Source organism: Microcoleus sp. D3_18_C4 (genome assembly GCF_036702355.1).
GTDB lineage: Bacteria > Cyanobacteriota > Cyanobacteriia > Cyanobacteriales > Microcoleaceae > Microcoleus.
Genome location: NZ_JAUBTF010000022.1, coordinates 1 through 57671 on the forward strand (window position 1 = coordinate 1; position 57671 = coordinate 57671).

Consider the following 57671-nt stretch of genomic DNA (forward strand, 5'->3'; position numbering starts at 1 on the left):
AAACTTATATTTAACTCACCTTGAATATATCGATCGCTCCTGCTAGTGGTCTGCGATCAATTATTCAGCAAACCCTATTTAGAACGTGTGATTGCCAACCCGATCGCACTGCGAGTCAAAATCGCTGATGTTACTCATAACCTCGATATTCGTCGCATCGCCAATCCCACAGAGGCAGATTTTCAACGCATGGCAAAATACAAAAAAGTCCTCAGTCAGTTGCGTGCCGTCCTAAAATAATTATTAACCGCAAATATCCGCGTTAATCCGCGTGCATCTGCGGTTAAAAAATCAAATCCTAAGCCATCACCATCCCCCCATCGACATTAAAAACCTGCCCCGTAATATAAGCCGCCGCCGCGTCCGCCGCCAAAAACTTCACCATCCCGGCAACTTCCTCAACTTCCCCATATCTCCCCAGCGGAATATACTTCAAAATCTCATCAGACTTGACATCCTTAGTCATATCTGTAGTGATAAAACCCGGTGCAACTGCATTCACAGTAATCCCGCGACTCGCCAACTCTTTCGCCACAGTTTTAGTAAATCCAATTACCCCAGCTTTTGCCGCACTGTAATTAGCTTGTCCGGGATTGCCCATTTGCCCAGCAACTGAAGCAATATTAATAATTCGGCCGCTTCGCTGTTTCAGCATGATTTTACTGGCAGCTTTTGCACACAAAAACACACCGGTTAGATTCAAATCAATTACCGCTTGCCAATCTTCCAACTTCATCCGCAGCAGCAAAGTATCGCGAGTAATGCCTGCATTGTTCACCAAAATGTCAATCCGTCCCCATTTTTCCATGACATTACTGGTGAGTAAATCTACTTGGTCAGTTTTCGAGACATCTGCTGCAAGTGCGACAGCTTCTCCTCCAGCAGCGACTATTTCTGCTACCACCTCATCAGCAGCAGCACTCGAACTCGCATAGTTGACGGCGACTTTAGCGCCCTCTGCTGCTAGTGTTAAAGCAACGGCGCGGCCGATTCCCCGCGACGCACCGGTCACGACAGCAACTTGACCCCGCAATCTCTGAAAAGTCTCTGGTAATAGTTCCATAATTGTATCCTCGCAATCTACCAGAGAATTTTGCACTAAAATCGAGCCAGAACCCAAAAAATTATTTTGTCTTATGGCAGTTCAAAAACAGTTCAGCAGTTTTGAGGAGTTACTATCGGGCTCTGACTTGCCGGTGTTGGTAGATTTTTACGCTACTTGGTGCGGGCCTTGTCAGATGATGGCACCGATTTTGGAGCAAGTGAGTGGTCAGATGAAAGACAAGCTGATGGTTGTCAAAATTGACACGGATAAGTACGAACAGTTGGCGTCGCAGTATCACATTTATGCTTTGCCGACTTTGGTGTTGTTCAAAAATGGCGCTGAAGTCGATCGCATTGAGGGAGTGCTGCAAGCGGCGCAGTTGATCGATCGACTGCAACCTCACTTGTAGCAGGAGCCAATTATCTCACACGTAGGGTGCGTCAGCTCATATCTGATTAATTATGAATAAGATAATCGTAGTTGACGCACTCTACCTATGAAGACTCCCAGCCACGCTATTATCAATCTCGCTATTCTCGGCAAACCGCAACTGCCACAAGCTAATCTCATTATTGCGATCGGCGGAATTTTGCCGGATATTCCGATATTTTTATTTTACTTTTGGGCGAAATACATTGCTCGCTTGCCCGCAGCTACAATTTGGTCAGAAGCATATTATGAGCCTTTTGTGCAAAATATTGTGGCTCTGTTTCATTCAATTCCCCTGGCGGTTATTGGTTTGCTAATTGCTTATTACTTTGGCTGGCCAAGTGTGCAAATTCTGTTTATCAGCATGATACTACACTCTCTGGGAGATTTGCCTGTCCACAATGACGACGCTCACCGGCACTTTTTTCCGTTCAGCAATTACCGTTTTATCAGTCCGTTTTCTTATTGGGATAGGAAGCACTATGGGTCTATTGTTTCTCTAGTGGAAATGTTGTTAGTGCTGATCTCAACTTACCGCGTTTTTGGTTTTGTTAATTCTTATACTGGAAAAACGTTGTTGATTTTGGTGAATGGTTTTTACTGGGCTGGCGCGGTTTATTTTCAGGTGCGAGATTTATTTAAATTCACTTCCCAAAGATGAAACATGAACTCAAAATTACCAATTAGCAATTAGGAATTAGCAATTACCATATTGTTAACTCCGCCGAATATTAAAACAACACCAATCTTGGCGCTTCCACAGAGTAGCCACAATCCAGCCGTGCTGTTCTAGAGTGTCAGCAATTGGCTTAGCTTGTTCGAGCAAAATGCCGCTGAGCACGGCCCAAGTAGTGGGTTTGCTAATTGCAGTGAACTGCGGGATTAAATCAATGATTACTTCTGCTAAAATGTTGCAGATCAAACCGTCGATCGGCTCATCGACCATTTCTTTCAAGCGATCGATACTGCCGAGCTCTGCAACCAACTGCTGAGAATTAACGCGGTTGAGTAGTCTGTTGCTAATGGTCGATCGCACTGCCAAAGGATCAGTATCCAAAGCATAAACTTTTGTAGCGCCCAACAACACTGCGCCGATCGACAAAATACCCGATCCGCAGCCGATATCAGCAACGATGCACTCTTTGTCATCAAAACCGAGACGCATTTCCAGCGACTCCAGACAAAGTTGAGTAGTGGCGTGAGCACCAGTACCGAAAGCCACACCCGGATCTAAACGCAAAATGACGCGCTCGGTATCAGTCGGTAAGGGCAGCCAGGCCGGATTAATTAAAAAGCGATCGCCCACTTCTTGAGGCTGCCAGTGCTCCTTCCAAGTGCTGCCCCAGTCTTCGTCTTCAATCAAATCCCACTGCATCGCAGGTAGGGGCAAACCTGCACACAGAGCATCTTGGCGCAGCCACAGAGACAGAGCGGCCAAATCCAGCAATCCTGCCTGTTCTTCGGGCAAATAAGCCGACATCAGGCAGGAATTGCTTTTGATCTCAGTAGCAGTTCCCTGACAGTTAAATCGTTCCAGACGCCAAAAGATGATATCTTCCAGCGCCGGATCGCAAAGAATTCTAATTTCCCACCAGCTATGTGCCATACAATTTTAGATTTTAGATTTTAGATTTTAGATTGGCCCAGGGGAACTGGAGACTGGGAACTGGAGAGTGAGGAAGGAGGATTGGCTAATAGAAAAATTCCCGCTTTCAGGCCAATGACCAATGACCAATTACCCATTACCAATTATCAGCCCTGGCATCCAAAATCTAAACTCCTAAATCCGTCAAAGATTTACCGTGTAAGCATCCCGAATTCCCGGAACTTTTAGGATCTCGGCCAGTATCCCCTCTGGTAGAGGGTCATCGAGGCTCAAAACCATCACCGCATCGCCTCGCACGATTTTACGGCCTACTTGCATACTGGCAATATTGACATTAAAACTGCCCAATTGGGAACCAATTTTGCCAATAATCCCCGGCATATCGCGGTGCAAGGTAAACAGCATATGGTGAGTGGGGGAAACGTTGACGGGGAAATCGTCAACGCTGGTAATCCGAATTTCGCTTTCGCCGAGGACTGCACCTGTCACGGTGTGTTCGCCGAGAGTTCCCTTAGCCGAGAGGTGCAGGGAGCCTGTGTAGTCGCGAATCGAGGCGTCTCTGGTTTCGACGACGCGAATTCCGCGTTCTTTGGCTTCAATGCTGGCGTTGACGTAGTTAACGCGCTCTCGCAGGGCTTGGGAGAGCAGGCCTTTGAGGGCGGCGACGACTACGGGCTGGCTTTGGTTGCTGGCTAATTCGCCTTGCAGTTGGACGTTGAGGTAATCGACTCTGCCTCCGGCTAGCTGGCTGACGAGGTTGCCGAGGGTTTCGGCGAGTTGCAGGTAGGGTCTGAGTTTTTCGATCGAGTCTGGGTAAATTCCTGGTATGTTAACAGCCGATCGCGCGGGCAGCCCCAAGAGCACGTCGCGAATTTGTTCAGCCACGTCGATCGCCACATTCACCTGAGCTTCCGCTGTGGATGCTCCCAAGTGGGGCGTCAGCACGATGTTCTGGCCGACAGTCCGCAACGGGGAATCAGCTTCGAGGGGTTCATGTTCGTAAACGTCCAAAGCTGCGCCGGCGATCTGACCTGATTTGATGGCTTCTGCGAGGGCTGCTTCGTCGATGATGCCGCCTCTGGCGCAGTTTATGATGCGGGCCGTGGGCTTCATTTTCGACAGCACTTCAGCGTTAATTAAGTGCAGGGTTTCCGGCGTTTTGGGGATGTGCAGGGTGATGTAGTCGGATTCGCGCATCAGCAGTTCGAGTTCTACCAAGCGGCAGCCCAACTGGTCGGCTCTTTCGGTCGAAATGAAGGGATCGTAGGCCAGCAGTTTCATGCCCATTGCTTTGGCTGCGGCGGCGAGGTGGGAGCCGATTTTGCCCAAACCGACGATGCCGAGGGTTTTTTTGTAAACTTCTACGCCGAGAAAGCGGTTGCGTTCCCATTTACCACCTTTGACGGATTCGTTAGCTTCCGGGATGTGGCGGGACATCGAGAGCATCATGGCAAGCGCGTGTTCGGCGGCGGCGATCGTGTTGCCTTCGGGGGAATTGACGACTACAATTCCTTTGCGGGTAGCGGCGGGTACATCGACATTATCTACGCCGACGCCGGCTCTGCCGATAATTTTAAGTGAATTCCCGGCTTCTATGATTTCTTTGGTAACTTGGGTGCCAGAACGGATCATCAAAGCGTCGTAATCTGGAATAATTTTTACCAGTTGTTCGGCTGAGAGTCCTGTGTTTACGTCAACTTGCGCGACTTGGGAGAGGATGTCAATTCCGGCTTGGTCGATCGGATCGGATACTAGAACTTTAGGCATAGCAAGCAATTGAGTGCAATAGTAAAAATAGACCGAGCGTTGGCGAGCTCAAAGTTGAGACTTACACTTAGAGCAGTATCTAACAGCTCAGCTCAAGCTTGCCTTTGTGCAGTTTGAATTGTATCTGTATTCGGTCAAGGTCGGCCGTTTTTTGCATGAAATATTTTAGCTTTGCGGGCGATCGGACTCTCTGACCGTCTGAAAATCCCCCAAGTGCTTAGCTAGTATGTCTTTTCGGTCTATAATAGACTTTGGCTATTCAAGCCTAACTATCAGGAATTGTTTTCTAATGAATTATCTTATCGCCGTACTGCCCGATCGAATTCAAGCCGAAGCTGCCTACTGTGCTCTGGAAAAAGAAGGCTTGCCTATGAAGCAAGTGAGCATTTTGGGCCGCGGCTACAAAACTGCTGATGAATTTGGCTTGATCGACCCCAATCAGCAAGCGAAGAAACAAGCTAAACTCATGGCTGTTTGGCTGATTCCCTTTGGCTTTATTGCTGGCGTTACTTTCAGCTTGATTACTGAGTTGAAGACGTTCGCCTGGGCGGGCGAAATTGGCGATCACGCGATCGGTGGTGTACTCGGTGCGATCGCCGCTGCAATGGGCAGTGTGTTTGTTGGAGGCGCGGGCGGTATGGCTTTTGGTAGCGGCGATGCTTTGCCCTACCGCAACCGTTTGAATGCGGGTAAATTTTTGATTGCGGTTAAGGGTACTGATGATTTGACTGGGAAAGCTGCGAAGATTTTGCAGCAGTTTAAACCGGAAAATATCCAAGGTTATACAGAGACTTAGTTATTTGTTTGTTAACAGTCGAATGTCAACTGTTAACTGTTAACAGTTGACATTCAACTCGTGTAATATTTGGACGCAGTTATCTTTTCCCACTCATTCATGATATGATAGGCTGGCAAAGGTTGCGTTTGGTATGACCTATGAAAATCCTCCACGGGACTTGGATTCCTCAAGCAGAAGAGAATTTTATTCAACCGGGAACGTTTTATATTTGGGTTGAAACCACTGAAAAGAAAAAACAGCCTGCTAAGGTTCATCCCCGACAATTGGAGACGGCACAGTTAAGAGAGTTTCTAACGAAAGAAGCCGGGATTCAACTGCCACCAGTCAGCAATACAAGTGCGATGGGGCGAGAATACGCGATCGTCCCTCGGTATTTTTTACTGCCCACTGCCGACAACCAGCCGTTGCCCTCTTTAGAACTAGCGCGATATTTAGAGACAGAGTTACCCGAAACATTTGAGTTGGAGTATTGGCAAGTTGATTGTGTGTGCATCGCCACCCACACTTTGACTAAAGTATTGAACGATCTGCATTTTTTTGCCCTCTACGATGTAGCAGAAGTTCAGTTTGGTTCAGACTTGCTATTTTGGTATCACTACACCCAAAATTTTAAGCAAATTGTTCTGAAAGATCATTATATTCCGGCGTTGCGCTATCGAGAAACTGCTCCGATCGCGATCGCACCCATCGAAACATCCGAACCCGCTGAGAAAGCCACGCGCGGGCGTAAGAAAGCGGGCGAGACAAAAACCAAAACAACTGCAAAAACTCCAAAAACACCTGCCAAAATTGCACCCAGCTTTGAGATTTATCCGGGATGGGAAATTGTTTCAACACAGTACGAAACTGATTTACAACGCTATGTTGAATGGATGCCTTTAGTTTGTGTGTCCGGTTTTCGGAAGATCCAGCTACAAGATACACCAAAATTCTACGATCGCGAACGGTTGCTGCGGCATTTTTCCGAGTGTGCGATCGCGGAAATTGTCACTCAAACCCCCATCCCAGCATCGTTTGAAAATAAGATTGCGGATTCTTTACTGCAAATCTGCCTCAACCAAACACAAAAAATCGCGCGAGTAAGCCTTGAACAATACCGGCAATGGCAAACCTGGCGCGATCGTATTACGCGCAATCAATCTGCTGACTCATTCTCCCTCTGCTTTCAACTACAATCCCCCGAAAACCCCGAACAGCCTTGGGTTTTAGAGTTTCAGGTGGCTGCGAAAAAAGACCCATCTCTGCGGCTGCCGTTGCAGGATTATTGGCGATCGCGATCGACTCAACAAAAACAGTTGCAAACACAATTCGGAGACAACTTTGAGCAACATTTGCTGACAAATCTCGGCTACGCTGCCCGCATTTATCCCCAACTTTGGCAAGGGCTAGAAACCGACAAACCCGTTAACATTACCCTCAGCTTAGATGATGCTTTCACTTTTCTCAGCGAGTCCGCTTGGGTATTAGAAGATGCCGGATACAAAGTGATTGTCCCCGCTTGGTGGACGCCGAAGGGACGGCAGCGGGCGAAGATTCGCCTGCAAGTCAAAGGGAAGGGCAGCAAGAGTGCTGCAATCAAGGGCAAAGGATTGTTTTCGGCGGATTCCTTGGTGGAATATCAGTATGAATTGGCGATCGGGGGCGAACGAGTTAGCGAACAAGAATGGCAGGCGTTAGTTAATAGCAAAACACCGCTGGTGCAGTTCCGAGGACAATGGATGGAACTGGACAAAGATAAAATGCAGGAGATGCTGAGTTTTTGGCAAAAACATCGCGAAGAGAATCCCGATGTCAGCTTGATTGACTTTATGAAGTTGACGGCAGAAGGAGAAGCTAGTGAAGAGTTAGAGGTGGAGCGCGATCGGGCTTTATCGGATATGTTGGAGAAGCTGCACGATAAGAGTCGGTTAGAGTTAATTGCAGATCCAGCAAAGTTTCAGGGCAAGTTACGGGATTACCAAAAGCGCGGCGTTTCTTGGTTGAGTTATTTAGAAAGCTTGGGATTAAATGGCTGTCTTGCCGATGATATGGGTTTGGGTAAATCGGCGCAGGTAATTGCTCGATTATTGCAAGAGCGGGAAGTTTTATCTACTACAAAAGAGACCGCCAAAAAGGCAGAAAAAGCGATCGCACCTTCGGTTCTACCCACGCTGCTAATTGCGCCCACATCCGTAGTTGGTAACTGGCAAAAGGAAATGGAAAAGTTTGCTCCAGAATTGCGATCGCTGATTCACCACGGCCCTCAACGTTTGCAAGATGCCAAAGCATTCAAAGCCGCCGTCCAAGGTTGCGATATGTTGATTACTTCCTTTACCTTGGTGCGAAAAGATGAGAAGCTGTTGAGCAGCGTAGCGTGGCATCGCGTGGTAATTGATGAAGCGCAGAATATTAAAAATCCGAAAGCGGCGCAAACCAAGGCGATTTTAAAGTTACCCGCTACCCATCGACTAGCATTGACTGGAACACCCGTAGAAAATCGATTGCTGGATTTATGGTCAATTTTTAATTTCCTCAATCCGGGCTATCTGGGCAAAGAGGCACAGTTTCGGAAGTTGTTTGAGATCCCGATTCAAAAAAATGGGAGTCGCACGCAATCGGCAGCGCTCAAAAAATTAGTGGAACCCTTTATTCTCCGGCGCCTGAAAACCGATAAGTCGATTATTCAGGATCTCCCCGACAAAGTTGAGCAAAAACTCTACTGCAATCTCACCCGCGAGCAAGCTTCGCTTTATGAAGCGATTGTGAAAGAGGTAGAACAAGAAATTGACGCGGCGGAAGGGATGAAGCGCAAGGGGATGATTTTGGCGACACTGCTGAAGCTGAAGCAAATTTGTAACCATCCGCGCCAGTTTTTGCAAGATGAAAGTGAGTTTACACCAGAGCGATCGCACAAACTGGAACGGCTGATCGAGATGATTGAGGAAGTCAAAGCAGAAGGCGAAAGTTTATTGGTATTTACGCAGTTTACAGAACTGGGAAGCGCGTTGGAAAAATACATTAAACAAACGCTACATTACAACACTTACTACATCCACGGGGGAACCAGTCGCGAAAAACGGGAACGGATGATTTCAGAGTTTCAAGATCCAGAGTCTGAACCTTCGGTATTTATTCTGTCACTGAAGGCGGGCGGCGTGGGAATTACGCTGACAAAAGCCAATCACGTGTTCCATTTCGATCGCTGGTGGAATCCGGCGGTGGAAGATCAGGCGACGGATCGGGCGTTTCGGATTGGACAGGAAAAAAATGTGTTTGTGCATAAGTTTGTGGCAATTGGCACTTTGGAAGAAAAGATTGACCAAATGATTGAGGACAAAAAGAAATTGGCAGGGTCAATTATTGGTGCGGATGAGTCGTGGTTGACTGAGTTGGATAATGAGGCATTTAAAAAATTAATTAGGCTCAATAAAAATGCGGTTCTAGATTAGGAGAAACCAAAAAATATGTCACAATTTACTCGAACTTGGTGGGGCAATAAATTTATCGATGCGTTAGAAAGATTGACAGATTATGGACGACTCGGAAGGGGACGTTCCTATGCACGAAACGGCAAGGTAAAAAGCTTTGGCATGAATGATGGGTTAGTGATGGCACAGGTGAGAGGCTCGGTTAATCCTTATTTTGGGGTTTATAAGGAGCCTCTGTACACAACTCAAATTGAGTTTGAGCCAATTAGTCAGGAAAAGTGGCAAATGGCGATCGCCCAAATGGCATCAAAAGCCAGCTTCATTTCTCGGCTGCTGCTCAACGAAATGCCCGACAACATTGAAAATGCTTTCTCACCCCTAGGATTGCACCTTTTACCCAGCAGCCGCGAGGACTTTAAGACTACTTGCTCTTGCCCAGACTATAGCAATCCCTGCAAACATATTGCCGGAGTTTATTATTTGGTGGCGGCCGAATTGGACAAAGATCCATTTTTACTGTTTGAATTACGGGGGCTTTCTAAGGAAGTGCTGCACCGCGAATTGGCAAAAACGCCTTTGGGAATGGCGCTTTCTGCCGAGTTAACGGCGGATGCAGCGGCCCCTGTGGCGGTGGATTCCTATTACACGCGGGCGATCGCCAGTGAGGCGCAAACGGTCAGCCTGAAAGAGTTTTGGCATGGTGCGAAGCGATTACCGCAGACGATTGAGGTGGCAGCGCCAAGTGGGGTAAGTGCGATCGTGGTGAAGAAACAGGGAGATTTTCCACAGTTTTGGCACAAGGATGGTTCGTTTATTGAGGCGATGGAAGAACTGTATTTGCGGGTGAAGAAAAATAAGTAGTTGAGTGGACAATTTTGCTGCCATACTCGATCGAACTCTTGCAAAAACTTTAACTCGAAGACTTCATCGATTTGGTACAATAATCGTGCTCATCATATCAGCTTTACCAGCAACTAAAATCATAAGATCGTTATTTGATGATTTTAGACTATAATTAAGTTAGTGCGACTGTTAAAAAAGTAGACTTTTTAGTTACAGCAAGCTTTGGCAATTTCAAATTAGAATCTAGCATTAACTGATGTTACCAAGAGAAGAACTGTTAAAAGGCATTGAAAACCGCGAATGTGTGGCGCGGGCGATCGACCAAGCGGAACAAGCAATTAAAACTTGGGAAGTTACTCTGACTGATTTTCTGTCGCCTCCAGAATTGGCGGACACTCTGACGGTATTTAAGCGCTTAACAGACGTGGAATTAGTGGCTTGGGGCGGCTACCCGCAAGCTGAAAGACAAAGAATTGCGATCGCGCGATCGGATATCCCGATCGACTCTGCTAGTGTTAACGTTGCTGCGGTAGAAATCGCTGGCAATTTCTTGTTCGATACAGCTTCTCACCGCGACTTTCTGGGGGCGATGTTGGGTACGGGAATTGTCCGCGAGAAAACAGGCGATGTGATTGTTTTGGGAGAACGCGGCGCGCAAGCCATTGTCATGCCGGAGATGGTAGAGTATTTGGAGATGAGTTTGCAGCAAGTGCGATCGGTTCCTGTACAAACGCGGCGCATTGAGTTGAGTGAACTCAAAATTAGAGAACCCAAAAAGAAAGAAATGACAACGGTTGAAGCATCCATGAGATTGGATGCTGTCGCCTCGGCTGGATTCGCAATGTCTCGCAGCAAAATGGCCGATTTAATTGGCAGCGGTGACGTGCGAGTTAACTGGAAAGACGTTACTCAAGCTAGTTATAATGTCAAGTCTGGAGATTTAATTGCTGTTACGGGCAAGGGAAGATTGGAAATTGGGGAAGTTGCTGTTACTAAAAAAGAACGCTATCGAGTCCAGTTAACTCGGTATTTGTAATTCTCGGAATTAGTAATTGGGAATTGGGAATTGGGAATTTTTTTCCCTGTTCCTTTTTCCCTATCTCGGCTAAATGGGTTAAATCTCGTATACAATCTGTTGCCGAACTTTCCTAGAACCCACCTCGGTTAAATCCGTTAAATCCCGTAGACGACTTCCTTCGTAATTACGCTTTCGCCCGAAACACCTTTTCTACCGACTTCACCAAAAGTTCTCGCGGCATCAATCGAGGCATATTTGCAATAATTTGATTGGGAATTCCCCCTGTCACAACATTAGACTCATTTTTGTCTAAAGCTTTCAAAGCATCTCGCACTACTTCCGCTGCGGGAACGAGTTTTTGCCCGCTGCTGGATGCCATTGATTTCGGAAATTCAGCTACTGCGAAAAAGTCCGATTCGGTCGGCCCTGGACAAAGGCACAAAACGCGAATTCCTAAATCTTTGTTTTCCGCCCAAAGTGCGTCGCTGAAACTTAAAACAAAAGCTTTAGTCGCTGCATACATCGACAAGTAGGGCATCGGTTGAAAAGCTGCGATGGAGGCAACATTGATGATACTTCCTGATTTTCGCTGCCGCATTCCCTGCAAAAATAAGTGCGATAGTTCCACTAATGCTACAATATTTAGTTGCACCATTGTTAGTTGTTTCGCAAGCGGGCGATCGGCAAAAACACCGTAATCGCCAAAACCCGCATTGTTCACCAACAAATCAACCGTCCAACCTTTTTTAACAACCGTCTCAAATACAGCAGTTCCAGCGCCCGGTGCGCTCAAATCTTGCACGATTACTTCTACCTGAACTTTGAATTCCTGTTGCAGTTGAGCAGCTAGCTGTTGCAATTTGTCTTCGGATCGAGCTACCAAGATTAGATTGTGCTGGCGTTTCGCTAATTCGGCGGCAAAGGCTGCACCAATTCCGCCAGAAGCACCGGTGATTAAAGCAGTCGGCATGAAATTAATTCGGATATTTGATGTGGGCTTTATATATTTTAACAATTATTTACACGGGAACCTGTAAAATAATTAAAAGGGAATAGGTGAGTTTTATGGCGCGTCTTACCGATCGAGCTTTTGAAATTTTGCGGGCCGAAGTTGACAAGTGCGCGGCGGCTGATAGTCTAGCCGGTGATGTCTACCGACGGATGGTAATCAAGCGGTTGGAGAAATTACGCTTGCAAAACGGCACTTTCGCCTCAATAGAAGAAATCCGCGATACCTTCAAAGACGAATTTCCCAACTTCAGCGAACAAGCTCTCAAAGCTGCCGTCAAAGCCAACCGCCCGCCCGGATTGTTCGGTAAAATCATCTTTGCTGGGAGTTTGCTGGGAAGTGCTGCGGGGATAATTTGGCTGATTAACCTACCTTTTCCCATGATTCGCTGGCCCGTGGCGAAAACAATGCCGATATTATTGCTGCCGAGTTTTATGAGTATGGATCACAATTACCGGCAGGCGATCGCCCTTGTGGAACAATCCGATCAACTGATCAATAAAGCCACGGCTGTCGCTGATTTTGACTTGGGCGAAATAAAAGCAAAAGAGGCGCAAAAACACCTCGACGCCTTACCAGTGTGGTTCCTCGGCTACTATCCACAAACCTACTGCTCTTTTTTCGGCTGCAGTTGGCGGTTTACAGTCGATGAATTTCAAGCCGCCCGCAAAAATGTCGGGCGGATGGAGGCTCAGATTTTCCAGCAAAAAAATGCTTTTACTCAGTTAAATCAAGTCGAACAAACGCTAAAGGCCGCGAAACAGCAGTATCAGCAAGCCAAAACTGCTGCGGATAGACAAAAAGCGACGGTAAATTGGCAAAGTGCGATCGACCAACTCAATCAAATTCCCGCCGAAACCCTCGCAGGAGAAACGGCTAAGAAAACACTCAAAGCAGCAGAAAGAGACTTTCAAGCAATGGGCGGCGTCGCCACCGGTTCTGTGCAGGCTGACAACTTAATTGAAGCTGCTAAAGAATTTGCTCTCTCCGCCGCCGTCGCCTCCCAAAAGCCTCCCCATCCCGCCGCACAGTGGGAGCAAATAGCAGAATTGTGGCAAGAAGGAATTAACCGACTAAAATTGATTTCTGTCGATAACCCTGGTTATCTCGACGCTCAAACTAAACTCGCTGAATATCAAAAAAATTTAGGAATTACCCAGATTAGACTGGAAGCAGAAAAAGATTCTGCCAAAGCCTTGCAAGAAGCTAAAAGCTTGTTGGCCAACTTGCAAAAAGATGTGAATTCTCAAAATCCCGGTTACTCCCTCAGCCAGTTGCAACAAATTATCAATCAATTAGAATCTGTCAAACCCGGCACAACGGTTTATCCCGAATCCCAAAAATGGCTGCAATCTGCTCGCAAGAAACAGCAAGAATGGCAAAAGAATTAGCTGTTGACTGTTGACTGTTAACTAATGACTAATGCCAACAACTAACTGCCAACCGTCAACCGTCAACTGACAAATTACCAAGTCGGGTCAACATACAGATTGATTGTCACTTGCTTTTTCCCCGCAGGGATGCCGGAAATACAAGCACAGATTGTATCTCCCTGATCAATTTCTACTTCGCAAGCGTGACAAGAACCCATGAGACAGCCAGTAGGAATAGAAACCCCTGCACGTTTGGCTACATCTAATAAAAGCTCTCCTGGTTCAGCTTCAACTGTCACGTTATCTGGTAAAAAACAAACTTTTGTCATTGAATTTGAACCTCAACTCTAATAAACAATAATCAACAGTCAACAGTCAACAATCAACAGTCAATAGTTAACTAATTAACCTAAAATATGCTTGATATCTAAATGCTTTTCCACTGTATCTGCTAGAGAGTCTAACAGAGCTTCTCGGTGTTCTCTGTAATTAGGAATACCAGTAGGCAATGCGCGGAGTCCCCGCTGCTGCCGCAAGTGATTTAACCAAGCTCGCCGCCAAGCTCCGTTGTCAAAGATGCCGTGCAGGTATGTACCCCAAATTGATTGAGAAGTATTGACAATGCCTAAACTAGCATCGTCAAATAGCGGTTGAGTCAAATCTGACTCTAGGATTTGCGTTTTTCCTTGATGAATTTCGTAACCGGAAACTGGCAAACCCGGTTGAGGATAGTTAGATGTTACGATGCGTTGGCGGGCAATTTTGTTCGGTGCCATCGCAGTTTTCAAAGGCAGCAATCCCAATCCTGGAAATTCTCCCCTTTCTCCCTCAACGCCTTCTTTATCCGTGATACTTTCTCCCAGCATCTGAAAGCCACCACAAACTCCCATGACTGTACCGCCAGCTACTAAATAATTTTGAATAGCTTTTGCCATACCTGTTTGGCGCAGCACGTGCAAATCGGAAATTGTAGTTTTAGAGCCTGGTAAAATTACGGCGTCTGGATGGCCTAAATGGTCTTTTGGGCTGACATATTTGACGGTGACGGAAGTTTCCGACTCTAAGGGGTCAAAGTCGGTAAAATTGGAAATTCGGGGCAGGCGGATGACCGAAATATTTATGTCGGTTTGAGAATTGGGAGAACGTCGATCGAGCAAATCGAGAGAATCTTCTGAGGGAAACACTTCGTCTATCCAAGGAATCACCCCAACTACCGGGATTCCAGTCCTTTCTTCTAGCCAAGTCAGACCCGGATCTAAGATCGATTTTTGTCCTCGAAACTTATTAATAATGAATCCTTTAATTAAAGCTCGTTCGTCGGGATCGAGCAATTCCAAAGTACCGATGATGTGAGCAAAAGCACCGCCGCGATCGATATCAACTACTAGCAAAGTCCGAGCCTTTAAATATTTAGCTACCCGCATATTTGTTAAATCGCGGTGTTTGAGATTAATCTCAGCAGGGCTGCCTGCTCCCTCACACACAATCATGTCAAATTCTTGCTTGAGAAATTCTAAAGAGTCCCGAATAGCTTGCCAGCCGATATCGAAATACTGCTCGTAATATTGAGATGCTCGCACATTGGCGATCGCCCGGCCCTTGACAATCAATTGAGAAGTCATGTCTCCTTGTGGCTTGAGCAAAATCGGATTCATCTCTACCCAAGGTGCGACGCCCGCAGCCCAAGCTTGCACTGCTTGAGCGTAACCAATCTCTCCGCCGGCCGCTGTGACATAGGAATTCAGCGCCATATTCTGACCTTTAAACGGAGTTACCCGCCAGCCTCGCCGAGAAAAGATTCGACACAAAGCTGCCACGAGTAAAGATTTCCCTGCGTGAGATGTTGTTCCCACGACCATAATTGCTTTCATAATATTAAAAGAGAAGGAAGAAGGCAGAAGGCAGAAGGCAGAAGGCAGAAGGCAGAAGGCAGGAGGAAGAAGGCAGAGGGAAGAAGGAAGAAGGAAGAGGGAAGAAGGAAGAAGGAAGAGGGAAGAAGGAAGAGGGAAGAAGGAAGAGGGAAGAAGGAAGAGGGAAGAGGGAAGAAGGAAGAGGGAAGAAGGAAGAGGGAAGAAGGAAGAGGGAAGAAGGAAGAAGTAAAAAGTAAAAAGTAAAAAGTAAGAAGGCAGAAGGCAGAAGGCAGAAGGCAGAAGGCAGAAGGCAGAATCAAAAAAAATTCTGGTTTCTACCTTTTGTTTTCTGCCTTAAGATGACGGCTTATCTTCGTCGGATAGTTTCTCAGACTTGGATTCAGTGGTTGGTTTAGCAGTTTCGACTAGATTCTGATCGGGGGGATTCGGGGGACTCAATTCAGTTTGTTCTGCCTCAGAAGAGAGTTCTTCACCTGTAGATTCGATCGAGATCACTGATACTGAAACCGTTTCCACCTGCACGCTCAACCCAGGTTCTCCCGGTATTTCTATCTCTACAGGCGCTGCCATTTCCACCACAGTCATTTCTATAGATAAAGCAGGGGCTTCTGCTTCCGGTATGCCGGCTGCTGCTTCCGGTTCACCAACTGCAGCCAGAGGTGTCTGGGTTTCCAGAGATAAAGCAGGGGCTGCTGCTTCCGGTTCACCAACTGCAGCCAGAGGTGTCTGGGTGTCAGCAGACGATCGATCTTCGATCGGAGTTTCCCCTATTTTGTCAAAACTCGCGATGTCTGCCGCCATCAACTCGGCCATTGCTTCAACATCGGTGGGAAACGGCACTCCAAGGCTTGTTTCCACAACAGTGTTGCTGCTTTCTGCGGCCACTTCCGCAGCCGCCTGGGCTAATTCGGATTCGAGAATTTGGTCGATAGCCGGTGCAGGAGTTGCCGTTATTTGAGATTCAGGTGCGATCGATTCTGGAGTCACTGAAGGTTTTGGCGTCTGCGGAGTTGCATCAGACTTGTTTTTACCCGCACCTCTTCCCAACATACCGCCGAGACTATTTTTGATATTGCCGAACAGACTTGCGAAACCGCCGGATTTTTTAGCTGGTTTAGGAGGAGTTGGGGCCGCCGCTGCCGCTGCCGCCTGCGACTCTTTAACGGCTGTCCTCCATTCTGTTTCCTCGTCAAAATCATCGGCTTCTGGCTGCTGTGGAGGTTCTGGCTGAGCCTCTGCTAGCTCCACACTTGGTGCAACCGCTATTTCTGAAATTTCTAGAGGTAGAGGTAGAGGAGTGAAGCTGCTGGCTAATTCTGCTGGTGTTGGTGAAGTCTCAGCAGCAGGAGTTTCGACTGAAAACACTGGTATTTCTGCAATTGCAGGTGGTTTCGAGTCGGGAATTTTCAAGTCAGGGGCGATCGCACTTTCGGCCGTCGGCTCGATCGAACTTTCGGCAATACCTTCAGCTATGGGGGGAATCGCCGGCTGTTCCTCTAGTTTTACCTCGCCCTTATCGAGAGTGGGTGCTGGAACCACATCAGTTTTCGGTTTGGGCGATCGAACAAACTTAGGTTTTTTCGCTGCTGCGGGTTCTTTTTTCTTGGTAAACAAGCCAGCAAACGGCACGCCTGCTGCCGCCAAATTCGCCGACTGAGGAATCGGCGTTTGCTCAGCAACCGGCGTCACCTGCCGGCGCAAAGTCAGAGTTTCCCAGGCAAACCAGCCCAACATCGCCACGCCCGCCATTTGACCAAGCAGGAGAGCACCAGTAATTCGTCCCGCACAAGCCCATAAAATTAACGCATAAAAAAGCCCTACCCCGCTCCACGTAAAATCACTTTTGCGGTGCACTTCTGGAAAAAAGAAGGCCGCCATGTAAATACTGAAGCTGCCTAGACCGACCGCCAACGCCAGAATGTATGCAAGCATATTGTCGGTACCTCCGCTGTGTCAAATAACTTCTACGCGCTAATTCTACCTTTGAGAGAGACTCAACGGCTTCTTTCTCTAGGACAATTCTTGATTTTTAGGGAAGTTTGGCAATGCGCCGTGTATAGGATTTAACACGTTCAACGGATGTTGACGCCAGAAGTGCGAGTCAAGATTTCCCAATCTTCCCCACACCCCCTATTCTCATCACCCCCTATCCCCACACCCCCTATTCCCATCACCCCCTGCTCAGTGGTGATAGATGTCACTTAAACTATGCCCGTGCGATCGCACCAAGGGACTGAGGATGTTTATATGTTGTAGGTGTAAGAGGAATTATGCCCTAGGGCGTATGTATGGGAGACAATGCCATGTTAGAAAAACTATTATTAGCTGCCGGCTTAACCTTATCGCTTCAAATATTTCCCGGACTAAGCACTTCCGCGCCGTTACCGAAAAATTTGGTATTGCGATCGAGCGATCGGCCGGCTCAAACCCAGAAACTTCCGATCGTTGCAGTACCTGCAGGCATCCAGCCGAATGTCCAATCCTAATGATACGTGCCAGCTCATACGTGCAAATGCGATCGGACTTAGGCAGAGCCTTTCTAATATTTTTTTCGAGTTCTTCTCTTTATGTGAGTGTTCACAACTCATCAGTTTGTACTCAGGGCTTTAGTCCTCATTAATATCACCTAATAAGGACTAAAGCCCTTACTACAAACCGTAGGCCAATAATTAGTAGTATATAGAACATTAATCCCCATAAAATACTAAACAAATCTCAACATCAGGCTGTCTTATAGAGACATTCAAACCTTAAAAAACTTGGGAAACCTTGAGTAAAGGCTCAAAATAGATATATGATGTCAAATTAAGCTTAAAGCTAATAAGCACATTGACTATTAAATCAAGGAAAGTGAAAATGGGACTTAGCGATATTCTCTTGAATGAAAACCACAGAGAAACTTTTGTTGATGACTGTGTAAAGTTGATAGACCAACAAGTTGCAGCAGCGCCGGGATTGGGTGGTTTGGCTCTTAAAGCTGCCTACTCTACTGTCAAGGGGATACGGGCTGACTATTGCGCCCAAGTCCTCGATCAACTTCTGCCAGAAATCTCGATCGCACTCGATCCGATGTGGACTGAAGCCGTAAACAATGGCAACCCAGTAGAATATCTAGCCCAAAGAAAAGGTGAAGTAGCAGACGAATTGCTCCAGATAAGTGACAAAAGGGTCGAGAAAAGCACAAGATCGATGGTTAAAGGCGCCTATGCCAAACTCCGCCCCTCAGCTAAGACTTACGTGGAAAACGGAGTACCGGATTTAGCCGAAATTATTAATAAACATAGTGCGGCCTGATAAGTGAGCAACGGCTAAAAAACAGAATACCCAGATACCCGGCTTCTTCAAGAAATCGGGTATCTAAAATCAGACTTATTCGTAAGTTTGCCGTTAGGAGGGAGAGTCCTAATTTTATGCTTATCCATTGCCAACTACCCATTGATTGGCAGCCAATATTTTCAACATCGCCTGTCCGGTAATTCCCAACCCCAATAACATTACAAACATCGCGCTAATCGCAGGCAGAAATTTGACTGCTGTGATCTGTTTGGGCAGTTTATCAAAATTTCGTTTGGCATAAACTAAGATTAATCCGATCGCACTCAGCACTAAAGCCAATCCCAAACTAAACGCCACCACTAACGTCATTCCCAAACCAACATTGCCCAAAGCCGACGCACTCAACAGCATCACCAAAGCGGAAGGACAAGGCAACAAACCGCCGGAAATTCCCAACGCTAATAAGCTTTTCCAAGTAATAGCAGAACCGTCAGCACCGGGAGGCAAATGCGAGTGAATCCGGCCGTCTCCGTGATGGTGGTAGTGGTGAGATATATCTGGTTTTACAGGTGTAAATTCTCTCTCCCAACTTCCTCTATTTAAAAGGTTTACTGGTTCCTCACGGTTTATATTAAGGAGTTTCGTCCTTAAAAACCAGTTTTTATTAAAAAATTTAGTCTTAATTTTTTTGATAAATTCAGTTTTCACGACTAACCTAGGCTTGAGTTTTTTTAATAGTAAATTTAGCCCGATGAAGGCTACTAATAAACCCGAGATTAAACTCAGCCAAGGATCTAATTTTTCTGGATCAATTAAGTTAGAAGCAAACAAAGTAATTCCGCCCACAGCAAACACGCCCGCAGTGTGAGTTATTGTAGTTGTTGCTGCTAGAAATAAAGCGTGTAGGGGAGTAGCCCGCGAACCCACTAAATAAGCGCCGACTATGGTTTTTCCGTGTCCGGGCGACATCGCGTGCACGCATCCCCAAGCAAATGCTCCCGCTACTGCTAGCAGCAAACTCCAACCTGAATCCCAGATAGATTCCTTTCCTGCTAACAAAAAGTCGCGGTTTTGCGGCGTAAACACAAAGCTTTTTACAGCACCGGCTTGCACGATCGTAGCTTGGCAGCTAGCTGTCGGAACTTCTGGCAAAAACAGATTGTAATTAATCCGCAATTTCTCTGGTTTGGAGATGGAAATTGAGTCAGGTAAAGCGGGGGTTTTATCTTGAGAAGATGCGGCCCAGGTGTAGTCTAAAATTAAGGTGCTGTGGGTATTGGGCGGCTGGATCACACTGGCGCTTTTAGCTGCTATTTCTAGCGGTTTTACTGCTACGGAGCCTTGAAGGTTGCTACTGTTGGTGAGGCGGATTTGTTTGCTAAAAAACTTTTCTAGCTGTGTTTGGTGGCTGCGAACTTCAGCAGGTTGTAGCTGGCTGTCTCGATTGTCGTCGGCGAAGTTTATTAAACCGGTTGGGAAAGTTAATGTTATTTCGGTTTGCAAATCGTTGACTACTATTTCTGCTACGGATAAGTCTGACCAGTGCGAGTAAACTGGTCTGGTTGAGGTTGTTAGTAATAAGGAAAGGGTCAGGAAAAATAGGATAAATAATTGGGGAATTCGGTTTATTTTGTACTGCATAAATACATCTTTTTCGGTAGTTTTTTTTGTTTTTTGTGATTTTTAAGGCGATCGATCTTTTCGTGAGTCCCACAGTCCGCCGGGGATTGAAATCCCCGTCTCATAGCGAAAGTCGGTTGAAACCGACTGAATAGCTAATCAAATTCAACAATTGTGGATTTCAGTCCTATGCAAGAGGACTTAAGCTTTGAGGCAGGGGTTGAAACCCCTGGCGGATTGACCCAATGGCGAACTTGGCCGAGTTGCAGCTATTAGCTAATCTCAAAATTCATAGCTTCCCAAGCCCAATGCTTGGCGAGCTCGATCGTCAAAAGTCGGGTCAATTTCCTTGGACTTTTGAAAATAAGCGCGAGATTCGGTATCCTTTCCTAAAGTCCGGGCGATCGCACCAGCCCGGTAAAACATCCCTGCATCCCGAATCCCCGATCGCACTATTTCGGCCATCACTCGATCAGCCTTTTGCCATTCCCCAGCGGCGGAAAGCGCCCAAGCCAAAGTATCCAGCGTCACCGCATCCCGCCGAATTTTCACCTCCTCCTGCATTAACGCCAGCGCTTCCGTGACATCCTGCGATCGACCTTTTTCCAGCAGCAAACTTGCCAAATCCCTGCGGTGGCCAAAACCCCCAGATCCAGAAACCTGTTCCTGTCGCAGCCCAGCTTCTGCTTTGTCACGAAGTCGCCGGGATTCGATCGCATTTCCCTGCAAATCCTTCACCCTCGCCATACCGCGATCGACAATGCGATCGAACACAGTCGCAACCCCACCAGAATAAGCAGAAACCTTGCTGTAATAGCCTTCCGCTTCCCGATAATTGCCCTGCCGCGTCTCCAAATCCGCCAAATAAATCAGCGCCAGCGGGTATCGCGGCACCAACCGCAGCGCCTCCAAAAACAGCGCTTTCGCCTGCACAAACTGGCCACGACGCGCGTAAAATCGACCCAAGAGCGATCGGGCCCGCGCCGAACCACCAACCTCTCCCGGTTCCTCCGCCGCCATTGCTTGGCGGTAATCCTGCAAAACCTCAGCATCTCGGCCCTGAGACTCTCTCACTAAAGCTCTCAAAGTGAGAGAACCCAAGTTCGGAATCCGGTTAACTAAAGCTTCTGCGGCTGCATTTGCCTCGCTCACTTTTCCCATCGCTAAGTGAGATGTAACTGAAAGGGCGATCGCATCTTCATTGTCAGAACCCGCCTGTTTAGCAAAGCGCAAAGCAGTAGCAAAATCGTGTCTGGCTTCGGCAATTCGAGCTAAAACTAACAGCGCACCTGGGTTGTCAAAAGGCAAATCGGCGATCGACCTTTGAGCCGCTTGTTCTGCCAATAAAAACCAACCTCCCTCCCCTGTTGCGCGAGCCATTTTTAAATAAGATCCCGCCAGCGCCGCCCGGTTCAAACCGCTGCGGGAATCAACAGCCAATCGCTGCTGGTAAAAAGCAATCTCTTGCTGAATTGCTTTCTTTTGATTAGGATTATTTCTCAAATTTTCCGAGAAATGATAGCGGTAATTAGCATCTAGATTTTTGGGACTTTGGCTAGAAAAATTATCTAAAATAACACGCAAATTAGGCGGTAAATTCACTACCACCATGCCAACGAAAGGGACGACTATCAGCAGCCACCACGACAAAATATCCGATTTTATTTCCGGTTTAGTTTTAGTTTTCATACATCCGCGTTAATCAGCGTTCATCTGCGGTTAAAAAAAGCATTTTCTATCAGTCATTAGCCAATCAGCAATAACTAATGACTAATGACTAATGACTAATGACTAATGACTAATGACTAATGACTAATTAGGCAAAGCCAAATAAGGAAAATTCCGTTCTAAAGGTTTGTGTCCCTGAGCCGGATTTCCCGGAGTTCCGTTATACGAAACATTATCGCCAACCGGAGAACCCACCAAAGCTCCCAGAGTGATATCAATAACGTCGTCCATCAGCATACGACCTCCGATCAAGCTTCCTTGAGCATTTGTAGCGCTAGCGTAGCCGCTGGTTTTTGTGGTATCGATCCGCATGACATCGGGTAAGAAAGCTCCGGCGATCGCATTTGGATCGACATTATCCCGACCGTCCAAAAGATCCACAGCATTCAGAGTAGCAACAGCTTCCTGACGCACCGGAGCAGCAGCAGCGCTTAAATCAGATCTCGGAGGAATATTATTGAATGCTTCCAGATAAGCGGGAGTAACTATTAAACCCTCATTAATTGCAGGTCTGGCCAAACGCTCGAATTGTTTGAAACCGCCAGCTCCATCGCGAATCGAAACAGTTGACCAAACATCAAAAGTATTCGCCCCAGTTCCTGCTTGCAAGAAAGCTTTGGGAACGCGGACAGCAATTGTATTGACGTTGTAACCTTTAGTAAAGTCGATCGCTTGATTCGGTTGCTTAAAAGCAGTGCGCGGCCCTGTTCCCAAAGCTGCAGCGCGAACTCGGAAAAATTGTTCTACATCAAAGAAAAACGGGTCTTCCCGTAAACCCGCAAATACAGTCAAGTTAGAACCGCCCACAGGTACTGTATTCAAAACAGCATTAGAATTCAGCGGAGTTGTGGCAATTAGCCCGCCGTTAACTGTAGCCTTAGTAGTTGTCTCCGAGCCGTTGCGAACAACAGTTACAGCTACCGCTTGCATACCTTGATTGTTAGGCGGACTGAAGGCAAACCGCAAGATAATATCCGAACGTCCAGTAGGTGTAGAATTCACGTCACCTACTTGCGTGATGTGAAATTGGTAGAGGGCTGTAGTGCTGAAATAATATTGATAACGGGCTACAGACCTGGGATTTGAATTCATGGTAAATACTAAATCCCCGTCTGCAGCCCCGGAGTTTTGGTCTTTTTCGCGATATACATACAGGTCAGTTAAATTGACCGCGCGACCTTTGATATCTACTTCGCCGTCGTCGTGGTCAGAAGCGACAATTATCCCTGGAGTTAATAGAGCAATTAGAGCTACTTCAATAGCTAGTATGGTTCGGCGAATTTTTTTTGTGAGCTTCACAGTTAGCACCTTTATTTCAATGAATTTTTTGCACAAATCAATGGTAATTACCCCGCATTCGCGGGTTTTACTTTTGTAGCAACAGGTTGAAATCTGTCAACCTGTCGCGCTTTTGCGCTGTTGCTGAGCCTTCTCCTATTGGTGGTATACGAAGGTTTGGCAATTTTGGATCTGTGCTGCCAGATCAATTTATGTAAAAAAGTGTGTTATTAAGGGTTTCCTCGTTCCCGGACTCTGCTTGGGAATGCCCGATCCGAGACAGAGCCTCATTCGATCTAGTGGAACCCGAGCCTCGCTTATATGGGTTCCCAGGCTCTGCTTGGGAGCGAGCATTCCCAAGCTTAGGAACGAGTGAATAGCCCTGGTTTGACTGTTCAGGCTGAGCGCATTTCTTCGTTCTGCATAAAGCGGATTGTTAAGTGTCAAAAAAATTACTAATCAGGTGGTAAAATTCAAGATAACTTGGGATTTAAAAAATTCAAAGCACGACAAAATAAGCCTGAAAAGGCATACTCCAGGTTGTACCCCAGACTTCAAACTTACAATTATGTTCTGTAGTGATATACGCCGAAATTTTAATTTTGGATCTGTGCCGTCAAAACAAAAATTTTGGGTACACTGAAATGACAGGCCAGAAGTCAGGCGATGAATCGCTGCTTTTAGTGCAGATTGCCCAGAAAGACCAAACGGCATTAGCTAAACTTTACGATCGCTACGGTCGTCCAAGTTACGCTCTCGCTTACAAAATCCTGGGTTCGGTAGAAGAAGCTGAAGAAGTTGTACTCGATGTTTTTTCCCAAATTTGGCAAAAAGCAGCAACTTACGATCCTTCTCGCAGTCGAGCAGATACCTGGTTGTTCATGCTTACCCGCAGTCGTTCCCTCGATCGCCTGCGAGCGATGCAGCGAACAGTCCGGGCTGCTGAAGCTTGTCTGGAAGATGCAAAGATACCCATCTCTAGCGTTGCAGAACCGATGGAAGATGCAATGTTTAAAGAACGCAGGGAACAAGTCAAAGCGGCATTAGAAAAACTGCCAAAGGAACAGCAAGAGGCGATCGAACTCGCCTACTACCAAGGGCTGACTTGCTCGGCGATCGCAGCTAAAACTGGTATCCCGACAGGTACAATCAAAACCAGAATTCGATTGGGTATTTCCAAATTACGTCACGCTTTGAGCGAACAATTTTTTTAGACTGTTAAAAAACTTAAATTTTGTGTTTTAACAATCTAAAATTATACCATTTCCCATCATCTATCTTGAGTGCGAGGGCAGCAGACAAATCTCAAATTTAAAATCAACTTAGGCTGAATTACAATTAATGGCGGAAAACAGATGGAAATGATGCCAGACGAGGAGTATAAAATCCTTGCAGCCCTTCAAGCTCTCGATACCCTCGACGAGTCAGAACGCGGCGCATTTGCAGAGAAATTGAAAGAGTCCGCAGAACAGACAAGTGAATTAGCAGCTTTTGAAGCGGCAATTGCCGCGATCGCCTACACAGCCCCCCCAGTTCCCGTCGCGCCCGACCTCAAAAACCGCCTGTTCCAGCGCATAGCCGAACTGCCACCAACCCCGACAGAATCAGTCAATTTAAAGCCCTTTGTTACCTCCCCAACAGAGAGCAATACTCCATCTTTAATCGTGCGATCGCACGAGGTCAAATGGAAATCTTATGGCGTGCCGGGAGTTTCGTTCGGCAAGCTTTACATTGACAAAAAAAAGCGCGAAATTACCTGCTTGATGCGACTAGAACCTGGAGTAACATTTCCCCTGCACCGACACGCTGCCTCGGAGGAAGTGCTGGTATTAGAAGGAGACTTAATTGTAGAAGGGGAAATTTGCCATCAAGGCGACTACATTCGCTCGGTTCCCGGTTCCACACATTCGCCCCTCACACGAGGGGGATGTTTGCTGTTAATGAAAACTTCCCTAGACAACGAAATGTTCGTCTGATATTATGTCGGTTGATTTTCCTGCAAAGATTTCTTTTCGCTTAGTCGGGGCTGGTTTATGTATGCCGATTTTTAGTATAAATTATAGAGTGTTGCTGAAACTAGCCTTTCCAAGTATTTCGGTTAATTTACCGGACACTATCTAACTCAATAACACCGCATTGCTCCGCATTAGGCGGTTAAAAATCCCAAGTATATCACGTAATTCCCATGCTAAATTACTCGCGTTTAACTGCTGTTCTGTCCGCCGTTATTATACAATTTGTACCCAGCAACCAAAGCACGATCGCCCAAGAACGCGAAGGATGTTTTCTTGTTAATTCAGCGGGCGAAGTAATTAACTTGAATTTGTTGTGTTTGCCTCAAGAATCCGACATTAAGCTGACAGGAAACGATGGGAAATTTCTCGAAGACTACAAACGCTTAGCAAAAAGCTACTCTCCCGAAGCAACGGACAATTTATTGCAAGCAATCCAAAGGGCGCCCGGTCAAAAAATTGCGGCAGCTAAAAGAATGTGTGCCGAAGCAAAATCGGGAGTTTCTCTGCCGGAAGTTAAATTAAGAGCGATCGGGCAAGCTGTCAGTATCGAAAACCCAAGTCTCAAAGAAAGTTTTCTGGCGGATGCCGATATTATTACTACTCTTGCCGCCAACCATTATTGCCCGGAATTAGCCAGTAAGTAATATCATGAAATTTGGAGAGATACGCTAAGCGAGCATCTCAGTTTTGCTTTTACTATCCGTGTGCGATCGTCCCCCTGCCACTCGTAAAAAATACTTGTTACAAAACTGAGATGTTTCCCACGGTAATGCCGCGTCTCTAGTTGCAGTTACAATATTAATTGTCCTCTTGTCGCGCAACGATCCATGAAATTACCAGACATGAGATGAAACATTTAAAATCAAGTTCCGCCGACTTGCGGGATTTATTCAAAGACAGCATTACAGTTAAATATCTCGCGGAACCGTTGAAATCTGTCCCAGCTTGCGAAGATGCCGCCCAATTGCGATCGTGGATGGAGGCCCGCGATTTTGACGTGCTCGGTATCGAAGAAAAGGGCACGGTTTGCGGCTATGTAGAACGATCGCACTTAAAGACAGGCAAGTGCAGCGACTACCAGCAAATTTTTCACCCCTCTCAATTAATTGCCGCGGCCACTCCTTTGATGGAATTGCTGCCGCTGCTGCGAGAAAAACCGAGATTATTTGTATTAGAAAGCAACAGGATCGACGGGATCGTTACCTGCGGCGATTTGCAAAAAGCACCGGTGCGGATGCTGCTGTTTGGATTGGTGACGCTTCTGGAAATGAATTTATTGCGGATCGTGCGGATTTACTTTCCCCAAGATTCTTGGCAAAAATTGCTTAAGGGCGATCGCATTTTAGCCGCCAAACACCTATGGGAAATGGGGCGATCGCGAAATGAAGCAATTGACTTAATTGATTACCTGCAATTCTGCGACAAGCGAGATTTAATCCTGACTTCTGCTGAAATAGTCGATCGGCTGGGGCTCAAATCCAAACGCTACGGGGAGCGTTTTTTAAAGTCAGCAGAAGCATTGAGAAACAAATTAGCTCACGCTCAAGATTTAATTAACGGTTCTTCTTGGCCGGAAGTAATTTTTTTGGCTCAGGAAATAGAAGCGCTTTTGCAGCGTTGCGAAGAAATTGAAATGGCCGCACCTAATGAAGTAGAGAGCATTTAATTCTCGTCTTTTAGAGAGATACTTTGTTTGTATTGTTGCCATTTCACTCGCCTATTTTGATAGAGAAAGGTGCGCCGAAGCGCACCCTAGATTTAGTTTTTAATTTTTAGTTTCCTGTTAGTATACTGAGGAACCCAGCCTTGAGCGGTGGTGTAATACTGCAAGGCTTTCAAGTACAACGACGGAGTGAGATAAAACCAATGTTCGGTATTGGCAGGTACTTTAATGTATTCTTCAGCTTGCAGCATTAATTGTACCTGAGAGCCGTTAGAATACACAAACCCAAAAACGCATTCCCCAGCTAAAATGTGAAGAACTTCTGCATCTGTGTGGGTGTGAGTGCGATCGCTTTGAGTCATCAGCGCGTAAATCTGCTGCGAACCTGGATGCAGCACTTTCAAGTCGCACCACTTATATCCGCTGGCGCGCTTAAACTCTTCAAACTCGCTATTAAATGCTCCGAGAATCTGCTGTTTTTCTGTAACATTGAGAATGTCTTGAACTAGCAGTTCCTGAAAGGCCGGATTTTTGTTTGTGGGCAGGGAATCGATCTCAATATTTAAAACGGCCAGTTGACTCGCGATCGCCCGGATATCCGTATATGTTCTACCGTCTTCTAGTTGCAGAACAGCCATATTACCACCTAATGTTTTGAGCTTTGAGGGAAATTTAGTTTCCATTTTTAAGCTGCTGTTTTAAGCTTTCGTCAAAAACTAAACTCCTGCTTTTTTTCAATAATAGCCGATCGCTAAAATCCTATATCTACCTTCATAATCATCAAAGAATTACCACAGATGAGATGATTTGTTGAGTTATTTAAGTTTTATTTCTAATTCTCAGAGTGGGGCTGGGAATGCAGATCCATAGGCTGTGGCTATTTTTTAGGGTTCGATGTTTAAACAGGCGATCGGTAAAACACCGCCTACAGCATGAAAAGAGAGAAACACAGCCTCAATCTATAAAAATCTCGTCAGATTAGCTTACAATACAAGACTAAAGCTCAAAATTACGGCGCAGCCTCATTGCTGCTACTTTTATGTCTCTACCTATAGTTGCTATTATTGGACGCCCCAATGTAGGCAAATCGACGATCGTCAACCGTTTAGCCAACACCCAAGACGCGATCGTCCACGACGAACCAGGAATCACGCGCGATCGCACTTACAGACCAGCATACTGGGGCGATCGGGAATATCAAGTCGTAGACACCGGCGGGCTAGTATTCGACGACGAGACAGAATTTCTGCCTTTAATTCGCGAACAAGCCATGGCGGCCCTCGCAGAAGCCAGCGCAGCCATTTTCGTAGTAGACGGAAAAACTGGACTCACCGGCGGCGACGAAGCGATCGCATCTTGGCTGAGACTGCAAAAAGTCCCAGTCATTCTCGCCGTCAACAAATGCGAATCGGAAAATACAGGACTCACCCAAGCAGCCGACTTTTGGCAATTGGGAATGGGAGAACCTTACCCAATTTCCGGCATTCACGGCAACGGCACCGGCGAATTGCTTGACAAATTAATTACTTACCTTCCCACGGAAGTATTACCAGAAGTTGAGGAAATTAAAGTAGCAATTATCGGTCGCCCCAACGTCGGAAAATCGAGTTTGTTAAACGCATTTCTCGGAGAAAATCGCGCCATAGTCAGCCCGATTTCCGGCACAACCCGCGACGCGATCGACACCTTAGTAGAACGCAACGGTAAAACCTACCGCCTGATTGACACAGCCGGAATTCGCAAAAAGAAAAACGTCGAATACGGCGCAGAATTTTTTGGTATCAACCGCGCTTTCAAAGCCATCCGCCGCGCCAATGTCATACTGTTAGTAATTGACGCAATTGACGGCGTTACGGATCAAGACCAAAAATTAGCCGATCGCATCAGCCAAGAAGGTCGCGCCTGCATCATAGTCGTCAACAAATGGGATGCCGTAGAAAAAGACTCCGACACCATCTACGAGTACGAAAGAGAAGTCAGAACCCGACTTTATTTCCTCGACTGGGCAGAAATGATTTTTGTTAGCGCCATGAGTGGACAGCGAGTTGAAAAAATCATTGAATTAGTAGACAAAGCCTCCGACGAGCACAAACGTCGCGTCCCTACCGCCGTCATTAACGAAGTCATAGAAGAAGCCACAACCTGGCACTCAGCCCCAGTTACCCGCCAAGGAAAACAAGGCAAAATCTATTACGGTACTCAAGTGCGATCGCAGCCACCGACAATCGCCCTATTCGTCAACGATCCCAAACGCTTCACCGAAAACTACCGCCGCTACATGGAAAGCCAATTCCGCAAACACCTAGGCTTTACCGGTACACCAATGCGGCTACTTTGGAGAGGCAAAAAAGTTCGTGCCACAGAAATGAGCACAACAAACAGAGCACTGCGCGTCAAGTAATTTTCGATTTTAGATTCAATAAAAAACGCAATTTAACGACCAAAGCAAATTGCGTTTTTTTCTCTGCTCTTCCTTCTCTGCTCTTCCTTCGCTTCTTCGCGGTTCAATAAATTATTATTAATAATCGACAATCTAAAATCTAAAATCTAAAATCTAAAATCCCCAAATGGACTTACTTAGATCGCTCCCCATAGGACTTTACCTAGAACAGCCCGTAACCTGGCTTCACCGACTAGACTCCCGCGTAAAACTAGCCTGGCTGATGACATTTCTGATTGCGCCAATACTCGCCAATCCCATCTGGCGGTTGATGCTAGTAGGAATGTTAATCGTACTGACACTAACAGCAGCAATTCCCTTGCGCGTGTGGAAACAGCAAATGGGAATGCTGCTGCTATTCTGCCTATTAGTATTTTGCCTCAGCGCGATCGCCCCCGACGGACTCCCCGCAGAACACCAGCCCCGCATCCCCGCCGACGAATTAACCTTTTCCCAACAGCCCGCAACTCTTCGGGCCCCTCAAAAGCCCAAACCCTGGTACCAATCTTTTAACTTAGGCTCAAACTCCCCAATCCTCAATTCCAAAGCCCAAAGCCCAAATCAACTCCCCCAACCCACAAACTACCGTTACGTTGTATTCAAACAAGGCCCGATTAAAATCACCCGCAAATCCCTAGATTTAGCTATCAACGTCAGCACCCTATTTTTCACAGTAATTTACAGCACCAACCTCTACCTTCTCACCACAGCCAGCGAAGAAATTACCGCCGCCCTTGAAAACTTAATGCAGCCCTTGCGCCGCTTGAATTGGCCTATTACCGAAATAGCCTTAACATTAACTTTATCTTTGCGATTCATTCCCCTAGTATTGGAAGAAATACAAAATTTAGTGCGATCGGTCAGAACCAGAGCGATAAACTGGAAAAAACTCGGATTTCGCAGCGCCGCTCAAGTTTGGTTGATGATAGCAGAGCGGCTGTTAGAAAACTTGCTCCTACGAGCTGAACAAATTGCTAGCGCCATGAAAGTTCGCGGCTTCACCAGTCCCGATCGACACCGGGTAGAATGGCACCAGTTGCAATTGAAAATCCGAGACTGGATAGCCCTCGGCTGCTTGCTCGTCCTCTGGAGCGCCCGCTTCGTTTGGGGTTGGGACAGTTGAGATTTTAGATTTTAGATTTTAGATTTTAGATTTTAGATAGAATAATTTTGAAGAATTGGGAATGAGTGATGAAGCTCGTCGTTTGGAGCACGGGCCTAGAGTTGAGTAAGTTTTGTCTGCTACGCGACAGTCCTGCTAAAGTAATGGAGACAAATATTTAGAGAACCAAGACCTTGAACATCTATCTTGGGACAGATATCGTATATGTTCCGCGCATTCAAGCCGTATTAGACCGGTTTGGCGATCGCTTCCTCGAAAAAGTTTACACACCCGCCGAACAAAGGGATTGCGGGCAACTAAATTCTCAACACAGCAGCATTAAAGGTAAAATGAATCGAGTTTCCTGCAACCAACTAGCGGGGCGCTGGGCAGCAAAAGAAGCCGTTGTCAAAGCTCTAGGCACGGGATGGCGGGGAATACGGTATGCAGATGTGGAAATTCGGCGCTCCGAAAACGGTGCTCCCAATGTGCAACTGCACGGAACCGCAGCAGCACAAGCCTCTGTTTGGGGAGATTGCCAGTGGCAGTTGAGCCTCAGCCATGACGGAGACTATTGCACGGCTACGGCGATCGCCCTTTGTAGCCCGCCGTCAAACAACGCCGTCGGGCGATCGAGCGAAACTAAAATCTAAAATCTAAATCTTTAATCTAAAATTGATCGATTGTGAGCGTGAATGACTACCGAAACTTACCTGAATCATCCAAACTTTGGCCTCCTCTTCAGGGTATCCCAGGTTGAAGACAGCCAAGAATTATTTACCACCCTATACGCCCAGCGCCTGTTTTTTTTGGTGACAAACGGCCCTGGCGGGCTGAGATTTGAACCCATCAGCCGCTCCGACGCTCGCCTCATGGTTGAAATTCGCCTGCGAACCCTGCGTCGCAGCGGTCAATATCACGAGTACGACCAATTGCAGACCATTCACCAGCGCACATTTCAATAACGAAAATCAGTAATTTGGTAATTGGTAACTGTCTTAATTTTCCTTCCCTCCCGTCAAGAGCGTTGAGTACCCATGACCATAGCCTCTCGAATTAACAGCATTCGCCAACACTTGCCGGACTCAGTGCGGTTAATTGCCGTTACCAAACAGGTACCGACTGATGCTATCCGCGAAGCATACGACGCCGGTATCCGGGATTTTGGCGAGAGCAAGGTTCAAGAGGCTGCCGAAAAACAAAGCCAACTGCAAGATTTACCGGATATCAACTGGCACTTAATCGGGCACTTGCAAGCCAACAAAGCTGCCAAGGCCCTAGAGCATTTCCAGTGGATTCACTCTCTAGACAATTTAAAACTCGCTCAGCGACTGTCGCGCTTGGCGGGGGAAATGTCCTGCTCTCCACAAGTCTGCCTGCAAGTCAAAATGTTGCCAGACCCGGACAAATACGGCTGGAGCGTTCCTGAACTGCTTGCCGACCTTCCAGAACTCAACAAATGTCAGCATATCAAAATTCAAGGTTTGATGACAATTCCTCCGCTGGGATTAGATGACTCGCAAATCCTAGAATTATTTAACAGCACTCGCGAACTTGCACAGAAAATCCAGCAGCAAAATTTGCCCTGCATTCAAATGCAGCAGCTCTCGATGGGGATGTCGGGAGATTATCATTTGGCAATTCAAGCAGGTGCTACTATGGTACGGCTAGGACAAACCTTATTTGGCTCTAGGAGGGGATAAATAATTGAAATCTTCTGATAAAGACAATTTGGGTTAAATATAGAATAGTCAGCTACCCGCGACTAACGCGCAACGCGAGTATAGTCGGGGCAGCCAAGTCGTGAAGGAGCGTGAATCATGAATATTTTTTCTAAACTGCGAGATTTTGTAGGCATCAACAATGAGCCTGAGTACGATGACGTTTACGACGAAACGGAAGGGGAGCGCTATCAGAACTTCTACCAAGCGCCTGAACCGAACCCCGCTGCAGTCGCAGCCGCAGAAGAAGAACGTCGTCAAAATCGTAGAATGCGGGAGCGGTCAGTAGTAGGATCGACAGGTATGGATGTCGTTGCACCAACCGGGGGAGTAGGGTCAGTAATGAATAACGTGATAGGAATGCCTGGAGCTATGAACGGGATTTCGGAAGTAGTAGTAATGGAGCCGCGCACTTTTGAAGAGATGCCGGCAGCAATTCGAGCGCTTAAGGAACGGAAGTCTGTGGTTTTGAACCTGACAGTGATGGACCCAGACCAAGCGCAAAGAGCTGTGGACTTTGTGGCGGGCGGTACTTATGCCCTGGACGGTCATCAAGAGCGAATTGGCGAAAGTATTTTCTTGTTTACGCCTAGCTGCGTGCAGGTGAGAACTCAGTCTGGTGTGGTTCACGAAGTGCCTCCTGCCCAAGGTCGCCCTCGTCCTGCTGCTCCTGCACCCACAGTCTGGCCTGCAGAACAAGCTCCAGTAGCTCAGTAGTCAGTAGTTAGTAGTCAGTTGACAGTGGTGAGTAGTCAGTAGTCAGTAGTCAGTAGTCAATAGTTAACAACTAATAACTGTGGAATAAACACTGCGGATTAATAACATTAGCTAACAACTAAGTAACCAATGACAACTGACAACTGACAACTGACAACTGACAACTTATAACTCAAAAGTGACAAGTGACAACTGACTAATGACTAACATAAAATTTGGTACGATCGGCGGCGGGGTAATGGGAGAAGCTCTCTTATCCCGCTTAATAGCAGAAAAAGTTTATTTGCCTTCAGAAATATTGGTGAGCGAGCCTGGGGTAAAGCGCCGCGAGTTTTTGACTGAGAAATACGGCATTGGAACAACAGCCAGCAATCTAGAAGTTGCTGCCGCTACAGAAGTGCTGTTTTTGGCAATTAAACCCCAAGTTTTTGATACGGTAGCTTTGGAGTTGGCGGTGGCGGCCGATCGCAAACAGGGAAATAATGGAGAAACGGCTAATTCCCAGCCAGAAGCGCTGGTAGTGTCGATTTTGGCAGGAGTGCCACTCAGCAAGCTAGAACCAGCTTTTCCGGGGCGGGGAGTGCTGCGGGTGATGCCGAATACTCCAGCCACAGTAGGAGCGGGAATGAGCGCGATCGCTCCGGGAAAACTTGTTCAACCGGCTGATTTAGAATTGGTAAAGCGCATCTTTCAGGCCGTAGGAGAAGTGGTAGAAGTACCTGAGAGTATGCTGGATGCGGTGACAGGGCTTTCGGGTTCCGGGCCTGGTTATGTAGCAATTTTGATAGAGGCCTTGACAGATGGCGGAGTTTGTGCTGGACTGCCACGGGCGATCGCCTCTCAATTAGCTTTGCAAACTGTATTCGGTACGGCGAAGCTCATGCAAGAAACGGGAATGCACCCGGCACAATTGAAAGATCAAGTTACGAGTCCCGGCGGTACAACTATTGCGGGAATTGCTAAATTAGAGAGTAGCGGCTTTCGTTCTGCGCTAATCGAAGCAGTAAAAGCAGCTTCTTTGCGTTCTCAAGAATTAGGTAAATAGGTGTTAGTGCCATGCTGACTTTAAAATTAGATTTAAGTCCGTGGATCAAGTTGACAGACGATCAGTTTTACGAACTGTGCCAACATCACCCCGATTATAAATTTGAACGGAATGCAAAAGGAGAACTGCTGATGGTTCCACCAACGGGAGGAGAAACTGGAAACCGTAATATGGATTTATCCTATCAATTGCAAGCTTGGAGTCGCCAAAATCCGAATCTAGGAATTGCTTTTGACTCTTCCACCTGTTTTAGACTCCCAAACGGTGCAACTCGTTCTCCCGATGCTTCTTGGATAAAACGCGAAAGATGGGAAGCTTTAACTCCCGAACAAAAAAGGAAATTTCCGCCACTGTGTCCTGATTTTGTAGTGGAATTGCGCTCGCCCACTGATTCTATCAGAGAAACTCGAGATAAAATGCAGGAATATCGGGAAAATGGCGTTTGTTTGGGGTGGTTGATTGACCCGCAAACGCGGAGTGTGGAAATTTATAGGATCGATCAAGAAATAGAAATATTGCAGTCCCCTGTTACGCTGTCAGGGGAAAATGTTTTGCCCGGATTTGTGTTGGAACTAGGGCCAGTTATGGGAAATAATTGAAAAGGTGTCAGGCCGTTTCAGATTAATCGCTACTTGCTGTTTCCAATTTCTCTCCAATCCTCGGTTCCGTACCATTTAACAGCCGCTGAATATTGCTCCGGTGCCGCACAATTACAAACACACCGCCCGCAATTCCAAACAATACATAAGCCAGCGGCTGATGTAAAGCAAACATCAATCCAGCAACGCTAATTGCCCCGATAATCGAACTTAAAGAGACAATTCGCGATACCGCAAATACTATTCCGAAAATTCCGAAAGTTCCCAAACCTACTGGCCAGTACAAACCAAGCAAAACTCCCAAACTCGTAGCCACTGATTTACCGCCGGTAAACCCCAGCCAGATTGATTTGCTGTGGCCCAAAACAGCAGAGAAACCCGCCAAAGTTGCCATCCAAGGGATGACAGTTGCAGTATTTTCTAAACCTGCTGCGGTTGCTAGCTGCTGGGTAAAAGTAAGAGAGTAAATGTAGCGGATTAGGACGATCGCACTTACCCCCTTCAACACATCAACCAGCAACACCCCCAACCCCGGCCACTTCCCCAAAGTCCTCAGTACGTTAGTCGCACCAGTCGAACCCGAACCAACCTCTCGAATATCAATTCCCAGCATCCATTTCCCCAAGGCATACCCAGTCGGAATCGATCCCAGCAGATAAGCTGCTATTAGCAATGCGCCATTTAAAATTATCCAGCTAGCCATTTTTTAATTTGAGATTTCGTGTACAGCAGAAGGAAGAAGGAAGAAGGAAGAAGGAAGAAGGAAGAAGGAAGAAGGAAGAAGGAAGAACCAATTCCGGTTAATTTCCCCCGGATTTTCTTCAGTCCGCGCAGGCGGACGAAAGTTTGTATAGCAGCGAATTATATTCGCCCGGACTTGCTCAAAAATCCTTAGCAGCCATCAAAGTTTGCGGATCTGCAGCAAAGGCCAGCCATAACGGAAATTGCAGGATTGACAAACTAATTAAATCCTCAGTTTCATCAATCACAATTAGTGGCAATTTGCCATCTTTCACCAGTCGATCGGCTTTTTGAGCCAAAGCTTCCGCCGACTCAAACATAATAATCCCCCTTTCCGGGCCAAAATCGCTGCGAGTAATGCCCAAACAGTCCTGCAAACCCCGGCGCCACTCTCCCAAACGTTCGGGACTGTTGGCGAGCACTAAAGTCCGCACCCGTCCACCGTAGACGCTTCTGAGTACAGAAATAATTGTCGAAGTAATCAAGATATTTTGCAAGCGCGAACCCATAGTCCGCAAAGCACCCCTTCCTCCTTGAGTGAAAAACCAGTTAGAAACTCGTTCCGCGTGGATGGGTTCAAAAGTGCGGCGAAGTTGCCAAGGCGGGCCGTAGTAGTCGGGGACAGTGCGATATTGATCGAGGGTGCGGCGAATTTGTTTGGCTTGTTCTTGAAATCCCTGTTCGGCAAATTTGGGATTTACTGGTGCTGAGGATTGAGACTCTTCAGCAGCAGTTCGCTGTGGTGTTTCTGGGGCCGGCGGTGTCAAATCTAAGAGTTCGGCGGTAGCGGCCAAATCCTGCAAACTGCCTACTAGATAGTCTTTGAAACCCTGGACTCGAATTGCTAAATCTTGGGAAACGCCGGCAAAAGTGGTTCGCATTTCCTTTTGAATTCGATCGCGCCGGCGTTCGAGTTTTTCTACTTCGATTTGTAGCGCTTGTTTGCGCTGATCTAGTTGAATCAAGCCGTCTTGTACCAAACGCCCGATCGATGCTTGAGCCTGGCCCAACGCTTCTATAGCATTGGCTTTCTCGGCTTCCAAGGCTGCAATTTTTTCAGTCAAAGCTTGTTCTTGCTGGTGCAATTCTTTGACTCTCTCTGCCAACTGTTCGGTAACATTGTCTGGGATGGCCGTTACCGTTTCTGCGGTTGCTGTTGGCACAGAGTCTGTTGGAAGCTCGATTGGAGCGATCGGACTTTCTGATGCGCCATCGTGGGTGTTGGGCCCAATTTGGGCGATTGCGCCTGCTTCGTCCACGAATTGGGCGATTTCGGCATCTTCCTCTGCCAGCGGCGGGTCTGTTTCTGGCGGGAGTTGGGCTGGCAGTTCATTTTCGTCGAGCCACAAATCCTCTGTTTGAGATAGAAGTTGGTATTCCGTCTCATTCACGGGCAAATCGACTTCGCCTTCACCGCTTGGGGCGGCTGGTTGTGGTTGCGGTTCTTGGGTTGGAGATTCGTCTGAATTCATGGGAAATTTTGTTCGGCGTGGGCACGGAAAAGTTAAAAATTAAAAATTAACAACTTTTTTAGTCTTGACGGGGACAGCGCTGTTCTAAGCAGGTCTGTAGCATTTTACGATCGAACAGAACCGGCAGAAAGTGAATGCTGTTAATTTCTTTGAAATAGAACAAAATCGGCACCGCAGGCCAAAATATCCGCCAATTTTGCCATTCTCGGTAAGGAAAGCGGCGGATTAAGTTGGACGATCGATAAATGTCCAAATCTGTTGGGGTAAATTGTAGCCGGAGGGTGGCGGTTTGGTACATCAGAAACAAGCCGAACAAAGAAAGCGGCAAACTCACCCACTTCTGAACGAACAGTAGCGGTAGGGCCGCCAGTACCAGGACTAGGGGAATCGCATAACTCGGAGCGAGTTCGATCATATTTGTCGGCGCAGTCGAAGAGGCAGTTGTAGTCACGGGTTTAAATCAAGGGTAGTAAACGAATGTTGCCAATTATTCATATTTTATCTGTTTCCTAGCTTACAAGCCCTTGAGTACGCTAGAACCCGTTCCCTGAAACATCAGCCAAGTCAGGAAAAAGTTCACAATAAAAATAGCCAGCAAAGCCGTCACCACCGCCGTAGTAGTCGATTGGCCGACGCCTTTTGCCCCGCCGGTGGTGGTCAAACCCCAGCTAGTGCCGATTACAGCAATCAAGCCACCGAATACAAAAGCCTTAATTGCCGCGCTGCAAATATCCCACAAACTCAGGAAATTGCGGACTGATTCTAAAAACACGCTTTGAGAGATGCCGTACATCGTCGTAGCAATCAGCAGTCCGCCGAGGATGCCGGTGACGAGACACATGATTGTTAAAATTGGCAGCATCAAGCAGCAAGCAATGACGCGGGGAATTACTAAATAGTCGATCGGGTCTGTTCTGAGCATCAGCAGGGCATCTATCTGTTCTGTTACCTGCATCGTGCCGATTTCCGCCGCAAAAGCCGAACCTACTCGCCCCGTCACGATTACGGCTGTTAAGACGGGGCCGAGTTCGCGCGTCAAAGACAAAGCCAAAACGCCACCGACGACATTGCCGGCACCGAGGTTAATAAATTCCCTCGCTACCTGAATAGTAAATACCATGCCGACAAAACCCGCAGTCAGCAAAGCAATCAGCAGAGATTCAGGGCCGACTGCTGCCATTTGATCGAGGGTGTTGCGGCGATGAATTTTGCCCTTCAGCAAGTGCAGCATGACTTGGCCGCCCAATAAAGCTGCTGCCAGCAACCGCTGACTCCACAAACTGAGGCTCGAAGATGTACTGGTGCTCAAGGGGATTTCGAGTATAGAACAACTGCCAAAAATGAAATCTATCTACAAATCTTAAACAAGTTTTTTCTATAACATTTAAGATTTCTGACAGAACTGACCACGGAGGGCGATCGCTGCCTATCGTAGAAAAGGACAAGTTTTGTTTGCTTGCACCTTTCGGCAGTTTAGCTGAATTTACTGACTCTTATGAGCATTTTTCCCAATTTTCTTCGCTCTGTACTGCTCACCAGCCTGTTGAGCTTTGTCGCCCCCTTATTGTTAATCGGTGCGGGATTGACTAGCTTTTCGCTGATCCGCTTCGTGCCTGCTCTCCAAGGATTAGGCCGTTCTGGAGAAGACCTGATTTTGCAGTTCTTAGCTACTTTCGGCAGCGGCTGTCCCCTCCAGGGTTTTTTCGTCATCGGTCTAACTTTTGGTTTGGTGGGTGCTTTGTTTGATACCTACGCTTCTTATCAGCATTCGCGGTGGAGTTAATCGAACCTTCGATTTTAGATTTTAGATGGGAATTCCTGGCTCGAATCTAAAATCTAAAATTGCTTTGTTCGGGTTGGATCGGATATCCGCACCCGCAATTATTTAGCAGTATCGATCGCGAATGTTCGGAAATGCGATCGGCTTTTTTGCGGAAAACCGAATCCCCCTATTTCGGAAGCTGGAATATATTAAATACAGGTTGAGTCAAGTGTTTCTCAACCCTAAAAACTTCAGATAGTCGAGGTATTAGTTATGGCACTTATTCGTTGGGAACCTTTGCGGGAAATGGACTCCTTGCAACGAGAAATGAATCGGTTGTTTGATAGCTTGTCACCGGCAACTGATCGCGCATCTAACGGTGTTGCTTTTGTACCCCCCGCCGAACTCGATGAAACTCCCGAAGCCATCCACCTTAAATTAGAAGTTCCGGGCATGGAAGCTAAGGATTTGGATGTACAAGTAACGGCAGAAGCCGTTGCTATTAGCGGCGAACGCCGTCTGGAAACTAAGAGTGAAGATAAAGGCATGACTCGCTCTGAGTTCCGTTACGGTTCGTTCCGCCGGGTGATTCCCCTACCCGCACGGGTACAAAATGACAGTGTAGAAGCTGAGTACAAAAATGGAGTTTTGCACCTGAATTTGCCCAAAGCGGAAGCAGAAAAGAACCGCGTGGTTAAAGTTCAAATCGGTGGCTAATAATTGTTGGCTAATTGCTGATAGATAGGGCGTGCGGTGCGCGCCCTATTTGTTTTAGGTATTGGCAAAATACGGCATTGGGCATGGGGAGTTTGAGGAATGATTCTTCCTTCTTCGATATCCATCGATCCATCCATCCGTTACATCCCGTACATTGCTCGTTGCCAAACTTCCTTTTTCCCATTTTCCACCTGTGCTAAACTCTTATCAGCAATGCTTGATGAGGAGACTTGCGTGCCGAGTCAGGGAGTGGGAGGAAATGGAATTGCATCTGAGTTTGGAGACTTAACCGGCATGACTCGCCAAGAAGTCGATGACTTTTTGCGCGGATTGGGTGCAGAAATCAGAACTACTGAAGGGGGTTATCTTGAATACGAATTTGCCGATCGTTCGCGAGTCAATATCCGTCCTGATGGTGAAGTGGTACGCACCCCAGCTCCCAGATACGGTTCAGATGGCCGAAAAATAAACAAAGGTTTGCGTCTTGACAAAGATGGCAGCTTGGTCAAAACACGCGATGAATTTGGCAATAAGATTCCTGGGACGCACAATACTGGAGAAAAAGTGAGTAATTAATATGCCCGATGACTACAACTTGCTTAATTTAGGCGAACTTACATCCCTGATCACAAATGTCAATGTGTCTTTGTGGGGGAATGAAATTTTATTTGAATGTATTTACGATCCGACAGGCGATCGATTGCCTTATAGCATAGTATTTCATGACTGCCGAGACATCAGTTGGGAGGTGTTCCATCCTGAAGATGTCAAAGATCCTGAAGCTGATTTGATTGGTTTTCATTTGGGTGAAGACGCGCACCGGAAAGCAGCTTTGATTCATACAGACATTTTTGAAATTTCAATTTTGTACGGCAGTTTTAGCATTCACAAGGGAGAAAACCTAAATGCTGAAGTAGCAGATTTACAAACAGAGGTTTTGGTATCACAATCGCCAGCAGTCTTGTAACAATTTAAAAGCACCGCGCCGTTAAATTGCCAAGCGGTTAGTAATATTATATCTGGTAAAATAACTATTACAGGACTTACGCACTCCGACTCCTCGAAACTGGGTTTTTTACGTAATCTGCGGGTTTTAACGCAGTATTTTCGTAAAAAACCCAGTTTCTGGGCCCCCATGCGTAAGTCCTATATTATTAGGTTTGTAGTGAGGACTGAAGTCCTCATCAAAAATGTGAGGATTGAAGTCCTCACTAAAAAATAATTACCAATTTTTCAAAAAAGACAGTAGGTATTGTTGCCCGCCTCAGTTTACGATACTTAATAGAACTTTTTTCCAGATGAGGTAAAACACAATGCCTGATATTGTTGATATTGCCGTAGGTGCGGGTTCGTTCCAAACCCTCGTAACAGCCGTGCAAGTAGCTAATTTAGTAGATGCGCTCAAAAGTCCGGGCCCTTTCACTGTCTTTGCACCCACTGACGATGCTTTTGCGAAATTGCCGCCGGGAACTATCACCACCCTAGTGCAGAACGTTCCCCAACTGACTAGGATTTTGATGTTTCACGTCGTATCGGGGAAGTTTATGAAAGCTGATTTGGCAAAACTCGGTTTTGTTACTTCCTTGGAAGGTTCGCCGATTAAAATTGATTGTTCTGACGGTTTTGAGGTGAAAAATGCTACAGTTGTCGCTGCGGATATCGAAGCTGATAACGGCGTGATCCATGTGATCGATAATGTGATTTTAATGGGCTAGTTTCACCGTCCATTGATTTTCGATTTTCGATTTTTGATTGACTCTACAGATGAATTTCAGGGTTTGAACTTTGGTCTAAATTTTTTTGGTTTAAGCCACGGAAGTCTGGATATTGCATCTATCTTTAGGTGTGATGTTAAGTCGCAGCGGGAGCGAGAGCTTGCATTGAGCAGTGTCTCTTTGCTCCCGATCGCGCCTTGGTTTTTTAGCGCGTGAAGGTAATTTAAATATAAAACCGTTGTCTTTTCGTCGGATATATTTTAAGATGATTGTTTACAAAAATTTGAAAATCAATAATTATAATATAAGCAAACCAGTGTGGTGAGCACTATGCAAATCCTAGCCGCCAGCCTCAAAGCACAAGTCCGCCAGCGTACCTTGGAACTGCAAGTTCTCAACGAACTTACTGCAAAAGTTCAAGCCAGTCTCAGTGCTGATGAAATTTGGTCTGCGTGTCTGGCATATCTCGATCGCCTGATTCCTGGCGCGGCGATCGCCATTTTGACGCTACCGGACGATCGACTATATCTGCAACACTTACAGCCCTTAACTGCTAGCACCCGATCCGAAATGGAAGGGCGCTTGCAAGCTGCTCGCGCTGAATGGCTTGCTGGCAATCGGGACTGGGCGCACAACATCGCTCCGGCACCAATGGCTCAGTTTCAGTCGGTCTTGATGGCACCAGCCAACCCGGATGAAAGTGAGGAATTATTGGGAGTATTTTTCATTGGTGCAGAGCAGGCAAATGTTTTTAATTTGGAACACCTTTGTTTGCTCCACACAGTAGCTCAAATTTGTGCAAAAAAAAAGTTAAATAATTTAGCAGCTAAACCGACCAGTGTCAAGGATAAACTTCAAAATAATTGTGGTCTGGATTCGGAAAGTCAAGAACTCTTGTTGCGGGCTGTAATGGACGCTTCTGCGGACAGAGTTTTTGCTAAAAATAGAAATTTTAGATACATTTTTGTTAATCAAAGTTTTGCTGAATATGTGGGGAAAAATGTTGAGGAAATTATCGGCAAAGATGATATTGAATTAGGGTTTTCAGCCGAATTAGTATTTGGCGACCGCAACAACTCAATTAGGGGCATCCGCGAGGAAGATCGAGCTGTGCTGGCTGGGGAGAGGGTTCGCAATCCCTACCAGGCGATCGTCTTTGAAGGCGGAAAACAGCACGTCTTTGATACGCAAAAACTGCCGCTATGCGATGCAGAGGGTAATATATTTGGGGTTTTGGGTTTTTCTAGAGAGATTAATCCTTTGCAGGCCACAGAGGAAGCCAGGAATCAAAGCCAAGCCAAACTGCAAAAAATTACTGCTAGCGTACCGGGTACGGTATATCAAATTGACTTACGTCCAGATGGCTCGATGGCCTTCTCGTTTGTGAGCGCGGGCTGCCGAGAATTGTATGAAATAGAACCAGAGGCTGCTCAGCAGGATTTTAATGTAATTGTTGACATGATTCATCCCGAAGATCGAGATGATTTTCTTAACTCGGTGACGCTTTCTGCTGAAAATTTGCAGCCTTGGCGGTGGGAAGGAAGAATTGTCACTCCGTCAGGAAAACTTAAATGGGTGCAAGGAGCTTCCCAGCCAGAATTCCAAGCATCGGGGGAGATAGTTTACTACGGCTTGTTCACGGATATTAGCGCCCGGAAACAAGCTGAACGGAAGCTGCAACTTTATCAACAAATCTTTTTGAAATCCAACGATGCGATCGCGATCTTAGACCCGGAAGGCTATTACTTAGAAACAAATCAAGCTCACACGGCTTTGCTGGGTCACAGCGCGTCAAAATTGTGGGGAAAAACGCCTGCCACTCACATGGGAGAACAGACATTTGCGTCGGTGCTGCAAAGCTTGGCCACTTCGGGGAGTTACCGAGGCGAAATGACTTGTATTAAGGCTGGGCAAATGGGAATAGTTGAGGTGGAGGTTTCGGCTTTTGCGGTTTTAAATGATGCTGGGGATGTCGTTTGTTATGTAAGTGTCAAAAGAGACATCACCGAACGCAAGCGAGCTGAGGACAAACTAAAACTTTACCGAGAAATATTTTTAAACTCCAATGATGCGATCGTCATTATCGATGCTGACGGGTTTTTCCTCGAACAAAATCTTGCTCACCAAACGCTTCTAGGATACACAGACGCGGAATTAGAAGCAGAAGCTTCGCCGCTGGTGGCGGGGGATCGCTTTTTGGCAATTGCCCAAAGTTTAGCAAAAACAGGAAGTTTTCGGGGCGAAATTACTAACTCCACTAAAAAAGGCCAGACGCTGGCGATCGACGTTGCGGCATACTCTGTGATTAACAACGCCGACGATGTAATTTGTCATGTCTGCGTCAAGCGCGACATTACCGAACGCAAAAAAGGAGAAGAAGAACGGCAAAAATTTGTGTCGCTGATTGAAAACAGCAGCGATTTTATCGGTATGGCTACCTTGAAAGGCAAAACGCTGTTTGTCAACGAAGCCGGACGGAAACTGGTGGGTGTAGAGAATCTTTCGGCAGTGCTTTATACGGAGATTTGGGATTATATTGGGCCCTATTTTCAACAGAAATTCAGTCAAGAGATTTTACCAACAATTATCAGTCATGGCCAGTGGCAAGGCGAAGGTCAAATGCAGCACTTGGGCAACGGACAACCCATTGATGTTGTGATGAATGCTTTTCTGGTCAAGCACCCTCAAACCACCGAACCGCTGTGCTTTGCTGCGGTAATTCGCGATGTCACCGAACGCAAGCAAGCTGAGAGAATGCTGCGGGAACAAGCAGAACAAGAACGGCTGGTTTCGGCGATCGCCCAGCGAGTCCGTCAGTCTCTCAACCTCACTCAAACTCTGAGCACTGCTGTACACGAAGTGCGGCAGTTGCTGGCAACTGACCGCACGGTAATTTATCGTTTTGATTCTGAGGAAACAGCGATTGTGGTGGTGGAATCTGTAGGGGATGATTGGATGCCCCTGCTGGGCAGAAAAGTTCAAAGAACGTCCTTTGGGGAAAGTTTTGTATGGCTGTACAGTGCAGGAACTATTCAAACAATGGCAGATATTTATACGGCCAATTTGAGCGAGGAACACCGAGATTTACTTGCTAGTTTGCAGGTAAGGGCTAATTTAGTTGTACCAATTTTTATAGGCGATGAAAGTCAGGGGTTGGCAGCAGAATATTCGCCGGAAACTCGCATTGAACTTCCGGAAAGGAGTTTGGAAACGAGTCAAAATCGGTTGTGGGGATTGCTCATTGCCCATCAGTGCAGCGCTCCGCGTGTTTGGACTGATTCTGAGATGGATTTGCTGGGAAGGTTGAGCGTGCAGTTGGCGATCGCCATTCAGCAATCAACTTTGTTTGAACAAGCGCAGCAGGCCCGAGAAGCTGCCCTAGAAGCATCTCGAATGAAGTCGCTATTTTTAGCAAATATGAGTCACGAAATCCGTACTCCGATGAATGGAGTGATGGGGATGACTGATTTGCTGCTGAAAACAAATCTTACTCCCGAACAGCTTGACTTTGTACAGACGCTGAAACTCAGCGGCCAAAATTTACTCTCCATCATTAACGATATTCTGGATCTCTCCAAACTGGAAGCAGGAGAAATGCGCTTAGAAACAATCGAATTTAACCTCAGTATCTGTGTGAATGAAGTGCTGGATTTGTTGGTAACTCCCGCACAAGAAAAAGGTATAGAAGTGGTGGCACTGATTGACAGGGACGTGCCGCTGCAAATTAAAGGTGATGCAGCGCGGTTGCGGCAAATACTCACTAATTTGATCAACAATGCTATTAAGTTTACAGAAGCAGGAGAAGTGGTAATTGAGGTTGCTAATGCTAGTAATACTGGGGTTTTGGCAGCTAGCGATAATCAGAAAATTTTAGAGAATATCGAACCGTCAAAAATAGAAAATAATGAGTCGATGCTCCTGCTGTTTAAAGTCACAGATACAGGAATTGGGATTGCTCCAGAAGACAAAAAAAAGCTGTTTCAATCTTTTACTCAAGTTGATGCCTCTACGACAAGAAAATACGGTGGCACAGGTTTGGGGCTGGCTATTTCTAAGGAGTTGGTGGAGTTAATGGGTGGCAAAATCGGTGTGGAAAGTACCCCTGGCCAAGGCTCGACTTTTTGGTTTACTGTGCCGACAGTTACGGAAAATTTAACTGCTGTCGGGACAGCGTGCGACGTGAATTTTGAAACGGTGCTGGCGGGGCGAAAAATGTTAGTTGCCAGCGACAAGCCGACAGTGCGAAAAGTGCTAGTGAGAATGGCTGTTTTGTGGGGAATGGAGGTTGAGGAGGTTGAGAACGGTTGGATGACGATCGCATCTCTGTACAAAGCTGTCAGCGTTAATTCCCCTTACGATATCGTTTTGGTTGATATTCAGTTGCCGGAAATGGTGGCGGGAAGTCTCGAACGCTTGAGGATTTCTGAGCCGGCAATGCAGCAGACGCATTGGGTGGTGCTGACTTCAATGACTCAGCTTGCAGAGGCGAAACGCTTGGTAAATAGCGGTTTTAGCGGGTATTTAACTAAACCTGTTAAAGCTCACCGACTATTTGATTGCTTGGCGAATGCGATCGCCCCGATGACGCTGATGGATGAGCCGCTGGCAAATTCAACGTCGAATCGAGCCTCAGCTATTGACAACCGGGAGTTAGCAAGTTTAAAGATTTTGTTAGTTGAAGATACTCCAATCAATCAAAAAGTTGGTCTCAATCAACTCAGAGTTTTGGGATGTACTGCCGATGTCGCGAATAACGGCGCAGAGGCGCTATCTATGGTTGCTCTGAAAAAGTATGACATTGTTTTGATGGACTGTCAGATGCCGGTTTTGGACGGTTACGAAGCAACGCTGGAATTGCGCCGCCGGGAAGCGGCAGATGCTGCTGGGAAGATGCAGCCGCATCAAAAGACGGTGGTGATTGCGATGACGGCGAATGCTTTGAAGGGCGATCGGGAAAAGTGTCTGGCGGCGGGCATGGACGATTATATTAGCAAACCTATTGCGATCGAAAAGTTAAAATCGGTACTAGAAAATTGGTCGGCCAAGCTAAAAATTGAAACTCCCAAGTTTAATGGCGAGGAACTTCAAAATTCTGAGCCAGATATCGAATCGGTAGTCGATATGGCACGTTTGCACGAAATTTCGGGCGCTGATTTAGAGTTTGAGCGGGAAATACTGCAAACTTTCGTGGTGGATACTGGTAGTTATTTAGAAGCTGCTAAGGGGGCGATCGCCTCGGGAGATATGGAGACACTGGCGCGTCACGCTCATCAAATTAAAGGTGTCAGCGCTACGGCGGCGGTGCGGTTAATGCCCGATATGGCAGATCAGCTTCAAAGTCTGGCCGAATCAAATGATTTGGAGGGGGCTACAAAAATCATCGCTGAATTAGAAATAATTCTGGCGAGGGTTCAAAAGTTGGTGGCTACTGAGTAATAAATCAATTTTCTTTTGAACCGGGCCCGTGGAGCCCGATCGCGCACGGCTCTTGGCAGCCCTCGCGAGCGAGCGCGTGTAAAGATTTTTAATCTTTTATCAAGATGTTTATCTCAATGTGAAGGAATTGGGAACTCTTATAACATCTTGTGTGTTGTAACTTGCGACACTACTGTATTAAGTTATTGTGGTCAAATATAAAATAATCATTAAGCCGATGGACATGAGGGTGCTTTTCGTCTATCGGCTTGAGACACCAAGACCAGCTTTTCGCTATCCCCGCCCATTAAGTGCGTATTTACGCTCAACGAGGTTTTATGACTCCAGTCATGTTACGCCAACTCTGGTCATTAATTGAGACCACCCAAGCTACTCTGTTAGTTAATTTGGACGATGCCACCCTGGTACAGTGGCTGCTGAAACAGTTAAAGACCAACTCTGCGCTTAATGGCAAAGAAGCAGATTTGTTGGACGAATACATCCAGTCTCGGCTGTCCCTAATCCGCGATTTAGCTGAGCAGCGGCTCGCACCAGAGCTACTGTGAGCGGATTCAATCAAAATCGGATAAATATTCCAGGGAAGGGCGACGATCGCTCGCGCTGGGCAGAAATAGCAGAAAAGAAACCGGGTTTCAGGGATAAATCTTAGGTTTGACGACCAGACATCCAGCCAGAAACCGGGTTTCTAACTCTGGGCTCCCAGTTTGCTCAAAAAAAAAACAGGCGGGTAGTCGGGGCAGTTGCTGCTGTGCAGCACCGGATGCAGAACGGCTAATTTGAAACCGGAGGCTGTGTAGATCGGCCGATCTCGACAGCTACAAGCTAGGATGATCAGGAAAGCGTTCTATTAAAATCTATGCGTAAATGGCGATTTCTGGTACTAGCAAGTGTGTTATTTGTGGCACCGTTGGCGTCTTGTAGGGATCGATCGGCACAAACCGGACAAACAACAGCAACAACTGCAGCAGGTGGCAACTCGCAACAAGGTTCCAGCCGGATAGATACAATTGTCAGCCGCGGCAAACTGATTTGTGGCGTCAGCGGCGAACTACCGGGTTTTAGCTTTGTAGACGAAAAAGGCAAATATTCGGGACTGGATGTGGATGTGTGCAGGGCTGTCGCGGCGGCAATATTTGACGATCCCGAAAAAGTCGAGTACCGAAAACTCAACGCTAAAGATAGATTTACAGTTTTGCAGGCGGGAGAAATCGACATTCTCAGCCGAAATACCACCTACACCGCGAGTCGCGACAGCACTACTGGACTGGAATTTGCCCCGGTGATCTTTTATGACTCTCAAAGCATCATGGTCAAAAAAGACAGCGGCATCAAAAGTTTAAAAGATTTTGCGGGCAAATCTATCTGCGTGCAGACAGGTACGAGCACGGAACAAAATTTGTCTGACCAAATGCGAAAAATAGGAGTTAAATACACTCCTGTGGTGTTTGAAGATGTGAATTCTACCTTTGCTACCTATCAAGAAGGTCGCTGTCAAGGTGTTACTGCCGATCGATCGCAACTTGTTTCTAAGCGCACCACTCTGCCGAATCCCGATAATAATGTTGTTTTGCCGATCGTGATGTCAAAAGAACCATTAGCCCCAGCGGTGAAAAGCGGCGATGCTAAATGGTCTGACGCGGTGAGATGGATTATTTTCGCGGCGATTGAAGCTGAAGATTTGGGAATTAATTCAGGAAATGTAGACAAAATAGTGGCAAGCACTACAGATCCGAACGTCAAACGTTTGCTAGGAACAGAAGGAGATTTAGGTAAAGGTTTGGGACTCCCAAACGACTACGCTGTCCGCGTTGTTAAGAAAGTGGGGAATTACGGGGAAATCTACGATCGCAACCTCGGCCCCAAAAGTACACTCAAGTTAGAACGGGGTCAAAACCGACTCTGGAAAGATGGCGGTTTGCTTTACTCGCCGCCGTTCCGTTAATTTTAGTTAACTGTTAACTGTTGACTGTTGACTGTTGACTGTTAACTGTTGACTGTTGACTGTTGACAGTTAACCAACAAGATATTTTAGGCAGGCTAAAGTTAGGTATAGTGTGTTCTACATTAAACAGTTATGAATCCAGAACCTCAACCGGGGAAATCGGAGAAATTGCCCAAATTTAAAGATATATCAAAACTGCTACGGGACGATCGCTTCTGGAAAATAGCCGGACAGGCGATCGCTCTAATTTTAGTAATAGTTGTTATCGCGATTCTCGCGGACAATCTCAGTGCCAATTACTCGCAACTGGGGATTGCCTTTGGATTTGATTTTCTCAATTCCCAAGCATCTTTTGACATCGGTGAAAGTGTAATCCCCTACAGTCCCGCTAACAGTTACAGACAAGCTTATTTAGTCGGTTTAATCAACTCGCTGCGGGTGATGGGTATCGGCATTATTTTCGCAACAGTTGCGGGCTTGACGGTAGGAATTGCGCGCCTTTCCGACAATTGGCTGCTGCGGAGTTTGGCTGGTTTGTATGTGGAAATTTTACGAAATACGCCGTTATTGCTGCAATTATTTTTCTGGTATTTTGCAGTTTTCATTTCCCTGCCAAAACTGGAAGACAATCAGCAGATGAGGGGGCCGATTTACTTTACAAATCGCGGCATTGCTGTACCAACGCCAGTGGCTTTGCCGGGTTTTGAGATTTGGTTGATTCTGCTAACTGTCGGAGTTTTGGCTGCCGCTGGGCTGTGGATGTGGCGGGCGCGGGTGATGTTGGAAGAAGCTAAGCCGGGAAGACAGTTGTTTTGGGCTCTAGGTGCGATCGGGCTGAGTGCAATCTTAGCTTTTATTATCACCAAAAATCTGCCTTTTCGTCTAGATTTCCCCCGCCTGACACCAGAATTGCAACTCGAAGGAGGATTAAAATTAACTCCTGAATTTGCAGCCTTGGTGACAGGACTCAGCTTGTATACTGGCAGTTACATTGCCGAAATTGTCCGCGCCGGAATTCAATCAGTATCGAAAGGCCAGTGGGAAGCGGGAAAGTCTTTGGGGCTGAAGTCTGGAACAATGATGCGGATGGTAATTTTGCCGCAAGCTTTGCGGGTGATTGTGCCACCTTTAACCAGTCAGTATCTGAATTTAGCTAAGAATTCGAGTTTAGCGGTTGCGGTTGCTTATCCCGACGTTTATTTTGTGGTGGGCTCTCCGACGTTGAATCAGACCGGGCGGGCGATCGAAGCAATGTTAATTATCATGGTAACATACCTAACAATTAGTTTGATAGTTTCTCTGTTCATGAATTGGTACAATAAAACTGTACAAATCAAGGAGAGGTAAATAGTTTATATTTCATCTATTTTAATTGTAATAAAAGGAGAGCGCGTCAAATGGCATACAGTGACTTTAGCTTAGACCGAGTAACTAAAACTTGTGACTTAAGGATTAAGCAATAATAAATAACTCACAACTATCTTTGGCTTGCTAGTATCAAATTGGAGGTGGAGCAAATGACACAAGAATTAATTGCTCTTAGAAAGAGCATATTGGAAGGAAGGTATACGGATGCTTTGGCAATAGTCGATGAGTTAGATGGAATGAGCAAACAGGCAATTTTGCGACAAATCCAATCTTTTTTAAATATTTTGCTGATTCACTTGATTAAAAATCAAGTTGAACAGCGATTAACTGGTTCTTGGGCAAGTTCGATTCGCCATGCAATCAGAGAAATTAAAAAGGTAAATATTAAAGATAATAAAACATCTTATTACATCAATTCTGATGAATGGGAGAGTTTTATAGAGGAGGAGGTGATTGAGGATGCGATTGCCGAGGCTGCGGAGGAAGTATTGAACGGTGTTTATACTCAATTTCAACTTGCAGAGATGATGGATAGAAACCTGATTATTCAAACTGCTGTGAGGTTATTGAACTTGACTTATATCCATTCCGCCAAAGATTTACCCGCAGTGTTAGCCCAGCATTTAAGTCAGTTACCAGGTGGAGAAGATTGGATAAATCGGCGAAAATAAGTAGGATTTTTTTTAGCTTTGGCGATTGGAAATCGCGTCTATACAAGCAAAACCCGCCTACGCGGGTTAATAAAATAACTGGTTGTTACTCTACGTCATAGGATTGAAAACCGCTATATGGAAACTGTCCCCATATTACCGCCCCCAGCCACCGACTCGCCTACTCCTTGGAATTGGGCGCGCAAAAATTTATTTAGTACCTGGTACAACAGCATTCTGACGGTAGTTTGCCTAATTATCGCTTTCCAAACTATTAAAGGAATTATCGTTTGGGCAACAACAAAAGCTCAATGGCGCGTATTAGAAGCTAACTTGCCACTATTTTTCGCCGGCAGATTTCCCCGCGAATCCTACTGGCGGCTGTGGATAGTAACGGCCATAATTGCCTTGTTGGGAGGATTAACTTGGGGAAATATTCAGCGGCAAGAACGTCTTTGGAATCCGCCTTTACTAATTATACTTGGTGCTGCGGTTGTGGGTGCGGTCATTTCGCCGATCGACCTAACCTCTCGCCTCTACCTCTTAGGAATTATTATCGCAGCCGCCGCCAGCTATGCCATCGGAAGGCAAATTCACCCAAAAATCATGGACTGGATGCCTGCAATCTGGGTTCTTTCCTTCCCAATAGTTTTGTGGTTAATTAAAGGCGGGTTAGGTTTGACAGAAGTGTCAACAAATGATTGGGGCGGTTTAGTATTAACGCTGTTTTTAGCAGTTATTAGTATTGTGCTTTCCTTTCCTTTAGGAGTATTGCTAGCACTCGGAAGACAAAGTTCTTTGCCAGTTGTAAGACTGTTATCAACATTATACATTGAAATTATTCGCGGTTTACCATTAATTGGCATTTTATTTTTAGGTCAAGTGATGCTGCAACTCTTCTTGCCACCAGAATATCCGAAATTGGATAGAGTAATTAGAGCCATTGCTGGATTAACGTTATTTAGTGCGGCATACTTGGCGGAAAACGTGCGCGGTGGCTTGCAAGCCGTGCCCAGGGGACAAATAGAAGCAGCGAGGTCGATCGGACTCAATACACCCCTACTCACAATTCTCATTGTACTGCCTCAAGCACTGCGAATAGTCATTCCGGCGATCGGCGGTCAATTCATCGGATTATTCATGGATACATCCCTACTATCTCTATTCGGAATGTTAGAATTAATCGGAATATCCCGCGCAGTTTTAGCAAATCCTTCCTATATCGGCAGATACGCCGAAGTTTACATATTCGTCGGCATCATTTATTGGATATTTTGCTACTCAATGTCCCTAGCCAGCCGCAAAATAGAGCGAACATTAGGAGTAGGCCAGCGCTAAAAACTCATCTACTTTCATCAGCGTTCATCAACGTTCATCTGCCTCTATCTGCGGTTAAAAAATAAAAAAAATATGGAAAGTCAACTAACAGCCCCAGAACAAGTAATCGTAGCAGAAAACGTCCACAAGTGGTACGGACAATTTCACGTACTGCGAGGTGTCAGCATGACCGTCAACCGAGGTGAAGTCGTTGTCGTGATGGGGCCATCCGGTTCGGGAAAATCGACGTTTATTCGCACATTCAACGCCTTAGAAGAATACCAACAAGGTAAAATTACGATCGACGGAATCGAACTTTCCCACGACTTACGCAATATCGAGACAATTCGCCGCGAAGTAGGAATGGTGTTTCAGCAATTTAACCTGTTTCCCCACTTATCAGTTTTGCAAAACGTCATGCTAGCGCCAGTATGGGTGCGCCGCTGGCCGAAGAAAAAAGCCGAAGAAGTGGCGATGCAACTGTTAGAAAGAGTTGGAATTTTGGAACAAGCAAAAAAATATCCCGGACAGTTGTCTGGAGGACAGCAGCAGCGGGTCGCTATTGCACGTTCTCTAGCCATGCAGCCTAAAATTATGCTGTTTGATGAACCGACATCAGCATTAGACCCGGAAATGGTGCGGGAAGTGTTAGATGTAATGCGAAATTTGGCTCAAACTGGAATTACAATGGTGGTGGTGACTCACGAAGTCGGGTTTGCGCGCGAAGTTGCCGATCGCATTGTATTGATGGATGGTGGCGTTTTAGTGGAAGAAGCGAAGCCAGAAGAGTTTTTTCAGAATCCGAAGGAAGAACGCACTCGCAAGTTTTTATCTCAGATATTGTAATTGATTCTCAAGTTTAATCGGTGGGTTGGGCGACGGTAGCAGCAGTCAAAATCGACCTAATTAAGGTAAAATAAAAGAGTGTACAATCAGTCTCTATTTTGCTGAGATAGCTTGCAATGCCATCCACAAAAACTCTGCCGTTAGTTAAAGACTCGGAACGCCTAGAAAGTCGCCTCAAAGAAATTCCGGCGGTTCCTGGTGTATATTTAATGCGCGATGAGAGCGATCGCATCCTTTACATCGGCAAATCAAAAAAACTCCGAAACCGCGTCCGTTCATACTTCCGCGAAAGTCAAAATCTCAGCCCCCGCATCGCGATGATGGTGCAGCAAGTGCGCGAAATTGAATTCATCGCCACCGACACAGAAGCAGAAGCTTTAGCCTTAGAAGCAAACCTGGTAAAACAGCACCAACCTTACTTTAATGTACTCCTCAAAGATGATAAAAAATATCCTTATTTGTGCATAACCTGGTCGGAGGAATACCCGCGCATTTTTATCACCCGCAAACGCCGCGCCGGTAGTGCAAAAGACCGCTACTACGGCCCCTACGTCGATACAGGGGCGCTGCGGAGTACGCTGCATTTAATTAAGCGAATTTTCCCCCTGCGGCAGCGCCCTCAACCGCTATTTAAAGACCGTCCTTGTTTGAACTACGACATCGGGCGCTGCGTTGGCGTTTGTCAAGGGTTAACTTCGCCTGAAGAATACCGGAAAATAATCCAAAAAGTAGCGATGATTTTCCAGGGAAGAACTCAGGAATTACTCGATATTTTAGAGCCCCAAATGGAAGAGGCAGCCGAAGATTTAAACTTTGAAACGGCGGCGCGCATTCGCGATCAAATTAAGGGTTTGCAGTCTTTGAGTGCGGGTCAAAAAGTGTCTTTGCCCGACGATACTGTTTCCAGAGATGCGATCGCACTTGCGGCAGACACCCAGCACGCTTGCGTCCAATTGTTCCAAATTCGCGCTGGTCAATTGGTCGGAAGGTTGGGATTTATGGCGGAAATACCCTCCCAACTCAGGGCGGGCACGGGGGCACCGCCCCTACAATCGGGGGGGGAAGAGTTATCTGAACTTTCTCTTTCCTCCCCCCCTTGGCAAGGGGGGGAACGAGGGGGGGTAGAGGCCGGAGCGATTTTGCAGCGGGTGTTGGAAGAACACTATCAAAATGTCGAATCTGTAGAAATTCCCAGCGAAATTTCTGTGCAGTACGAATTGCCAGAAGCGGAAATATTAGCAGATTGGTTGAGCAACCGTAAGGGGCGAAAAGTTACGATTTTGACGCCGCAGCGGCAAACTAAAGCTGAGTTGATTGAGATGGTGGAACGGAATGCTGAGTATGAATTGGCGAGAATGCAAAGATTGAGCGATCGCAATTCTCAAGCAATGGAAGATTTAGCAGAAATTCTCGATTTGCCAGAAGTTCCTCGCCGCATTGAAGGTTACGATATTTCTCACATTCAAGGTTCTGACGCTGTAGCTTCCCGCGTCGTATTTATTGACGGTTTGCCCGCCAATCAACACTATCGCCATTACAAAATTAAAAATCCTGAAATTAAATCGGGTCATTCTGATGATTTTGCTAGTTTAGCAGAAGTTATCGGTCGCCGATTTCGAGGATTGAAGGAAGAAGAAAGTTCGGCAACGGATTTTATAACGGATTTAACGGATAGAACGAATAATGAAGAAGAATTTAGCGATTTAGGAAATTCGGAAAAAATCAGCAATTTATCCTCAGTTTCTCGTACTATTTCGGACAAACCCGACTTAATTATGATAGATGGCGGCAAAGGTCAACTGTCAGCAGTTGTGGCTGTTTTGCGGGAGATGAATTTGCTAGAAGAGTTGCGCGTTGTCAGTTTGGCCAAGCAGCGAGAGGAGATATTTTTGCCGGGGGAATCTTTGCCACTGCCCACTAATTCTGAGCAGCCTGGGGTACAATTATTGCGCCGGGTGCGGGATGAGGCGCACAGGTTTGCTGTGAGTTTTCACCGGGATCGCAGAAGCGAGAGAATGAAGCGATCGCGCCTTGATGAAATTCCCGGATTGGGACACCACCGACAAAAACAATTGTTAGCACATTTTCGGTCGATCGACTATCTCCGTTTAGCGACTCCCGAACAGTTGGCAGAAGTTTCTGGGATTGGCCCGCGTCTGGCGCAGCAAATTTACGATTATTTCCACCCGTAAAGTCTTACGCAGCATGGGAGACGGGGATTTTTGGGGCCAGGGGGCGATCGACCGGCCAGTCCCGATTCAGCCCCGATTCAGCCTGTGTGAGGGAGGTCTTCAAAATTTTTGCACAGACCTATTGCAATCCCCAGAGACTTGTGGTATGTTTAGTTTCTGTGCGCGGGCATAGTTTAGTGGTAAAACTTTAGCCTTCCAAGCTAACTATGCGGGTTCGATTCCCGCTGCCCGCTTACTTCTATAAAAAACCTCAAACCAACGATCAATCAACGGTTTGAGGTTTTTTATTGCTGATTTTCTGGGTTGTCGAGGGGTCGGATTGACTAGAAATTGGATACAAATTGGATACAAAATGACTAAGATTTGACTACGGAACGACCAAACTGAGTATCAACTGAGTATCCAATGACTACCCGATCGCCCTTTGTGGAGACAATTTGGAGACAAATGAATACAAATTGAATACAAAGCATACCTGTATTCAGTTTGAGCCGTTTAGCTTTGTAAGTATCTCTCAAAACGCCTCCACCTGTGAGCTTGTGGTGAGCTGGTTACAAGAATAATTGGTTAACATAGAGTACCCTGGTTTGACAAGATTGCCGATCGAACTCAGCTTGAGTTATGACTGATTCGGAGTCGCATCAGTCACAAGGAGAGCCCGTGAAATATTTTTCAGTAGTAATGTATTTGCTGCGGGAACGGCAACAATTTCTCGAAGAAATTCGCCAAGGTATCAAGCTCAAATCTAAAATTTTCGGTTTGTTGATTTCTAGTACCGTATTTTTTGGCATTTACGGAGCGATATTAGGTGCCTCTAGTACGTGGATGCAATGTCTAGTTTCAGCAATTAAGTTGCCAGCACTTTACTTGCTGACGCTGATTATCTGCTTTCCCACACTGTACTTTTTTAATGTCATGTTTGGTTCTAAACGAACTTTTGAACAGTATTTGACATTGTTGATGACAGCGATGGCGATGATTAGCGTTTTGCTGTTTGGATTTGCACCTGTTAGTTTGTTTTTCCTCATAAGCAGTACCAATTACAATTTTTATCTGTTGCTGAATGTTGCTATCATGGCAATCACAGGATTTTTGGGAGTAAGTTTCATTTATCAAGGAATGCACTTTCTTTCAGAACAAGATGCGGAAGGCAAAGACATCAGGCTAAATATTTTGCGCTTTTGGTTGGGACTTTATGCGTTTGTTGGGACTCAGTTGGGATGGACGCTGAGACCGTTTTTGGGGTCGCCGGGAATGGCTTTTCAACTGTTCCGAGACCGAGAAAGCAATTTTTATACGAGTCTGTGGCAATCAATTATGTCTCTGGGAGGATCGTAATTAATCCCAATTAAAGGAGATTTTGAAGAGTGATACAAGCGGATTTGGAACAGTTAAAAATTTCTGAGAAGGAGTTGGAGGATTTGAGTGGAATAGCTTTGAGCGACGGTTTTGCAGCGGATTTTTACCGACCTGCTGCACTCCGGGACGGCAAAAAGCTATTTTCTCTTTTGGTGAATGAGTTGCTGATATTTTGCGTGACATTAGTTGTTTCGCTGCCTGTTGCTTTACTGGCTAATAAACATTATGTTGGTTTATTTAGCGATTCAGAGATATTTGTCCGTGTTGTACAACTAACTTTGGGTTTGTCGCTGGCGATTACTGTTGCTTGGAATATCTATAAATGGGTTAAGGGCAAGCCTCTGGCAACGCTGGCGGGTCTGCTGGATGAAGTTGAGAAGTATCATGAGGTGATTCAGGCTTTAGATATTATCGATCGCCTAACGGATGCTGGCAATTTACAAGCCAATTTAATTAACCGAGGAGATGCAATTGAAGCATTAAAAATCACTAGAGAAAGTTTAGTCTGTGCTTTGAAAACAGAAAAAATTCTCAGGGAAAATCAGCAGTTTATCGGTCGCCGTTACGAGCTATTTGCTAATATTGAAAGTAATTTAGCTGCTTTGATGGCGGTGGATGTGAGCGATCGGGCGACTGAATACGGGCGGTTGCTAAATGAGGCGCTAGAAATTGGGATGAGCGTACACAAAGAGGTAAGAAAGTTGCAAAATGGACGTTAGAGTTGTTGCAGCGTTCCTGGTTTGTTGTAAAAGTAGTAACTGATATCTTGCACCATGCTCAAGAACAGGCAGGATGCCTGTGCCACAAAAATTAAATTTTCTTGTGGGGTGGGCATCCTGCCCGCCCCTGAAAGGTTTATTGAAAATGGTGCAATATAGAAGTTACTACAAACTTTTTTTACCACCGGAAATTTCAATCATCAAAAATATCCAACTGTTCGCCCTCACACTCTTTTTGACCATTTTTTTTAACACCTTTCCGCAGCCCGATCGCAATTTTGCTATGTTTCTCAATCTGCTTCATCACCTGTCTCGCCCTGTCAATAACCGACGGCGGTAAACCGGCCAATCTCCCCGCTTCAATTCCGTAAGATTTGTCAGCCCCTCCCGGCTGAACTTGGTGCAAAAATATGATTTGATCCGGCAATTCTTTAACTGTCACCTGATAATTTGCGACATTATCCAAAATAGAAGCTAACTCATTTAACTCGTGATAGTGAGTGGCAAAAATTGTCCGCGCCAGAATCTCAGTGGCTAAATATTCTGCTACAGACCAAGCAATCGAAAGTCCGTCAAACGTCGCCGTTCCCCTGCCAATTTCATCTAACAAAACCAATGATTGCGGCGTCGCGTGATTGAGAATATTTGCAGTTTCGTTCATTTCCACCATAAACGTAGACTGACCGGTTGCCAAATCATCTACTGCGCCGACGCGGGTAAAAATCCGATCGCAAATTCCCAAACTCGCCGCTTTTGCCGGCACAAAACTGCCCATCTGCGCCATTAACTGGATCAAACCCACCTGCCGCAAGTAGCAGCTTTTCCCGCTAGCATTCGGCCCGGTTAAAATAATTAAATCTGGGCGGTTTAACGAGTCTTCCCGACCCAAAAAAGCAGAATTAGGTACAAAAAATCCCGGCGGCAAAGACTTTTCCACCACAGGATGACAACCTTCAATAATTTTAATTTCCCGACTTTCTGTCATAGTCGGGCGGCAGTAATTCTGGTAAACTGCTACTTCTGACAAACCGCACAAAACATCGGCCGCAGCCACGGCGCGGGAA

55 protein-coding genes and 1 tRNA gene (1 of these 56 running past the window's edge) are annotated in these 57671 nt (G+C 46.3%); 40 read left to right on the forward strand and 16 right to left on the reverse strand.

The annotated features are described in order from the left end of the window. Positions 1-45: 45 nt before the first annotated feature. On the forward strand, positions 46-240 hold the full coding sequence (locus tag QUA90_RS13215) for a hypothetical protein (RefSeq protein WP_333445904.1): 195 nt from the start codon (positions 46-48) through the stop codon (positions 238-240). Positions 241-298: 58 nt separating this feature from the next. Here the strand turns inward: QUA90_RS13215 and fabG are convergent, their stop codons facing one another. After that, a complete protein-coding gene (gene fabG, locus QUA90_RS13220; protein ID WP_006634175.1) occupies positions 299-1063 on the reverse strand; it encodes a 3-oxoacyl-[acyl-carrier-protein] reductase in 765 nt (254 codons plus the stop codon). A gap of 73 nt (positions 1064-1136) precedes the next feature. Between fabG and trxA the strand changes: the two genes are divergently transcribed. Together trxA and QUA90_RS13230 are read left to right on the forward strand one after the other, a co-directional pair. Next, positions 1137-1454, forward strand: a complete 318-nt coding sequence (gene trxA / locus QUA90_RS13225) for a thioredoxin (protein ID WP_333445906.1) — start codon at positions 1137-1139, stop codon at positions 1452-1454. Between the two features lie 87 nt (positions 1455-1541). Then, positions 1542-2135: a hypothetical protein gene (locus tag QUA90_RS13230; RefSeq protein ID WP_333387990.1), complete on the forward strand. Its 594-nt coding sequence runs from the start codon at positions 1542-1544 to the stop codon at positions 2133-2135. A 54-nt stretch (positions 2136-2189) separates the two neighbouring features. Here the strand turns inward: QUA90_RS13230 and prmA are convergent, their stop codons facing one another. Further along, positions 2190-3080, reverse strand: coding sequence for a 50S ribosomal protein L11 methyltransferase (gene prmA, locus QUA90_RS13235; RefSeq protein WP_333445908.1), 891 nt, complete (start codon positions 3078-3080; stop codon positions 2190-2192). A gap of 183 nt (positions 3081-3263) precedes the next feature. Then, complete coding sequence (gene serA / locus QUA90_RS13240) at positions 3264-4847, reverse strand: phosphoglycerate dehydrogenase (RefSeq protein WP_333321403.1); 1584 nt, start codon at positions 4845-4847, stop codon at positions 3264-3266. A 289-nt stretch (positions 4848-5136) separates the two neighbouring features. On the opposite strand from serA, the gene QUA90_RS13245 reads away from it, so the two are divergent. The 4 genes from QUA90_RS13245 (at position 5137) to QUA90_RS13260 (ending at position 10932) form a co-directional block, all read left to right on the forward strand. Further along, on the forward strand, positions 5137-5643 hold the full coding sequence (locus QUA90_RS13245; protein WP_333445910.1) for a hypothetical protein: 507 nt from the start codon (positions 5137-5139) through the stop codon (positions 5641-5643). Positions 5644-5783: 140 nt separating this feature from the next. Next, the gene (locus QUA90_RS13250; protein WP_333445912.1) at positions 5784-9074 is read left to right on the forward strand and encodes a DEAD/DEAH box helicase; all 3291 of its coding nucleotides are present in this window, start codon (positions 5784-5786) and stop codon (positions 9072-9074) included. A gap of 15 nt (positions 9075-9089) precedes the next feature. Next, positions 9090-9914 carry an SWIM zinc finger family protein gene (locus QUA90_RS13255; protein WP_333321409.1) on the forward strand — a complete coding sequence of 275 codons (825 nt, stop codon included), beginning with the start codon at positions 9090-9092 and terminating at the stop codon, positions 9912-9914. A gap of 238 nt (positions 9915-10152) precedes the next feature. Beyond that, complete coding sequence (locus QUA90_RS13260; protein ID WP_333445914.1) at positions 10153-10932, forward strand: photosystem II S4 domain protein; 780 nt, start codon at positions 10153-10155, stop codon at positions 10930-10932. 166 nt (positions 10933-11098) lie between these two features. On the opposite strand, the gene QUA90_RS13265 is transcribed toward QUA90_RS13260, so the two are convergent. Beyond that, the gene (locus tag QUA90_RS13265) at positions 11099-11884 is read right to left on the reverse strand and encodes an SDR family oxidoreductase (RefSeq protein ID WP_333445915.1); all 786 of its coding nucleotides are present in this window, start codon (positions 11882-11884) and stop codon (positions 11099-11101) included. A 95-nt stretch (positions 11885-11979) separates the two neighbouring features. On the opposite strand from QUA90_RS13265, the gene QUA90_RS13270 reads away from it, so the two are divergent. Further along, on the forward strand, positions 11980-13314 hold the full coding sequence (locus QUA90_RS13270; protein WP_333445917.1) for a hypothetical protein: 1335 nt from the start codon (positions 11980-11982) through the stop codon (positions 13312-13314). 74 nt (positions 13315-13388) lie between these two features. On the opposite strand, the gene QUA90_RS13275 is transcribed toward QUA90_RS13270, so the two are convergent. Both QUA90_RS13275 and cobQ read right to left on the reverse strand, forming a co-directional pair. Next, positions 13389-13625, reverse strand: a complete 237-nt coding sequence (locus QUA90_RS13275; protein ID WP_333387972.1) for a 2Fe-2S iron-sulfur cluster binding domain-containing protein — start codon at positions 13623-13625, stop codon at positions 13389-13391. A 75-nt stretch (positions 13626-13700) separates the two neighbouring features. Continuing rightward, complete coding sequence (gene cobQ, locus QUA90_RS13280) at positions 13701-15167, reverse strand: cobyric acid synthase CobQ (protein ID WP_333321418.1); 1467 nt, start codon at positions 15165-15167, stop codon at positions 13701-13703. Here cobQ and QUA90_RS13285 point away from each other — a divergent pair. After that, positions 15132-15410: a hypothetical protein gene (locus QUA90_RS13285; RefSeq protein ID WP_333445919.1), complete on the forward strand. Its 279-nt coding sequence runs from the start codon at positions 15132-15134 to the stop codon at positions 15408-15410. The two genes, cobQ and QUA90_RS13285, sit on opposite strands and share 36 nt — an antisense overlap. Positions 15411-15500: 90 nt before the next feature. Here the strand turns inward: QUA90_RS13285 and QUA90_RS13290 are convergent, their stop codons facing one another. Then, on the reverse strand, positions 15501-17099 hold the full coding sequence (locus QUA90_RS13290; protein ID WP_333445921.1) for a Ycf66 family protein: 1599 nt from the start codon (positions 17097-17099) through the stop codon (positions 15501-15503). A gap of 371 nt (positions 17100-17470) precedes the next feature. Between QUA90_RS13290 and QUA90_RS13295 the strand changes: the two genes are divergently transcribed. Together QUA90_RS13295 and QUA90_RS13300 are read left to right on the forward strand one after the other, a co-directional pair. Further along, positions 17471-17653 (forward strand): hypothetical protein, encoded by a 183-nt coding sequence (locus QUA90_RS13295; protein WP_333080764.1) that lies wholly within the window; start codon positions 17471-17473, stop codon positions 17651-17653. 370 nt (positions 17654-18023) lie between these two features. Continuing rightward, positions 18024-18461: a DUF6918 family protein gene (locus QUA90_RS13300; protein ID WP_333311384.1), complete on the forward strand. Its 438-nt coding sequence runs from the start codon at positions 18024-18026 to the stop codon at positions 18459-18461. A 120-nt stretch (positions 18462-18581) separates the two neighbouring features. Here QUA90_RS13300 and QUA90_RS13305 read toward each other — a convergent pair whose 3' ends face one another. The 3 genes from QUA90_RS13305 to QUA90_RS13315 form a co-directional block, all read right to left on the reverse strand. Then, complete coding sequence (locus tag QUA90_RS13305; RefSeq protein ID WP_333445923.1) at positions 18582-20084, reverse strand: HoxN/HupN/NixA family nickel/cobalt transporter; 1503 nt, start codon at positions 20082-20084, stop codon at positions 18582-18584. 261 nt (positions 20085-20345) lie between these two features. After that, entirely contained in the window at positions 20346-21752 is a 1407-nt protein-coding gene (locus tag QUA90_RS13310; protein WP_333445925.1) for a tetratricopeptide repeat protein, read from the reverse strand. A 123-nt stretch (positions 21753-21875) separates the two neighbouring features. After that, a complete protein-coding gene (locus QUA90_RS13315; protein WP_333445928.1) occupies positions 21876-23090 on the reverse strand; it encodes a DUF4331 domain-containing protein in 1215 nt (404 codons plus the stop codon). 623 nt (positions 23091-23713) lie between these two features. Between QUA90_RS13315 and QUA90_RS13320 the strand changes: the two genes are divergently transcribed. The 4 genes from QUA90_RS13320 (at position 23714) to QUA90_RS13335 (ending at position 26750) form a co-directional block, all read left to right on the forward strand. Continuing rightward, the gene (locus QUA90_RS13320; RefSeq protein WP_333445930.1) at positions 23714-24283 is read left to right on the forward strand and encodes a sigma-70 family RNA polymerase sigma factor; all 570 of its coding nucleotides are present in this window, start codon (positions 23714-23716) and stop codon (positions 24281-24283) included. A 147-nt stretch (positions 24284-24430) separates the two neighbouring features. Continuing rightward, positions 24431-25045 carry a cupin domain-containing protein gene (locus tag QUA90_RS13325; protein WP_333445932.1) on the forward strand — a complete coding sequence of 205 codons (615 nt, stop codon included), beginning with the start codon at positions 24431-24433 and terminating at the stop codon, positions 25043-25045. A gap of 209 nt (positions 25046-25254) precedes the next feature. After that, a complete protein-coding gene (locus QUA90_RS13330) occupies positions 25255-25728 on the forward strand; it encodes a DUF732 domain-containing protein (protein ID WP_333445934.1) in 474 nt (157 codons plus the stop codon). Positions 25729-25931: 203 nt separating this feature from the next. Beyond that, positions 25932-26750, forward strand: coding sequence for a hypothetical protein (locus QUA90_RS13335; RefSeq protein ID WP_333445936.1), 819 nt, complete (start codon positions 25932-25934; stop codon positions 26748-26750). 92 nt (positions 26751-26842) lie between these two features. On the opposite strand, the gene QUA90_RS13340 is transcribed toward QUA90_RS13335, so the two are convergent. Next, the gene (locus QUA90_RS13340) at positions 26843-27430 is read right to left on the reverse strand and encodes an acireductone dioxygenase (protein ID WP_333080773.1); all 588 of its coding nucleotides are present in this window, start codon (positions 27428-27430) and stop codon (positions 26843-26845) included. A gap of 356 nt (positions 27431-27786) precedes the next feature. Between QUA90_RS13340 and der the strand changes: the two genes are divergently transcribed. From der to QUA90_RS13380, 8 genes are all read left to right on the forward strand, one after another. Further along, positions 27787-29148, forward strand: coding sequence for a ribosome biogenesis GTPase Der (der, locus tag QUA90_RS13345; RefSeq protein ID WP_333387937.1), 1362 nt, complete (start codon positions 27787-27789; stop codon positions 29146-29148). A gap of 166 nt (positions 29149-29314) precedes the next feature. Next, positions 29315-30310: an energy-coupling factor transporter transmembrane protein EcfT gene (locus QUA90_RS13350; protein WP_333387935.1), complete on the forward strand. Its 996-nt coding sequence runs from the start codon at positions 29315-29317 to the stop codon at positions 30308-30310. A 173-nt stretch (positions 30311-30483) separates the two neighbouring features. Further along, positions 30484-30942 (forward strand): holo-ACP synthase, encoded by a 459-nt coding sequence (gene acpS, locus QUA90_RS13355; RefSeq protein ID WP_333321451.1) that lies wholly within the window; start codon positions 30484-30486, stop codon positions 30940-30942. 42 nt (positions 30943-30984) lie between these two features. Beyond that, positions 30985-31254, forward strand: coding sequence for a transcriptional coactivator PipX (pipX, locus tag QUA90_RS13360; RefSeq protein ID WP_333058020.1), 270 nt, complete (start codon positions 30985-30987; stop codon positions 31252-31254). A gap of 72 nt (positions 31255-31326) precedes the next feature. Further along, on the forward strand, positions 31327-31992 hold the full coding sequence (locus tag QUA90_RS13365) for a YggS family pyridoxal phosphate-dependent enzyme (protein ID WP_333321453.1): 666 nt from the start codon (positions 31327-31329) through the stop codon (positions 31990-31992). 117 nt (positions 31993-32109) lie between these two features. Then, positions 32110-32727, forward strand: a complete 618-nt coding sequence (locus QUA90_RS13370) for a cell division protein SepF (RefSeq protein ID WP_333158943.1) — start codon at positions 32110-32112, stop codon at positions 32725-32727. A gap of 199 nt (positions 32728-32926) precedes the next feature. Next, on the forward strand, positions 32927-33772 hold the full coding sequence (proC, locus tag QUA90_RS13375; protein ID WP_333321455.1) for a pyrroline-5-carboxylate reductase: 846 nt from the start codon (positions 32927-32929) through the stop codon (positions 33770-33772). 11 nt (positions 33773-33783) lie between these two features. Then, positions 33784-34371, forward strand: a complete 588-nt coding sequence (locus QUA90_RS13380; protein WP_333321457.1) for a Uma2 family endonuclease — start codon at positions 33784-33786, stop codon at positions 34369-34371. Positions 34372-34393: 22 nt separating this feature from the next. Here QUA90_RS13380 and plsY read toward each other — a convergent pair whose 3' ends face one another. After that, a complete protein-coding gene (plsY, locus tag QUA90_RS13385; protein ID WP_333445939.1) occupies positions 34394-35074 on the reverse strand; it encodes a glycerol-3-phosphate 1-O-acyltransferase PlsY in 681 nt (226 codons plus the stop codon). 18 nt (positions 35075-35092) lie between these two features. On the opposite strand from plsY, the gene QUA90_RS13390 reads away from it, so the two are divergent. Then, on the forward strand, positions 35093-35266 hold the full coding sequence (locus QUA90_RS13390) for a hypothetical protein (protein WP_333321461.1): 174 nt from the start codon (positions 35093-35095) through the stop codon (positions 35264-35266). On the opposite strand, the gene QUA90_RS13395 is transcribed toward QUA90_RS13390, so the two are convergent. The 3 genes from QUA90_RS13395 to QUA90_RS13405 form a co-directional block, all read right to left on the reverse strand. Then, a complete protein-coding gene (locus tag QUA90_RS13395; RefSeq protein WP_333445941.1) occupies positions 35253-36584 on the reverse strand; it encodes a DUF3086 domain-containing protein in 1332 nt (443 codons plus the stop codon). The two genes, QUA90_RS13390 and QUA90_RS13395, sit on opposite strands and share 14 nt — an antisense overlap. A gap of 58 nt (positions 36585-36642) precedes the next feature. Next, positions 36643-37035, reverse strand: a complete 393-nt coding sequence (locus QUA90_RS13400) for a DUF3119 family protein (protein WP_333445943.1) — start codon at positions 37033-37035, stop codon at positions 36643-36645. A gap of 63 nt (positions 37036-37098) precedes the next feature. After that, positions 37099-37893, reverse strand: coding sequence for an MlaE family lipid ABC transporter permease subunit (locus QUA90_RS13405; protein ID WP_333321466.1), 795 nt, complete (start codon positions 37891-37893; stop codon positions 37099-37101). Between the two features lie 186 nt (positions 37894-38079). On the opposite strand from QUA90_RS13405, the gene QUA90_RS13410 reads away from it, so the two are divergent. From QUA90_RS13410 to QUA90_RS13485, 16 genes are all read left to right on the forward strand, one after another. Next, the gene (locus tag QUA90_RS13410) at positions 38080-38367 is read left to right on the forward strand and encodes a hypothetical protein (protein ID WP_333321468.1); all 288 of its coding nucleotides are present in this window, start codon (positions 38080-38082) and stop codon (positions 38365-38367) included. Between the two features lie 252 nt (positions 38368-38619). Then, on the forward strand, positions 38620-39063 hold the full coding sequence (locus QUA90_RS13415; RefSeq protein WP_333080787.1) for an Hsp20/alpha crystallin family protein: 444 nt from the start codon (positions 38620-38622) through the stop codon (positions 39061-39063). 99 nt (positions 39064-39162) lie between these two features. Beyond that, a complete protein-coding gene (locus QUA90_RS13420) occupies positions 39163-39639 on the forward strand; it encodes a hypothetical protein (protein WP_333321470.1) in 477 nt (158 codons plus the stop codon). A gap of 1 nt (position 39640) precedes the next feature. Further along, entirely contained in the window at positions 39641-40030 is a 390-nt protein-coding gene (locus tag QUA90_RS13425) for a hypothetical protein (RefSeq protein WP_333321472.1), read from the forward strand. Positions 40031-40376: 346 nt separating this feature from the next. Further along, the gene (locus tag QUA90_RS13430; RefSeq protein WP_006634220.1) at positions 40377-40778 is read left to right on the forward strand and encodes a fasciclin domain-containing protein; all 402 of its coding nucleotides are present in this window, start codon (positions 40377-40379) and stop codon (positions 40776-40778) included. A gap of 330 nt (positions 40779-41108) precedes the next feature. Continuing rightward, the gene (locus QUA90_RS13435; RefSeq protein ID WP_333445945.1) at positions 41109-46214 is read left to right on the forward strand and encodes a PAS domain S-box protein; all 5106 of its coding nucleotides are present in this window, start codon (positions 41109-41111) and stop codon (positions 46212-46214) included. Positions 46215-46531: 317 nt separating this feature from the next. After that, a complete protein-coding gene (locus QUA90_RS13440; RefSeq protein ID WP_015178453.1) occupies positions 46532-46759 on the forward strand; it encodes a hypothetical protein in 228 nt (75 codons plus the stop codon). Between the two features lie 311 nt (positions 46760-47070). After that, positions 47071-48156 carry an amino acid ABC transporter substrate-binding protein gene (locus tag QUA90_RS13445; protein ID WP_333445947.1) on the forward strand — a complete coding sequence of 362 codons (1086 nt, stop codon included), beginning with the start codon at positions 47071-47073 and terminating at the stop codon, positions 48154-48156. Between the two features lie 132 nt (positions 48157-48288). Then, positions 48289-49503, forward strand: coding sequence for an ABC transporter permease subunit (locus QUA90_RS13450; protein ID WP_333321479.1), 1215 nt, complete (start codon positions 48289-48291; stop codon positions 49501-49503). A 170-nt stretch (positions 49504-49673) separates the two neighbouring features. Beyond that, on the forward strand, positions 49674-50195 hold the full coding sequence (locus tag QUA90_RS13455; protein ID WP_333445949.1) for a DUF29 family protein: 522 nt from the start codon (positions 49674-49676) through the stop codon (positions 50193-50195). Between the two features lie 117 nt (positions 50196-50312). Further along, positions 50313-51512, forward strand: coding sequence for an amino acid ABC transporter permease (locus QUA90_RS13460; RefSeq protein ID WP_333445951.1), 1200 nt, complete (start codon positions 50313-50315; stop codon positions 51510-51512). 72 nt (positions 51513-51584) lie between these two features. Next, positions 51585-52337: an amino acid ABC transporter ATP-binding protein gene (locus QUA90_RS13465; RefSeq protein ID WP_333390445.1), complete on the forward strand. Its 753-nt coding sequence runs from the start codon at positions 51585-51587 to the stop codon at positions 52335-52337. A gap of 116 nt (positions 52338-52453) precedes the next feature. Further along, positions 52454-54529 carry an excinuclease ABC subunit UvrC gene (uvrC, locus tag QUA90_RS13470; RefSeq protein WP_333155153.1) on the forward strand — a complete coding sequence of 692 codons (2076 nt, stop codon included), beginning with the start codon at positions 52454-52456 and terminating at the stop codon, positions 54527-54529. Between the two features lie 162 nt (positions 54530-54691). Continuing rightward, positions 54692-54762, forward strand: a tRNA-Gly gene (locus QUA90_RS13475). 427 nt (positions 54763-55189) lie between these two features. Continuing rightward, positions 55190-55867 (forward strand): actin-binding WH2 domain-containing protein, encoded by a 678-nt coding sequence (locus QUA90_RS13480; protein WP_333390440.1) that lies wholly within the window; start codon positions 55190-55192, stop codon positions 55865-55867. A gap of 29 nt (positions 55868-55896) precedes the next feature. Then, on the forward strand, positions 55897-56607 hold the full coding sequence (locus tag QUA90_RS13485; protein ID WP_333390438.1) for a hypothetical protein: 711 nt from the start codon (positions 55897-55899) through the stop codon (positions 56605-56607). Between the two features lie 193 nt (positions 56608-56800). On the opposite strand, the gene mutS is transcribed toward QUA90_RS13485, so the two are convergent. Further along, a protein-coding gene (gene mutS / locus QUA90_RS13490) for a DNA mismatch repair protein MutS (RefSeq protein ID WP_333445953.1) crosses the window boundary here: on the reverse strand, positions 56801-57671 show its end. It continues 1757 nt past the right edge of the window; 871 of the gene's 2628 nt are visible here — the last part of the coding sequence; its start codon lies off the right edge, out of view; the stop codon is at positions 56801-56803.

Coding starts and splice junctions, on each gene's coding strand:
- fabG (WP_006634175.1), bottom strand. CDS start 1,063: ATGGAACTATTACCAGAGACTTTTCAGAGATTGCGGGGTCAAGTTGCT.
- trxA (WP_333445906.1), top strand. CDS start 1,137: ATGGCAGTTCAAAAACAGTTCAGCAGTTTTGAGGAGTTACTATCGGGC.
- QUA90_RS13230 (WP_333387990.1), top strand. CDS start 1,542: ATGAAGACTCCCAGCCACGCTATTATCAATCTCGCTATTCTCGGCAAA.
- prmA (WP_333445908.1), bottom strand. CDS start 3,080: ATGGCACATAGCTGGTGGGAAATTAGAATTCTTTGCGATCCGGCGCTG.
- serA (WP_333321403.1), bottom strand. CDS start 4,847: ATGCCTAAAGTTCTAGTATCCGATCCGATCGACCAAGCCGGAATTGAC.
- QUA90_RS13245 (WP_333445910.1), top strand. CDS start 5,137: ATGAATTATCTTATCGCCGTACTGCCCGATCGAATTCAAGCCGAAGCT.
- QUA90_RS13250 (WP_333445912.1), top strand. CDS start 5,784: ATGAAAATCCTCCACGGGACTTGGATTCCTCAAGCAGAAGAGAATTTT.
- QUA90_RS13255 (WP_333321409.1), top strand. CDS start 9,090: ATGTCACAATTTACTCGAACTTGGTGGGGCAATAAATTTATCGATGCG.
- QUA90_RS13260 (WP_333445914.1), top strand. CDS start 10,153: ATGTTACCAAGAGAAGAACTGTTAAAAGGCATTGAAAACCGCGAATGT.
- QUA90_RS13265 (WP_333445915.1), bottom strand. CDS start 11,884: ATGCCGACTGCTTTAATCACCGGTGCTTCTGGCGGAATTGGTGCAGCC.
- QUA90_RS13270 (WP_333445917.1), top strand. CDS start 11,980: ATGGCGCGTCTTACCGATCGAGCTTTTGAAATTTTGCGGGCCGAAGTT.
- QUA90_RS13275 (WP_333387972.1), bottom strand. CDS start 13,625: ATGACAAAAGTTTGTTTTTTACCAGATAACGTGACAGTTGAAGCTGAA.
- cobQ (WP_333321418.1), bottom strand. CDS start 15,167: ATGAAAGCAATTATGGTCGTGGGAACAACATCTCACGCAGGGAAATCT.
- QUA90_RS13290 (WP_333445921.1), bottom strand. CDS start 17,099: ATGCTTGCATACATTCTGGCGTTGGCGGTCGGTCTAGGCAGCTTCAGT.
- QUA90_RS13295 (WP_333080764.1), top strand. CDS start 17,471: ATGTTAGAAAAACTATTATTAGCTGCCGGCTTAACCTTATCGCTTCAA.
- QUA90_RS13300 (WP_333311384.1), top strand. CDS start 18,024: ATGGGACTTAGCGATATTCTCTTGAATGAAAACCACAGAGAAACTTTT.
- QUA90_RS13305 (WP_333445923.1), bottom strand. CDS start 20,084: ATGCAGTACAAAATAAACCGAATTCCCCAATTATTTATCCTATTTTTC.
- QUA90_RS13310 (WP_333445925.1), bottom strand. CDS start 21,752: ATGAAAACTAAAACTAAACCGGAAATAAAATCGGATATTTTGTCGTGG.
- QUA90_RS13320 (WP_333445930.1), top strand. CDS start 23,714: ATGACAGGCCAGAAGTCAGGCGATGAATCGCTGCTTTTAGTGCAGATT.
- QUA90_RS13325 (WP_333445932.1), top strand. CDS start 24,431: ATGATGCCAGACGAGGAGTATAAAATCCTTGCAGCCCTTCAAGCTCTC.
- QUA90_RS13330 (WP_333445934.1), top strand. CDS start 25,255: ATGCTAAATTACTCGCGTTTAACTGCTGTTCTGTCCGCCGTTATTATA.
- QUA90_RS13335 (WP_333445936.1), top strand. CDS start 25,932: ATGAAACATTTAAAATCAAGTTCCGCCGACTTGCGGGATTTATTCAAA.
- QUA90_RS13340 (WP_333080773.1), bottom strand. CDS start 27,430: ATGGAAACTAAATTTCCCTCAAAGCTCAAAACATTAGGTGGTAATATG.
- der (WP_333387937.1), top strand. CDS start 27,787: ATGTCTCTACCTATAGTTGCTATTATTGGACGCCCCAATGTAGGCAAA.
- QUA90_RS13350 (WP_333387935.1), top strand. CDS start 29,315: ATGGACTTACTTAGATCGCTCCCCATAGGACTTTACCTAGAACAGCCC.
- pipX (WP_333058020.1), top strand. CDS start 30,985: ATGACTACCGAAACTTACCTGAATCATCCAAACTTTGGCCTCCTCTTC.
- QUA90_RS13365 (WP_333321453.1), top strand. CDS start 31,327: ATGACCATAGCCTCTCGAATTAACAGCATTCGCCAACACTTGCCGGAC.
- QUA90_RS13370 (WP_333158943.1), top strand. CDS start 32,110: ATGAATATTTTTTCTAAACTGCGAGATTTTGTAGGCATCAACAATGAG.
- proC (WP_333321455.1), top strand. CDS start 32,927: ATGACTAACATAAAATTTGGTACGATCGGCGGCGGGGTAATGGGAGAA.
- QUA90_RS13380 (WP_333321457.1), top strand. CDS start 33,784: ATGCTGACTTTAAAATTAGATTTAAGTCCGTGGATCAAGTTGACAGAC.
- plsY (WP_333445939.1), bottom strand. CDS start 35,074: ATGGCTAGCTGGATAATTTTAAATGGCGCATTGCTAATAGCAGCTTAT.
- QUA90_RS13395 (WP_333445941.1), bottom strand. CDS start 36,584: ATGAATTCAGACGAATCTCCAACCCAAGAACCGCAACCACAACCAGCC.
- QUA90_RS13410 (WP_333321468.1), top strand. CDS start 38,080: ATGAGCATTTTTCCCAATTTTCTTCGCTCTGTACTGCTCACCAGCCTG.
- QUA90_RS13415 (WP_333080787.1), top strand. CDS start 38,620: ATGGCACTTATTCGTTGGGAACCTTTGCGGGAAATGGACTCCTTGCAA.
- QUA90_RS13420 (WP_333321470.1), top strand. CDS start 39,163: ATGATTCTTCCTTCTTCGATATCCATCGATCCATCCATCCGTTACATC.
- QUA90_RS13425 (WP_333321472.1), top strand. CDS start 39,641: ATGCCCGATGACTACAACTTGCTTAATTTAGGCGAACTTACATCCCTG.
- QUA90_RS13430 (WP_006634220.1), top strand. CDS start 40,377: ATGCCTGATATTGTTGATATTGCCGTAGGTGCGGGTTCGTTCCAAACC.
- QUA90_RS13435 (WP_333445945.1), top strand. CDS start 41,109: ATGCAAATCCTAGCCGCCAGCCTCAAAGCACAAGTCCGCCAGCGTACC.
- QUA90_RS13440 (WP_015178453.1), top strand. CDS start 46,532: ATGACTCCAGTCATGTTACGCCAACTCTGGTCATTAATTGAGACCACC.
- QUA90_RS13445 (WP_333445947.1), top strand. CDS start 47,071: ATGCGTAAATGGCGATTTCTGGTACTAGCAAGTGTGTTATTTGTGGCA.
- QUA90_RS13450 (WP_333321479.1), top strand. CDS start 48,289: ATGAATCCAGAACCTCAACCGGGGAAATCGGAGAAATTGCCCAAATTT.
- QUA90_RS13455 (WP_333445949.1), top strand. CDS start 49,674: ATGACACAAGAATTAATTGCTCTTAGAAAGAGCATATTGGAAGGAAGG.
- QUA90_RS13460 (WP_333445951.1), top strand. CDS start 50,313: ATGGAAACTGTCCCCATATTACCGCCCCCAGCCACCGACTCGCCTACT.
- QUA90_RS13465 (WP_333390445.1), top strand. CDS start 51,585: ATGGAAAGTCAACTAACAGCCCCAGAACAAGTAATCGTAGCAGAAAAC.
- uvrC (WP_333155153.1), top strand. CDS start 52,454: ATGCCATCCACAAAAACTCTGCCGTTAGTTAAAGACTCGGAACGCCTA.